Raw genomic sequence first — 57,671 nt, 5'->3', positions numbered from 1 at the left:
TTACCTATATCAAGGCGAGAAACCAAGTTAGTGCTCACTACACCTTAGGCACTAACTGGCGTTCGAGTGCTGATATGGTCAGTGCAGTAAACCAAGTGTTTATGAATTCAGACAGTCCGTTTATCTATGATCAAGACATTCCATTTTTGCCTGTTGCAGCCAGTCCATCGGCTGATAAGCGCCAATGGGTGATGAACGGAGAAACTCAGCACGCACTCACCTTTTGGCTACAAGAGGCTGAAGACAAGCCGTTACCAAAGGGCGAATATCACAAGGCAATGGCTGAGGCGACGGCGAGTCAAATTCAAACTATTCTGACCGCTTCTCAAAACCAGCAAGCCTATTTTGATAACGGCAAAAAACAACATGCCGTGAATGCGGGTGATATTGCTGTCTTGGTTCGAACTGGTAGTGAAGGTCGTCTGATCAAGAATGCACTCTCTGAACAAGGCATTGCAAGTGTGTATTTGTCTAACCGAGACAGTGTATTCACCAGCTTGGTTGCGCAAGATATTCAACGCTTGTTACAAGCGGTGCTGACACCTGAGAATGACCGTGCATTGCGCGCGAGTTTAGCCTCTGAGTTGTTTGCTCTGGATGCGTCTTCATTGGATGAACTCAACAACGATGAAGTCGTGTGGGAAAACGTCGTTAACGAATTTCGAGAATATCGTAAGTTGTGGCTACAGCGTGGCGTACTACCAATGCTTCGTAGCGTGATTAGCAAGCGACATCTCGCGGAACGCTTACTGGAAGAAGAAAATGGTGAGCGCTCACTCACTGATTTGATGCACATTGGCGAATTGCTACAACAAGCAAGGCAGGAACTCGACAGCGACTACGGCTTGTTACGTTGGCTGGCAGAAGCGATCTCTGATGCTCAAAATGGTTTAGGCGGCAGTGAAGATGACATTCAGCGTCTTGAGTCAGAAAGAAATTTAGTTCAAATCGTTACCATTCATAAGTCGAAAGGTTTGGAATATGACTTAGTATTTCTGCCATTTGTCGCGAGTTACCGAGAAGCGAGCGAAGGCAAATTCTACGACCATGATTCAGATACCACAGTACTGGATATTACAGGTAGTGACAGTGCCTTAGCTCAAGCGGATAAAGAGCGTTTGGCGGAAGATCTACGCTTGATTTATGTAGCACTGACTCGTGCGGTTTATGGCTGTTTTATTGGTATGGCGCCACTGCGTAAAGGGCGTTCAACCAAAGAGCCGACCGGCGTGCATTTGAGTGCGATGGGCTATTTGGTTCAAAACGGTCAAGAGCAAGGTATTGCCGAATTGCATCAGGCTCTTGCAGCCATTGAGGGCAAGAACTCAAGTGTGCTGCTAGCCGAGACTCCAACCGCGCACGAGCAAGTGTTTGTACAGACAGAGCAAGTGAGCGAAGACTTACATGCGAACGAGCTAAAGGCTTCAATCGACAGGGCTTGGCGTATCACCAGTTACTCGGGGCTTGTAAAGCAAGGCAGTCACGGTGCGAGTCATGACGCGACCATTGAGGTATCTGGCTTTGATATTGACTCGGCTGATGAGCAGGATGAATCTGAGTTGATTGAACCTGAACGATCTATCTTTACGTTCCCACGTGGTGCTCGCCCAGGTACTTTCTTGCACACCTTGTTTGAGGAGGTTGAATTTACCGAACCAGCAACCAGTGAGCATAACACGCAAGTAATCACTCACTTATTAGAATCAGAGCAATATGAATTAGAGTGGCTACCTGTGCTTCAGCAACTGGTCGACACGGTGTTGAACACCGCGTTGGATGGCAAAAATCTAAAGCTAAGTGAGAAAGACTCGACTCAACGATTAGTCGAAATGGAGTTCTTGTTGCCTATCGAAGTGTTGGCCGCATCTGAATTGAATCAAACCATTCAATATCATGATCCGTTATCAGCCAAAGCGGGTGATCTAGGCTTCCAAACCGTACAAGGCATGTTGAAAGGCTTCATCGATTTGGTGTTCGAGCACCAAGGTAAATACTATGTGCTCGACTGGAAATCGAACCATTTAGGTGATGACGTTGCCGTCTACCATGGTGAAGCATTGAAATCGGCGATGGCAGACCACCGCTACGATCTACAATATCAAATCTATGCATTGGCACTGCACCGCTTTTTACGGAGTCGTGTTGCCAATTACAGCTACGAACAACATTTTGGTGGGGTTTATTACTTGTTTTTAAGAGGAATGGACGGCCAATCTCAACAAGGTATTTTCTCGGCGAAACCTACATTGGCTTTGCTCAATGAAATGGATCAATTGATTGACGGTAAAGTGATAGACAGACGTTCAGCACAATTGAATGACAATGAAACTGGACAGATGGGGCTTCTATAATGACGACAACGACCGCGAATACCAGCATAGAGACAGCCAACTTTGTTAAGCCAGTTTCACTTATCCCTGAGCAGCTCATGGATGTATTAAAGTTCCTCGCCGACAAGGGCTCAATTCGTCAACTGGATTATCAGTTTGCTCGTTTCATCGCTCAGCAAGCGACGAGTCACTCTCAAGAGCTCGGCTTTCTAGCTGGGGTGGTGAGCCATGAATTAGGCAAAGGACACATTTGTACTCAGCTGATACATCAGCATACGGTAGACCTTGAGCAAACGGCAGATCTAGCCCAGTTACTTGGGTTGTACGGTGAAACGGCACTGCAACTGAACCAGAAATTGTTAGGTATTGATTGGGCGGCTGTTCTGCAATCATCTAATCTCGTTGGAACAACGAATGACTGCGTTAAGCCGCTGATGTTTGATGGACAACGTGTCTACTTACAGCGTTATTGGAACTATGAAGTTGTGTTGGCTGAAACGTTAAACCGTTTAAGTAAGCCAGTAGAATTCAATATTGAGCAGAAAAAAGCACTGACTAAAACGCTCAATCAGCTGTTTGCACGCAGTTATCACTTCCTGTTTAATGCCTTAGCCAAGGCTGAAGCGAACCAACAAACCTCTCAGGTATTACGCCAACAGCTGGTGTGTGATCATCTTGATATCGTCGATGAGCAATCTTTGAATTGGGGCGCAATTGATCAAACGATTGTAGAAGCTAAGCAAGTGACGGACCTAGATGTTCTAGACGGCTTGGTACCGTTATCGGCATGCTTGAACTGGCAAAAAGTGGCGGCAGCGGTAGCGCTGAGTCGTCGCTTCGCGGTGATTTCTGGTGGGCCGGGTACCGGTAAAACGACCACCGTAACCAAATTACTGTCGGCAATGGTCGAGCAATCACTAAGCCAAGGTAAAACACCAACGATTAAGCTAGTTGCACCAACGGGTAAAGCGGCGGCACGTTTAACTGAGTCGATTGGTAAAGCGATTGAACAGTTGCCATTAGCGCCTGAAGTGAAAGCCAACATACCAACGGAATCGAGCACTTTACACCGATTACTTGGTGCGATTCCCAACCGTGCTGAGTTTAGACACAACCGACGTAATCCACTTCACCTTGATATCTTGGTGGTGGATGAAGCTTCTATGGTCGATCTGTCGATGATGTATAAGCTGGTGGATGCACTCCCGGAGCACGCAAGGTTGATTCTGCTTGGTGATAAAGATCAGCTCGCTTCAGTAGAAGCGGGCGCGGTGTTGGGCGATATCTGCTCGTTTAATTCAACAGGCTACAGCTCAGCGCAAGGCAATTTGATTGCGGAAATGACAGGCTTTGATGCGATAGCTAAACCAAGACAAGTCAAAACAGGATCGGTTAACCCTCCTGCGATTGCTGATAGCTTGTGTATGCTGCAGAAGAGTTATCGTTTCGATGCCCGTTCAGGTATCGGGCAGTTAGCAAAAGCAATCAATAACGGCTCTGCGAATCAAGTAGACCAAGTGTTTGCCAAAGGATTTGGCGATATTGAGAACCATCCTCTATCGAGCGACAGCTATAACTTGATGCTACGTACCTTGGTTAATGAGTATGGTGCGTATCTCAACCGAATGAATGTGCCATTGGAAGAGTTAGAGACTCAAGACGCGAGAGCCAAATCGGTACTCGATTTGTTCAGTCAATGCCGACTGTTGTGTTCTATTCGTGAAGGTGATTTTGGTGTTAAAGGCCTCAACCACCGAATTGAAAGAGCGCTTGCCGCAAGACGTTTAGTGAACCCACACAACGACGAGCTGTGGTATCACGGGCGACCTGTCATGGTGACGCGAAATGATCATGGCTTGGGATTATACAATGGTGATATTGGTATTTGTATGCTTGAGGCGGATTCAAGCCAACCTGATTCAACTCCTCGCTTGAAGGTCTATTTTGAGTTGCCCGATGGCAGCGTGAAAGCTGTGCTACCAAGCCGAGTGCCCGATCATGAAACAGCTTATGCGATGACGATACATAAATCTCAGGGTAGTGAATTTGATCTGACCTTAATGATCTTGCCGCCGGATTTCAGCCCTATTTTAACGCGAGAGCTTATCTATACCGGTATTACACGTGCCAAGAAACGACTGATGATGTTCAGCGACACAAATGTGTTGAAGCGTGGGATTAAGGTGAAAACAGAGCGAGTGAGTGGTTTAGGCAGTCGCTTAACGAATTAGTTGTTAATTACTGCTAGAAAGGACTTGAACTTAAGCTAGATAAACACAAAGCAACCATCCCTGGTTGCTTTGAACGTTATTAAGACTCTTTGCTTAAAAACGCTCGAGTAAACGATATGTGGTTTATCTTGTATTTTGCTTGGCAATTCAAAATAAACTCTTTTAGATTTTCGCTCACAGGGAACACGCAGTGTACGTCTAGCCCTTCTAAGAATTGGTTATCAGCCATATCCCAAAAACTTTGCAGCGAGTTACAAACAATGGTTCTCATATCAATGTTGCTCTTTTTGCTGTTTATATTAACGAGCAGAGCTAATGTTAGCGTGCTGACCGTCAACGGGTATAGCAATCCGTGCAGTGACCACCTCAATGCATGTGATATGACAACCGAGATGGTAATTCCAATAAAAACATTTGTTATTTTGTTAAAGCGACCAAATTCTATACAATTTTACGTGTGAGTTAAAGTGCATAGTTAATAAATCTCATATAGAAAACGATTACGTTTACAATTATTTTTATGTTGAAGTGAGATTTTGCTCCAAAACTTTATTTATACGTTAAGTGCTAGGATCTTTGAGTTACGTTGATAGTTGTATAGCCCTTGTTTTTCCATCGGTAATTCATCAACTGCTATCTCGTAAAAACCTTGTTCACGGAACCAATGAAGGCTGTGTGTCGTTAGGACAAATATTTGGTCGATATCGCGAGATTTTGATTGGTGGCGCATGTAATCCAGCAGTAATTGTCCACGATTTCCATCACGATAATCAGGATGAATTGCAACACATGCCATCTCTGCCATGTGATCTTCCGGGTAGGCGTATAGCGCTGCGCAACCAATAATTAGCCCGTCTTTTTCGATAATGGTAAATCGATGGATCTCTTGCTCTAATTGTTCTCTTGATCGGCGAACCAAGATGCCTTGTTCTTCTAAAGGGCGAATGAGATCAAAGATACCACCGATATCATCAATCTGAGCTTGTCTGACTTGCTCGGCACTCGCCATGACCACTTGCGTGCCAATACCATCAAAAGAGAACAGCTCTTGGATTAATGCGCCATCGACTTTGTAGCTGATGAGGTGACAACGAGGGACTCCGGCACGACAAGCAGAGATCGCTCCTTTCAAGAAGCGCAGTGTTCCTGTGCTCATGTCTTCGGCAGGCTTTTGAGATTCCGTTAAGCGTTCTAGAATTTGCTTGGCGTCTTTAGGGAAGAGTTCGGCGAGTACAGTGCCGCTTTCATCTGTTACCCCTTGTTCGGAGCAGAAACCAATCAGTTTGTCGGCTTTTAAACGAATCGCAACTTGGGTGGCGACTTCTTCAGAAAGCAGATTAAAGCTTTCGCCTGTCACGGAACTAGCGATAGGGCCCAGCAGTACGATGGATCCTTGGTCGAGTGTGCGATTTATTCCTTCGATATCGATTCGACGAATACGCCCGCTGTGGCAATAATCCGTACCGTCATCCACACCTAGCGGCTGAGCCGTAATGAAGTTACCACTCATCACATTGAGTTGAGTACCTGCCATCGGAGTGTTGTTCAAACTCATCGAAAGGCGCGCGGTGATAGCAAGTTGCAGCTGTCCAGCAGCTTGCATTGCTACACCCAGAGAATATTCATCAGTGACCCTAATGTTCTTATGATAAGGCGTATGGCAATCTTGTTTTGCTAGCAGTTGGTTGATCTGTGGCCTTGCCCCGTGAACGAGAACAATCTTCACGCCAAGGCTGTGGAGTAGGGCAATGTCGCTAATAATGTTACCAAAGTTTCTATCGGCAACAGCTTCGCCTCCCAGCATAATGACCATGGTTTTGCCACGGTGAGCATTCACGTAAGGGGTTGATTGTCTGAAACCTTTTACTAGCGCTGTACTTCTTAATTTCACAGAACAAGTCCATTTGTGTTTATTTATTCGTTAATTTAGCATTTAAATTCAAATCTAAACAACACCTTTTTGGAATAAAGCGCAAACTATTCTTATGTAGGCTTCAATATATAAACTGTCTCAGTGTAGAATGCGCATAGCATCCTTATGAGTCGTAAACGAATGCAGCAAGCTCCAGCTACAAAGAACAAGATCGATGAGATCACTAAAGGCCTCTATAGTGAAGCAGATCAGCGCAATCAATCTAAGTTGAAGCGTAAGATCATTGAGCGCTGCTTAATGGTTTTAGCCTTGGTGGGTTCATTTGCTGTGGTTTCTTTATTTGGTGATGTGCTTTCCCGAGTGCAAGATGCGGCGACGCCTGATCATCTAATATATGGCACTTGGATAGAGCAGGATGTTGCACATTATGCGACAGATGAGTTTGTACTGAATGCTAATGGTGTGTCAGTTCGTGGATCTGTTGTTTCGACGACCTTTGATTTTGACGGTAATTACTTTGAATACAAGGCGGGTGATAAAACCTATCGCTTCCGCATGACCAACTCTGACAATACAGAAATGGTGCTCGATTCTGACAGTCACTACAATCCCATCTTCCGTCTTAAAGGTCACATCGATAACTCCGTCCGATAGGTTATCTTATTGTAAACTCTTACAATCTACGATTGTGTTATCTGACTGTTTTTGTCATCCTCGATGCATAGAATTTTTAGGATGACTCTTGTGATTAAAAAATGGCTTCCCCTAGTCGCGGCCTCTTTGTTATTTGGCTGTGCTCAACCCACTGATCTTGCTCAACAACACCTTGATGACGAATTTCCTCGTACCTTGAATAAGGTCGATCAGGTTGAATCCAATAAACCAAGAGACTATACCGAATTTGCAGAACAAGCTGAGATGGTGGTTTCTAAATCCCTTTCAATGGCTAAAATCTATGAGCCGCTTTATCAACAACTCAATGAGTGGGCGATGCTGAGTGGAGATCCAAGCGAACTCGCTAATTTTGGCGTTCAAACTGCTCAACTAGGTGGTGGTGATAAACAAGGCAATGTTTTGTTTACAGGCTACTTTTCTCCTGTTATGGAACTGCGCCACGAAGCGAATGAAGAATACCGTTACCCAGTTTACGGGCTTCCTGAGTGTGGTAAAGAGTGTCCAACACGCGAAGAGATTTACAACGGCGCATTAGAAGGTCAAGGCCTTGAGTTAGGTTACTCAGCAAACCGTATCGACCCATTTATGATGGAAGTGCAGGGCAGTGGGTTCGTGCACTTCGGTGATGATGATACGCTGCAGTATTTCGCATACGCAGGTAAGAACAATAAAGCTTATGTAAGCATTGGCCGTGTTTTGATTGAGCGAGGCTTAGTTCCACGCGAAAAAATGTCACTAAAAGCAATCAAAGAGTGGGTGTTGGCAAACGATCCTGAAGTGGTCAAAGAGTTGCTTGAGAAAAATCCATCTTTCGTGTTTTTTGAAGCGAGAGACGACTTGTCAGTAATGGGCAGTGCTGGGATTCCTCTATTGCCAATGGCTGCAGTAGCAGGCGATCGCTCTATCTTGCCTATGGGAACTCCCATTTTGGCTGAGGTTCCTTTATTGAATGCGGATGGTACTTGGAGCGGTGCGCACCAATTAAGATTGTTATTGGTTTTGGATACGGGCGGCGCGGTTAAGCAGAACCATTTGGATCTCTACCATGGTATGGGGCCGCGAGCAGGCACTGAAGCGGGTCACTACAAGCATTTTGGTCGCGTGTGGAAGCTCGGCTTAGATGGCAGCGCAACCGAAGCGCCTTGGGCTTTGCCTCCTGAAAAGGTTGAGTAAGCGACAATAAAATAGGGCATTGAAAGCGAATCGCTAATCCCCTAGACTTTTTATTCAAGAGTGCGTATAAAACGCACTCTTTTCTTTTTCTCAGAAATAAATTGGCGGCAACAATGCGTGAATTGACCACTCCAGCTTCAGAAAACTATGACCAACGATTTGGTGGCACTCGTCGTCTGTATGGCAATAGTGAAGTCGACATACTTAGAGCTGCACACGTGTGTGTTATCGGTATTGGCGGTGTAGGTTCATGGGCTGTTGAAGCACTTGCTCGTACTGGTTTAGGTGAGCTTACTTTGATCGATATGGATGATGTGTGTGTGACTAACATCAACCGTCAAATTCATGCAATGTCGGGCACGGTTGGTAAGAGCAAAATCGAAGTGATGGCCGAGCGTGTTAAGCTGATTAACCCTGAGTGTAAAGTTAACCTGATTGACGATTTCATCGGTCCTGATAATCAGGCGGAATACTTATCGAAAGAGTTCGATTTTGTGTTGGATGCGATCGATAGCATGAAGGCTAAGGCTTCGCTATTGGCGTATTGCCGCAGTAACAAAATCAAAGTAATCACCACTGGTGGTGCGGGGGGGCAAATCGACCCAACGCAAATCAAAGTGGCCGATTTGACCAAGACGATTCAAGATCCGCTAGCGAAGAAGCTTAAAGATACCCTTCGTCGTCATCATAATTTCCCTAAGAATCCAGCGCGTAAGTTTGGTATCGATTGTGTGTTCTCGACTGAACAGCTGAAATACCCTCAAGCTGACGGCAGTGTATGTGCTGCGAAAGCAACAGCTGAAGGTCCAAAGCGCATGGATTGTGCGACGGGCTTTGGTGCGGCAACCGTAGTAACGGCGACTTTTGGTTTTGTGGCTGTTTCGCGTATTGTAGAAAAGCTGATTCAAAAGCACGCTAAGTAACGTCTTCTATTCAATTAATAATCGACTGGATATTAAAATGACCACATTCCCAAGCTCTCCATTCGGCACTGAAATTACCAGTGATGATATCGTCGCGAAGATGCAGACATTCAGCGGCTGGGAAGACCGTTATCGCCAAGTCATTCAATGGGGTAAGAAACTGCCAACTATGCCTGATGAACTGAAAAGTGAACAGGTGATTGTCTCTGGCTGTGAAAGCCAAGTGTGGTTGGTTTCTCAAAATATCGATGGTGTTTGGCACTTTTGTGCTGACTCTGATGCTCGTATCGTTCGCGGTCTGATTGCATTAGTGATGGCTGCGTATGATGGAAAAACATCAGAGCAGGTTCAATTGTTCGATATTGATGGCTACTTCGAACAAATCGGTTTAATTACCCATCTAAGCCCATCCCGCGGTAATGGATTAAAAGCGATTGTTGCTCAAATCCAAGAGCTAAGTGCTTAACATTTCTTAATATACACAGAAACAAAAAGGGTTGACGCTAAACGCCAACCCTACATAATTTCGCTACTCGCTACTCGCTACTCGCTACTCGCTACTCGCTACTCGCTACTCGCTACTCGCTACTCGCTACTCGCTACTCGCTAAAGCATCTCAACGGCTTTTTCTATCGCCGCTACGAGTTTTTCAACATCATCCATGTTGTTGTAAATACCAAATGAAATTCGAACCGTTCCTTTCACTCCAAGTGCATCCATTAATGGGTGAGCACAGTGGTGCCCTGCACGTACCGCGATACCTTGCTGATCCAACAGCGTAGCAATGTCTTGGTGGTGAACGCCATCCATCACAAAAGTAATCACACTTGAATTTGGTTTGTAGCCAAGGATTTGGATGTCATCCAATTGATTGAGTGCTTGGTAGGTTTTCTGTTGTAGCTGGTGGATATGATTTTCGACATCTTGTTGTGCAAAACCACTTAACCACTCAATTGCGGTGCTTAATGCTATAGCACCGGCAACATTTGGTGTGCCCGCTTCGAACTTCCCTGGCAGTTCAGAAAAAGTAGTGCCAGAGAACGCAACTCGCTCGACCATTTTGCCACCGCCATGCCAAGGGGGCATCGCTTCGAGTAATTCAAGCTTGCCATAAAGCGCGCCGATACCCGCAGGGGCATAGAGTTTGTGCCCAGAGAATACGTAGAAATCCGCACCTAAAGATGAAACATCAACAGGCTCATGAACGATGCCTTGTGCGCCATCGACCACAACAATCGCATTCATTTTGTGTGCTTTCTCGATGACGACTTCAATCGGCTGACGAGAACCTGTTACGTTGGTTATCTGAGCTAATGCAACAATTTTGGTTTGTTCATTTAAAAGTGCATCAAACGCAGTGAGGTCAAATTCGCAATCCGATGTCATTGGTACTTTAACGACTTTAGCGCCGGTTTGTTCTGCAACAATTTGCCAAGGCACTATGTTGGCGTGATGTTCCATTTCACTCACTAAGATCTCATCGCCAGGTTGAAGGGTACTTCTTGCGTAAGTTTGAGCAATTAAATTGAGTGCTTCGGTGGCACCACGAGTCCAGATGATCTCTTTTGATGAGGCTGCGCCAATGAACTGAGCGACCTTATCTCTAGCAGCTTCAAACTGACTGGTCGCGTTCGCTGTTAAGCTATGACTACCACGGTGAACATTGGCATTTTGTTTGGAGTAATATTGGCTAATGGCATCAATAACTACCTGAGGTTTTTGTGTTGTTGCCGCGCTGTCTAAGTAAATCAATGGTTGTTGATTGATGGTTTGTGATAGCGCAGGAAACTGCTCTCGGATGTGATTGATATCAAACATCTATTCTTACCTAAAATCTTGGAAATTGGTGCTAGCGTTGTGCTTAGCGGTATTGTTATTTTATCGCGACTTGTTAACCGTTGCTGACTAATCTTGATGATTCCAGCTATTTTCTTGCTCTTTGACCTGATCGAACAGCTTTTGGTTAACGGGAACTTTTATCTGATGCTTAAGCGCTGTTTTTATTAGGTGCCCAGTGATGAAGTCGATCTCTGTCTTGCGTTGGTAAAACATATCCTGCTTCATGGATGAGTTGTTCTGCGCTGTGGCTTGGATTACCTGTTTGACGCTGGCTTCTAATTCGTCGAATGAACAAGCGATCTCTTCGGCTTGCATAACTTTTGTGAGCTCTTCAACGATAGAGCTTAAAGTATCCCCAAACTTTTGGTCTGCAAGTTTGCCATTCTTGATTTGTTCCAACCCAGTCAGTGGATTGATAGCACAATTGATGGCGAGTTTGGTCCAAAGCGCGGTTTTTATTTGTGGGTTCCAACTCACAGCGGGGAGAGCGTGTTCCAATACATCAACTAAAAACGTGCACTGCTGACCTGTTTGATTAAAAGCACCCAGTTGAGTTTGTCCTAACCCTGTGTGACAAACATTATTCTTGTCGGGCTTGAATGCGGCTTGAGTGGTAGTTGCTAGTACTACCGGGTGGTCATTAATTTGAGCCGCTATCTGATCAACTGCGCCCATTCCGTTATGCATGAACATGAGAATGGTATCAGAGTCGAGATATTGAAGTAACGGAGTGGTGGCTTCTTCTACTTGCCAAGCTTTGACTGTGGAGATCACTAAGTCACTCGCAGATAGTTTTTCGATATTGTTATTACTGAAGGAAAGTGAAGCTTGCTCATCAAGTGATAGGTCCATTGAGGTTTCAGGGGAGCGGCTCCACAAAGAGACATTATGACCAGCTTGAAGTAGTTTTATTGCCCATAAAGAGCCAATTGCTCCAGGTCCAACAATCGTGATGTTCACAGCAATACCGAGATAAGAAAGTGATGTTGCAAGGATAGCGAGGCATTAAACGAAAGCAATAAAAAATGGCACCCGAGGGTGCCATTTTGGAAACTTTCTTAGAAGTTCGATTAGAACTTGTAAGTTACTGCTACGTAGTGACCTACGCCAGAAGATTCAGCTTGTGTAGATGCATCCCATGGAAGGTTTGCGCCATCTTTAAAGCCGTATACATCGCTGTATAGTTTCAAGCCGTAACCAACTGCAAAGCGATCTGAGTGCCAGTAAAGACCGTTAAACATCGCGCCGCCGTTGCTTACTTGAGAGTACTCATCTTGCATACCGAATTGGTAATCGATGTAACCTTGGTAAGAGATGAATGAACCGTTCTCGAAGAAGTAGAATGGCTTGAACCAGTTAGTCGAGATTTGGAAACCGTTCCAGTCTTTGTTGTTTGAGTCGTATGTACCGTAAAGGTTTAGACCCATTTTGCCAAACCATGGAACCATTACATCAGAACCAAGACCAACTTTTTGAGTGTTAACGCCAGAGTTACCACCCCATTCCATAAGCGTAGATACGTAAAGCTCTTGAACTGGACCGAAAGAAAGATCTTTACCTGTTAGCCCGTCAAGAGACATACGAGGAGCAAACTTCATGAAGATTTTTTCTTGGCCATTTTTATCACTACCTGGATCAGAAGTTAGGTTGAATACGTCAACGTAACCGTAAAGATCAAAGATTCCAGAGCGACCACCAAATTCCATCTCTAGGTAATCATGAGTAGACTCAGTAACGCCTTTCTCATTGAATGCACCCATAAGGTTGAACTGCATCCATTTGTAATCGTTCTTATGGATGTCGCCGTCAGAATAATCAGCTGCCATTACTGGAGCAGATACTGCTGCAAGTAAGCCAAGAGTTAAAAGTGATTTACGCATAATGGAACTCTCTATGTTTGAAATAAGTAACCCGCTAATCCGTGCGTGTTTATGATGTCCGAATGCCGAGCATAATAGCGATTTTGTTCTCAAATAAAAGTGAGACAGAGTGAAAACTACAATTATTAAGGTGAGGTTGATCACACTACTGATCTAAATGATGGAACTTTAAGATGGCAATGCATCTCGATGCAGCTCTAATTCTATTGATTTTGTGAAATTCGATTATTTTATGGATAAATAGGTGAAATACTGCTCTAAGCAAACGATTCTACTAATTAGAGTGATATGCATATCAAAATCAACAGTATTCTTTTCTATGTAATTTATCCCCAGAAAACGACTAAATCTCTCCTCAGTTAGATCCTCTCTTTGATCTATTTTTAACCAACTCCGTAATGGTGGTGGAATCAATTGATGACCAACTCATGTGATGACTGACTAGGGATTAAAACTAACTACTTTTTGAATCACGGAGAACCAACGACAGTTCACTGCACTAGATTTTGAAACAATTTTTAAAGGTTAGTTATTGGACTAACTATTTGTGTGACGAACTGGTCTAACTTTTTTGGAGAGAAGACCATGAAATATTCACCATTATTAGCGGTAGCAATATCAACTCTGTTCATTGTTGGGTGTGACGATGACGATGAACCTACTACACAACTACAAGCTGTTCATGCATCCCCCGATGCTCCTTTAGCTAATGTTATCGTTAACAGTCAGGCTCGTTGGACTGGTGTCGATTATGCTCAAGCGTCTGGGTACGCTTCAGTAAATCAAGGCCAGACAACTCTTCAAGTCGATGTCCAACTCCCAGGTGACGCAGTTGCCACTGTAATTTCGCCAAGCCAATTCGATTTGAGCGGTGAATTAGATTACACCGTGATGGTGGTCGGTGACGCTGACGGTTCTAATAACCCGGTTGAGGCTTTAGTTGTGACGCGACCTTCTGAGGGAACGGCAACGAGTTCAAGTTTAGATGTGCAAGTTGTTCACGCGGCAACAGGGGTTGGAGATGTGAACTTATACGTAACGGCGCCGAATGATCCATTGGGTGCTCCGCTTGGCACTCTCGGTTATAAAGACTTTACTGACGTACTCAATATTCCAGCAGGGCAATACCGAGTGAGATTAGAAACCGTGAGCGGCAATGCTATTGCTTTTGACTCCGGAGAAATAACTCTGTCTGGCGGTAGCGAGCTAACGATCGCGGCTGTGCCAAGAGCTGACTCCAATAGCACTTCCCCAGTAAAATTGATGGTATTGGACGGTTCGGGCTCATCTTTAATCTACGACATGGCAGAAACTGCAGAAGTAAGAGTCGGTCATCTCGTTGATGTCGCCCCAGATGTAGATGTTTTTGTCAACGGAGCTGCATTTGCACCTCTTGCTGATTTGATGTTTAAAGAGATCCGCGGTTTTATCGATTTAGCCGCAGGAAGTTATGACATTGACATCTTTGCTGATGGCACTACAACCAATGCACTGATTGATGCAGATGGAGTCGCGGTATTTGCTGGTATGGATTACAGCATCTATGCAGTAGGGACGGTAACTCCACTGAGTTTGGAACCATTGGTTATTCCTGAAAACCGTCGTCCGGTTGCGACCAGCGCGGTGCTAAACATTACCCACGCCGCTGCTAACCCAATAGCGGCTTCGGTGGATATTTACTTAACAGAAAACGCGGGGATCTCTGGTAGCACTCCAGCGCTAAGTGATGTGAAGTTCAAAGATTATGCGAATGGCATTTATGTTGCGGCGGGGTCTTATTTTGTGACGATTACTGTAGCGGGTCAGCCGTCGGTTGTGGCTATCGACTCTGCGCCCGCAACCTTAGCTGATGGTGTAGTGTATCAAGTGGTGGCGATCGATGACTCGGCTGGCACAGGCTTCAACCTTATTGTGAGTGATACAACAGACTAGTTCTTACAGGTTACTAGTGACAAAGAAAAAGAGGGTAGCGTGATGCTACCTTCTTTTCTTTTGCTTTTTTGTTCAACTACTCTTGGTTGGTTTTTGCTTTTTCCAGTAAATCTGTGAAAAAGTGGCGCAACGAATAGAGCATGATCAAACTTGGAATCACCATAAGTGCGGTTAGTATAAAGAAGGTTGACCAATCATTGAGGTAATCAACCAACTCACCACTGAATGAAGCCAGCGTTGTTCGACCGAAATTCCCCAACGATGCTAACAAGGCATACTGTGTCGCTGAGAAAGCTTGCCCGGTTAATAGTGTTAAGAAAGAGACAAACGCTACGGTTGAAAACGCAGTTGTAAAGTTATCGACAATGATGGTTGCCAAGAACAAGGTTTCACTCGGGCCAGTGTGAGCGATCCACGCAAACATTAGATTACTGGCCGCCATTGCCACACCGCCGATCATCAGTCCGCGTACAATACCGAATTTCACATTGAAGACACTGCCTACCAAAGTGAAGAATATCGTCGCGCCCCAGCCAATTAACTTGGAGTAATGACCGATCTGTTCATTACTGAAACCTATCTCTTTATAGAAGGTGATCGACATGCGACCTAGGAAGGCTTCACCTATCTTAAATAGGAACACAAACAGCAATAGAGTAATGGCAACTTGAACTCCGTTTCTTTTGAAGAAATCATAAAATGGTTCAATTACCGTCACACTGAACCAAGCGACAAGCTTTGAGCCGACCACTTTATTGTGTCGCTGTTGTGCTTGTTCTTGTAGGGCTTCACGTTGTGTATTTGGCTCTCCGACAAAAAGAGTAAACAGCATTAATACAACAACGACACCTGCCATTCCGTAATACACGCCATTCCAACCGATTGAGTCTGCATTAATAAAGGCAAGGTAGCCTGGTAGTGAATAACCCGTCCACCACCCAATTACGGCCATTGCGGAAGCTTGCGGCAGTTTTGATGCTTCGGATTTTGGGAAGGTATCAATACGAAATGCATCAATCGCGATGTCTTGCGTGGCTGAGGCAATGGCAATAGCGAGCGCCAACATTGAGGTAAACGCCAAATTCTCTGCGGGATTGACGCCTGCGATGAATAAGGTGCCGATTAAAACAATGGTTTGGCAGAAAAAGATCCAACTGCGGCGCTGGCCGAGTATTGCGTGAAGCACCGGCAGTTTTACTCGGTCTACCAATGGTGCCCATAAAAAGTTAATCGCATACACGGCAAACACACTACCAAAGTAGCCAATGGCAGCACGCGTTAAACCTGCATCTTTTAGCCAGCCAGACATGTTGGATCCAATAAGAACCCATGGGAAGCCACTCGAACAGCCGAGCATAAACACCCAAAGTAGACGTTTATCTAGGTAGCTGCGAAAAGTCTGCATCCAAGAAAGAGAGGGAGTGCCTGATGACATAGGGCGTCCTTGTATAGAAAAACGCCCTTAAGAAATAAGGGCGTTACATTGGATTACTTAAGAAGGGTCACTTTAGTGATGACGATTGGGTCGACTGGGATGTCTGACATGCGGCCCATTCGCTTGGTTGGAATCGTTGCCATCTTTTGAACAACATCAAAACCTTCAGTTACTTTGCCAAATACAGCGTAGCCTGGGTTACCACCTTTTGCGTTCAAAAAATCATTATCAGAGAAGTTAATGAAGAACTGGCGAGTTGCAGAATCTGGCGCATTAGTACGAGCCATAGCGATTGTTGCTGTATCGTTCTTCAGGCCGTTGCTGCCTTCATTCTTGATAGGAGCATAAGTCGCTTGTTGATTCATGTCTTGATCGAAGCCGCCACCTTGTGCCATGAAACCAGGGATAACACGGTGGAAGATAGTGCCTTCGTAGCTGCCGTCTGCAACGTATTTTAGGAAGTTCTCCGCGCTAACCGGTGCTTGTTCTTGGTTTAGCTCAATTGTGAAGTCGCCTAATGTTGTTTCTACGTTCACTTTAGGACCAGCCCAAACGCTCACGCTCACCAACATTAATGCGATAGAAGATAAAATACGAACCATTAGAAACGTTCCTTCATGTAAGTTTGTAGCTCTTGGTCGTTAGCGATTTCCGTAAGAACCAAGTTAATCACGTCATTAAGAACCATAGAGATGTCGTCATTTGACGCACTCAAGGCACCAGTGCGCGTTGCAGTACCGTTGAATGTTTTCACTAACTTGCCTTCAGGCGTTTCAGCCGTAACTTCAAGCGTTACTTTACCGTCCATTTTGTTTTCCATAATGGTGTGTTCTACGGTAACAAGCGCTTCTTGAATCTCCAAAACAATTGAGTTTTCACTGTTTACGCTTGCACGAAAACCTTGAGACTCTAACTGCTGAGCAATAGCGTTTTCTAGAGAAATACGCATGTTTTGCTTAGCATGAATTGGTTGAATGTTTGAACGGCCACTATCAACCAATGCAACATATTGAGCGGCACGAACATCTTTACTGGTTAGTGTGTATGTTTTGCCTTGTACAAGGTTGCTTGAGCTTAGTGAAGCTTCTGGCATTACATTGATTTGTTCTTGCTGAGGGGCTGAACATGCTGTCAAAGCCATAATAGAAGCAGCCAAAATCAGTTTTTTCATTCCTTTATCCTTTCTAAATTCACACCAGAAGCTCGGTATCTTAAATTCTTGTGAAGTCGTTTCTGCTTATTTATTAAAATTCGCAGGCTCTCTTGTTGCTTGTAATATCTCAAATTTTTGGTTTAGTTCAAGCGTTTCAACGTTAGCTTCACCAAATAGTCTCGCTAGTTTGACATCGTATCCGAGGTGTCGGTTGCCAATAACAATTAATTTGCCTCCATTGCTAAGAACATGCTTTGCATCACAGAACATTTGCCATGCAATGTGATCAGTAATCGCTTGTTGCTGATGGAATGGAGGATTACACATCACTAAGTAGGTGCTGTTTTTCTTAAAGCCATCTAAACAGTTGTTGGCGATGAACTGGAAGTTGCCGTCTTCACCAAGGTTATCCTTGACGTTTTGGCGTGCTGACTCCACAGCCATAAAGCTTTCATCCACACAGGTAATACGAGCTTGTGGGTTCAATTGCCCTGCTTTTACGCTCAATACACCGTTGCCACAGCCTAGGTCGATGATATGACGCAGCTCTGGATCTTGAGGGATATGCTCTAGCATATAGCGAGCGCCTTGATCGAGTGCTTCCCCTGAGTAAACATTTGGTAAATTTTTCAGGCGGATATCTTCACCGTCTACATCCCACTCCACAAAAGGCTCTACCGTTTGAACAGGTTGGCAATTTGGAGAAGAGAAAACCAAGCGGTGCTTTTTCTTCGCTAACGAGGTTTTGGTCTCGCCTAGGTACTTCTCGAAAAGGTTAAGTGTAGAGGTGTGGATCTCTTTGACTTTGTTGACACCGATCACTTGGCAGCCTTCTGACAGTGCTTGGCGTAACTGACTTAACTGCCATACTAGGTGGCGGTTGGTCTTTGGTAGCTGCATGATCACAAGGTCGATACCGTGCGGGATATCATCCATGGTGTTTAAAAAGTTGACTCGATTACATTGATTACGCTGTAAGTTTTTTAGCGCACCGCGATGAGAAATAAATGAGTCGCTCATCATGGTGACATCATGATCTTTCGAGAACCAAGTGGATAGGGCACCAAAGCTGTCGTTCATGATCAGAATGTGTTTGCCAGGTTCAAGATTCATCTCTTCAACATGACTGATCAGGTATTCGTCGCCCGCATCCCAAGCTTGAAGGGTTTCATTTGAACGTTTTGGGAAACGATGTAAGGTCAAAGTTCTGTCGTGAAAGGTAAGTTCGGTTTTCATTGCTTGAGATACTTATGTAAGAAATAACAAAGATATTGTCTCAAATGCGGCCTGAACAAGATAGATAAAACTCAACCAAACCTATGCCATTCGCTATTAAATACTCGGACACTCGACCTATTAGGGTTTATACTCACCCCACGGATAATGCCAATACGTTATAAAGGAATCACAATGATCCAAGAAGTTATCGAAACAAAATTGCACAATGAGTTTTCACCAAGTCATTTAAACGTGATCAATGAGAGCTATATGCACAATGTTCCGGCCGGTTCTGAGAGTCATTTTAAAGTGATTGTTGTCAGCGATGCGTTTGAAGGTTTACGCCTTATTGCTCGTCATCGAGCGGTAAATAAAGCTCTTTCAGAAGAGCTTGCGAACAATATTCACGCACTGTCCATTCACACTTATACAAAAGATGAATGGTTGAAGCAGCTAGATAACGTGCCAGATAGCCCAATGTGTATGGGCGGTGGGAAATAGTAGAGTAATCGAATATAGAAGAGGTGGCGATGCCACCTTTTTTGTTGCCAAATACATCTGTTTTTCGTTGTTATATCACTCAAACTGATGGTAAATCGAGCGGTTGAAAATACCCACAACGAGTAGTGTTTTTATTAACAGTGTTTCAACATAACTCGAAAAATATGAGTTTGTGACAGAGTATTAATCTCTTGTTTAAAACACGATTCAAAAGCCATTTTATCTGTGCGGCTCGTCAAATTTATACATATTTTAGAGTCCATATGCTTCAAATCTCACCAAATATAGGCCGTATTCAAGTTATTGGTCATGGCATCAAGTTGTCAAAAAATGCTAGAATACGGCACCTGATAAATCTCACATAATCTTTGTGGTGAATTTATTAATGTAATGTTGCGATTTTGGTATCTCAAATTTACCAAAACCGGACACTGTAATGTCGTGTCTAAGGGCGATTTTAAAACGTCCTGAATTTACGCAATTAAAAGAATCTTTTTCCCGATAAAGTAGTGCAAGTGCGTATGATTACAATAAAGAAGGGTTTGGATCTTCCTATCGCAGGAACTCCATCCCAGGTGATTAATGATGGTAAGTCCATCACTAAAGTCGCCTTGCTTGGCGAAGAGTACGTTGGTATGCGTCCTACGATGCATGCTCGCGTTGGTGATGAAGTGAAGAAAGGCCAAGTTCTTTTTGCAGATAAAAAGAACCCAGGTGTTGTATTTACTTCTCCAGCAAGCGGTAAAGTTATTGAAGTGAACCGTGGTGCTAAGCGTGTTCTTCAATCAGTAGTGATTGAAGTAGCAGGCAATGAGCAAATCACGTTCAATAGCTATGAAGCTAACCAACTAGCAAGTCTTGACCGTGAAACGGTTAAAGCTCAGTTAGTTGAGTCTGGCGCATGGACCGCTTTGCGAACTCGTCCGTTCAGCAAGGTTCCAGCAGTTGATTCTGAAACTCAGGCTATTTTCGTTACTGCTATGGATACTAATCCGCTAGCAGCTGAGCCAGAATTAATCATTAACGAGCAGTCTGATGCTTTCGTTGCTGGTTTAGATCTTCTTTCAACTCTGACTAACGGTAAAGTGTACGTTTGTAAAAAAGGTACTAGCTTACCTCGTTCAGCTCAGTCTAACGTTGAAGAACATGTTTTTGATGGCCCACACCCTGCAGGTCTTGCAGGCACGCATATGCATTACCTATACCCGGTAAATGCACAAAATGTAGCGTGGAGCATTAACTACCAAGACGTTATCGCATTCGGTAAGTTGTTCCTTACTGGTGAGATTTACTCTGAGCGTGTTGTTTCTCTGGCTGGTCCAGTAGTTAATAACCCACGCCTAGTTCGTACTCAAATTGGTGCTAGCCTTGAAGAGTTGACGGACAGCGAGTTGATGCCAGGTGAAGTTCGCCTGATCTCAGGTTCAGTATTATCTGGTGTTCACGCTTCAGGTCCACATGCTTACCTTGGCCGTTACCATCAACAGGTTTCGGTTCTTCGTGAAGGTCGTGATAAAGAGCTATTTGGCTGGGCTATGCCTGGTAAGAACAAGTTCTCTGTTACTCGTTCATTCCTTGGTCACGTGTTTAAAGGTCAGTTGTTCAACATGACAACGACAACAAACGGTAGTGATCGCTCTATGGTTCCAATTGGTAACTACGAGAAAGTAATGCCATTAGATATGGAGCCTACTTTGCTGCTTCGCGATCTATGTGCTGGCGACGTTGATAGTGCACAAGCACTTGGTGCGCTAGAGCTAGATGAAGAAGATTTAGCACTGTGTACCTTTGTATGTCCTGGTAAGTACGAGTACGGTCAGTTACTTCGTGAATGCCTAGATACAATTGTGAAGGAAGGGTAATTTTCATGGGCCTTAAAAAGTTTATTGAAGACATCGAGCATCATTTTGAACCAGGTGGTAAACACGAAACGTGGTTTGCGCTTTACGAAGCTGCAGCAACACTTTTCTACACACCAGGTACAGTTACAAAGAAAAGCTCGCATGTCCGTGATAGCGTTGACTTAAAACGTATCATGATCATGGTTTGGCTTGCGGTATTCCCAGCAATGTTCTGGGGTATGTACAACGCAGGTGGTCAAGCTATTGCAGCACTAAACCACATGTATTCAGGTGCAGAACTAGTTTCTATCATTGATGGTAACTGGCACTACTGGCTAACCGAAATGCTTGGAGCCTCCTTAGGAGCCGATGCAGGTTGGGGCAGTAAGATGCTCTTGGGTGCGACTTACTTCTTACCTATCTACGCGACGGTCTTTATCGTTGGTGGTTTCTGGGAAGTACTGTTCTGTATGGTGCGTAAGCACGAAGTTAACGAAGGTTTCTTTGTTACTTCTATCTTGTTCGCGCTTATTGTTCCGCCAACACTTCCTCTATGGCAAGCTGCACTAGGTATTACCTTCGGTGTTGTTGTTGCTAAAGAGATCTTTGGTGGTACGGGTCGTAACTTCCTAAACCCTGCACTTGCTGGCCGTGCGTTCCTATTCTTTGCATACCCTGCTCAGATTTCTGGTGACGTAGTTTGGACTGCAGCTGACGGTTTCTCTGGTGCAACAGCGCTTAGCCAATGGGCTCAAGGCGGTGGTAGCGCGCTAATGAACACGGTATCTGGTGAGACGATCACTTGGATGGACGCATTCATTGGTAACATTCCAGGTTCTATCGGTGAAGTATCAACGCTTGCACTTATGATCGGTGCTGCAATGATCGTATACATGGGCATTGCTTCATGGCGCATCATTGCTGGTGTTATGATCGGTATGATTGCTGTATCAACATTGTTTAATGTGATCGGTTCTGACACTAACGCAATGTTCAGCATGCCTTGGCACTGGCACCTAGTTCTAGGTGGCTTCGCATTTGGTATGTTCTTCATGGCAACAGACCCTGTATCAGCGTCATTTACCAATGGTGGTAAGTGGTGGTACGGCATCCTAATCGGCGCAATGTGTGTAATGATTCGTGTAGTTAACCCTGCATACCCAGAAGGCATGATGCTTGCGATCCTATTCGCAAACCTATTTGCTCCTCTGTTTGACCACGTTGTAATCGAGAAGAACATTAAGCGGAGACTAGCGCGCTATGGCAAGTAATAACGATAGCATTAAAAAGACGCTGTTTGTTGTTATCGCATTGAGCTTAGTGTGCTCAATCATCGTTTCAACAGCTGCAGTTGTTCTTAAACCTAAGCAACAAGCTAACGCAGTTCTGGATCAGCAAACTAAGATCCTTGAAGTTGCGGGCATTGAACTTGCGGGTAATATTCCAGCACTGTACGCAGAGAACATTGAACCTCGTCTAGTTGATTTCGCTACTGGCGATTTCGTTGACGGCGACGCTGCTGCATACGACCAACGTAAAGCGGCAAAAGATCCAGCTCAGTCAATCAAGCTTTCAGCTGAAGATGACATCGCTAAGATCATTCGTCGTGCTAACACGGGTACTGTATACCTAGTGAAAGATGGCGCTGAAACTTCTAAAGTTATCATCCCTGTTCACGGTAACGGTCTATGGTCAATGATGTACGCATTCGTTGCGGTAGAAACTGATGGCAACACAGTTTCTGGTATCACTTACTACGAGCAAGGTGAAACTCCTGGACTTGGTGGTGAAGTTGAGAACCCAACTTGGCGTGCTCAATTCGTTGGTAAGAAATTATTCGACGAAAACCACAAGCCTGCTATTCAGGTTGTTAAAGGTGGCGCTCCTCAAGGTTCTGAGCACGGTGTAGATGGCCTTTCTGGTGCAACACTGACTAGCGTTGGTGTTCAACATACATTTGACTTCTGGTTAGGTGATATGGGCTTTGGTCCGTTCCTAGCAAAAGTTCGTGACGGAGGTCTGAACTAATGTCTAGTGCAAAAGAAATTAAAAAGAGCATCTTAGCGCCGGTGTTGGACAACAACCCAATTGCGCTACAGGTTCTTGGTGTGTGTTCTGCTCTTGCGGTAACCACTAAGCTAGAAACAGCATTTGTTATGACTATCGCGGTAATGTTTGTTACTGCTCTGTCTAACTTCTTCGTTTCTTTGATCCGTAACCACATTCCTAACAGTGTGCGTATCATCGTTCAGATGGCAATTATCGCATCACTAGTAATCGTGGTAGACCAAGTGCTTAAAGCATACCTATACGATATCTCTAAGCAGCTATCTGTATTCGTTGGCCTAATCATTACTAACTGTATTGTAATGGGTCGTGCTGAAGCATTCGCAATGAAGTCTGCACCAATCCCATCTCTAATCGATGGTCTTGGTAACGGTCTTGGTTACGGTTTCGTTCTTATCACTGTTGGTTTCTTCCGTGAGCTTCTAGGCTCTGGCAAACTATTTGGTATGGAAGTACTACCTCTAGTGAGCAACGGTGGTTGGTATCAGCCAAACGGCTTGATGCTTCTAGCACCTTCTGCATTCTTCCTAATTGGTTTCTTGATTTGGGCAATTCGTGTGTTCAAACCAGAACAAGTAGAAGCGAAGGGGTAAGGTAGTCATGGAACATTATATTAGTCTGCTAGTTAAATCGATTTTCATCGAAAACATGGCGCTTTCTTTCTTCCTAGGTATGTGTACATTCCTAGCGGTATCTAAGAAAGTTAAAACTTCTTTTGGTCTTGGTGTTGCGGTAGTTGTAGTACTTACAATCGCTGTTCCTGTAAACAACCTTGTTTACACACACATCCTAAAAGAAAACGCGCTTGTTGAAGGTGTCGATTTAAGTTTCCTTAACTTCATCGCATTCATCGGTGTTATCGCGGCACTTGTACAAATCCTAGAGATGGTTCTAGACCGTTTCTTCCCACCTTTGTACAACGCACTAGGTATCTTCCTTCCACTGATCACAGTTAACTGTGCAATCTTTGGTGGTGTATCTTTCATGGTAACTCGTGACTATAACTTTGCTGAATCTGTTGTTTACGGCTTCGGTTCTGGTGTGGGTTGGATGTTAGCTATCGTTGCTCTTGCGGGTATCCGTGAGAAGATGAAGTACTCTGACGTACCTCCAGGTCTACGTGGCCTTGGTATCACGTTCATTACTGTTGGTCTGATGGCGTTAGGCTTTATGTCTTTCTCTGGTGTTCAACTGTAGGGTAAGCACCCAGTAATAAGGAATAACAAATGCAAAGCATTATTCTTGGCGTAGCGATGTTTACCATTATTGTATTGGCTCTAGTACTAGTGATTCTTTTCGCTAAGTCTAAGCTGGTACCATCAGGTGACATCACTATTTCAGTAAACGGCGACCCTGAAAAGGCGATCGTTACTCAACCTGGTAGCAAGCTACTTGGTGCCCTAGCTGGCGCTGGTATCTTCGTATCTTCTGCTTGTGGTGGCGGTGGCTCTTGTGGTCAGTGTCGTGTAAAAGTTAAGTCTGGCGGTGGCGACATCCTGCCAACTGAACTTGATCACATCACAAAAGGCGAAGCTCGCGAAGGCGAACGTCTTGCATGTCAAGTTGCTATGAAAACTGACATGGAGATTGAACTAGACGAAGATATCTTTGGTGTTAAAAAGTGGGAATGTACTGTTATCTCGAATAACAACGAAGCTACTTTCATCAAAGAACTTGCTCTAGCAATCCCTGAAGGTGAAGAAGTACCGTTCCGCGCGGGTGGTTACATTCAGATTGAAGCTGAACCACATCACGTGAAATACGCAGATTACGATATTCCTGAGGAATACCGTGGTGACTGGGATAAGTTCAACTTGTTCCGTTACGAGTCTATCGTTAAAGAGCATTCGATCCGTGCTTACTCTATGGCTTCATACCCAGAAGAGAAAGGCATCATCAAGCTTAACGTGCGTATCGCAACTCCGCCGCCAAACAACCCTGACGTAGCTCCTGGTGTGATGTCTTCATACATCTGGTCTCTTAAAGAAGGCGACAAATGTACTATTTCTGGTCCATTTGGTGAGTTCTTTGCTAAAGACACAGACAATGAAATGGTATTCATCGGTGGTGGTGCAGGTATGGCGCCAATGCGTTCACATATCTTCGACCAACTTAAGCGTCTTAACTCTACTCGTAAGATGTCTTATTGGTATGGTGCACGTTCTAAGCGTGAGATGTTCTACATTGAAGATTTCGATGGCCTAGCGGCTGCAAACGAGAACTTCGTGTGGCACTGTGCTCTGTCTGATCCTCAACCTGAGGACAACTGGGACGGTTACACAGGTTTCATCCACAACGTATTGTACGAGAACTACCTGAAGGATCACGAAGCTCCTGAAGACTGTGAGTACTACATGTGTGGTCCACCAATGATGAATGCGGCTGTTATCGGCATGCTGAAAGATCTTGGTGTAGAAGATGAAAACATCCTACTAGATGACTTCGGTGGTTAATCCATTTAAGTGATTGATATTATGGCTGACTCTCACGAGTCAGCCATTTGTTTTTCTAAGACTATTTTTGACAACATACTGGCTTATATAAGAAAGAGTAAGGCATTCAAAATACCTATTTTTTACTCTTATTTTTCCTTATATAAATCCTTAACATTAGACAGGAGTAAGCAAGTGAGAATTTGGCTTGTTGCATTAACTTCTTTAATTTTTCTTGCTGGCTGTGAACAGCCAAGAGAGCAAGTGCATTTAAGTGGCCCGACAATGGGCACCAGTTACAATATTAAATACATCAATGGTGATGAATTTCCGGAGTCTAACGAAGTTCATACTGAGATCGATCGTCTACTTGAAGAAGTGAATGATCAAATGTCGACTTACCGTGAAGACTCAGAGCTGAGTCGTTTCAACCAACACAAAGGTGCGGACGCATTCGAAGTCTCTGAACAAACCGCTATCGTTGTGAAAGAAGCAATTCGTTTGAACGGTCTTACTGAAGGTGCGCTGGATGTTACGGTTGGTCCATTAGTTAACCTTTGGGGTTTTGGTCCTGAAGCTCGTCCGGAAGTGGTTCCATCAGATGAAGAGCTTGCTGCTCGTAAAGCTAAAGTTGGTATTCATCACTTGAGCGTTGAAGGCAACAAGTTAACTAAAGACTTGCCTAATTTGTACGTCGACCTGTCAACCATTGCAAAAGGTTGGGGCGTTGATGTTGTTGCTGATTACCTTGATTCAATTGGTATTCACAACTACATGGTAGAAGTAGGTGGTGAAATCCGCTTGAAAGGCCTAAACCGAGAAAATGTAGGCTGGCGTATTGCCATCGAGAAGCCAAGTATTGACGAACGCAACATTCAAGAGATCATCGAACCTGGTGATATGGCGATCGCAACGTCTGGTGACTACCGCAACTATTTTGAGCGTGATGGTGTTCGTTACTCACACATCATCAACCCAGAAACAGGAAAGCCTCTTCATCATAAAGTGGTTTCTGTGACTGTTTTAAACCCGTCTTCAATGACTGCAGACGGCTTATCTACTGGCCTTATGGTCTTAGGTGAGGAAAAAGGAATGGAAGTCGCAAACCAACATAACATTCCAGTGTTCATGGTGGTAAAAACAGCAGATGGCTTTAAAGAAATTGCTTCTGAAGCATTTAAGCCATACTTAGGTAAATAAGGTAAGCGAGATAATTATGAATACATTTCTGATTACATTTGGTGTTTTTCTTGCAGTAATCGCAGCAATGTCAATTGGCTACATTATTCAAAAGAAAGTTGTGAAAGGTAGCTGTGGTGGCTTAGGTGCTGTTGGTATTGATAAAGTATGTAACTGTCCTGAACCCTGTGACGCGCGTAAGAAGCGTGAAGCACGTGAAGCTTACCGTGAAGAGAAGCTAGCTGAACGCCAACAAAAAGAAGCGGCTTGGAGTAAAGACCGTATCGCCTAATTAGTGACAGTCATAGGGATAGAGTTATCTGTGTCCTTAAATTGAAAAGCTCAAGATTATCTTCTTGAGCTTTTTTTGTTTTGAGGCTTAGTCATTTATCTTGGCAGATTAAAAATGGAAACAAAAACGAATGCCTATTGTTCGATTTGCATGCTGTTACGCGCAAACACTAGCTGGTTTCTACCTTGCTCTTTTGCCGTATAAAGAAGCTCGTCAGCGGCTTTGATCTGTTCATCTAACTTCGCGTCTAAATCGGTTACGCCGATACTGATACTGACCTTGATTCTTTGAGAGTCATGTACAACTACGTGGCTTTCAATGGCTTCTCTCATGGACTCTAAATTGTCAACAAAGCTCTCAAACGCACCGCATGACTGAATACAAAACTCTTCACCCCCGAAGCGTACAGCGACATCGTCTTTAAAATGATCTTTGATGATTTTCCCTACATCGATCAGCACGGCATCACCACCATCGTGGCCAAAGGTATCATTCACTTTCTTAAAGAAGTCGATATCCATCATCGCGATATTTCGTTGATCGCAGCCCTTACAAGGATGATTGAACAGGTAGCGACGATTCCATAAGCCAGTAAGAGCATCCTCGTTGGCATGTCGAAACAGCTCATTGGCCGCTTCTTTCATATCAAGCAGTTGATGGATTCGGCAGAAAAACTCTTCTTGGTTAAAAGGTTTGTAAAGGAAGTCGTTAGCTCCTGCTTTCAGAAATCGAGCTGTCATGGTGCGGTCATCGCTGCCTGACAGTCCTAGAATAGCTAATTGGTTTCTATCATGATCACGTCGAATATCACGGATCATCGCTATACCATCTTTCTTCGGCATATCATGGTCTGTAACAACGAATGTAATCTCAGGGTCGTTATGAAGAAGCTTTAATGCTTGTTCGCCGTCTTCGGCTTGGATAGTTTGGATATATTGGTGTTCTAGAAGTTGAGCTATGTAACGGCGAACGACCGCAGAATCATCGACAACCAATGCTTTGTGGTGACGATTATTTGAAATTCTTTGAACCAGAGGGAGTAGGTAGCTTACTGATGACATACTGTCTTTAAGTATGTAGTCAATAACGCCTTTTGCTAGGACTTGCTCTCGCAGTTGATTGTCGAACATCCCGGTAAGAACAATTATTTTCTGTTGATAGCTTAATACGAGATCAATGATCTCACCGTCTTGCCCGTCAGGTAAGCAGTAATCTAATACGGCACACAAGAAATCCGTCTCTTGTTCCAAGATGTTTTTTGCCTCTGCAATCGATTCAGCAAGTGCGACCTCATAACCGCTATTTTTAAGCTGTTGGTACAGGTAGTTGCGGAATGCTCGGCTATCTTCCACTACTAGTATTTTTTCACTCACAAGCGATCCCTACTTATAGACTAAATACTCGTTAACAATAGTATCAGAAGAGCTTATGACTATTGAAGCGAAACCTCTTTAGCTGGACTCGAGATCGTTTTAAATCTGATAATAATTGGATTATACTGTTTATAGATACAGTTGTAAGGTCGAGTAATTCCTAGATGTGTAGCGCGGGTGAAGAGAGAGTAAGAAAAATAATTCATGTCGATATGGATTGTTTTTACGCGGCTGTAGAAATGCGTGATAACCCTGCTTACCGAAATCGCCCGTTAGCTGTTGGTGGGCATGAAAAGCAACGCGGCGTTTTGAGCACCTGTAATTATGAAGCCCGCAAGTTTGGTGTTCGCTCTGCAATGCCGACAGGAAAAGCCCTACAGCTTTGTCCTAATCTATTGGTTGTGCCGGGAAGAATGTCGGTCTATGTCGAGATATCTAAAAAGATCCGTGAAATATTCTCTCGATACACATCAGTCATTGAGCCCCTTTCTTTGGATGAAGCTTTCCTTGATGTCACCGATTCTAAGCAGTGTCATGGTTCAGCTACACTTATTGCTGAGTCGATTCGCCGTGATATTTGGAATGAACTGAATCTGACGGCTTCTGCAGGTATTGCACCGATTAAATTTTTGGCGAAAGTGGCCTCGGATCTGAATAAGCCCAATGGTCAGTTTGTTATCCCTCCACAAGATGTGCAATCAGTGATCGATGAGCTACCACTTGAAAAGATTCCTGGTGTCGGCAAGGTGAGTATTGAAAAGTTGCATCAAGCAGGCTTTTTTACTTGTAAGGATATCAAGGAGTCTGACTATCGAGACCTGCTACTCAAGTTTGGCCGTCAAGGTGCATCACTCTGGAAGCGCAGTCATGGCATTGATGATCGAGAAGTTATCATCGAGCGCGAGCGAAAATCGGTAGGCGTAGAGCGCACCTTTACCCAAAATATTTCAACCTACGCCGAATGCTGGCAGGTAATCGAAGACAAGTTGTTTCCTGAACTCGAAACTCGTTTAGAAAAAGCCAGCCCAAGCAAAGCGATCATCAAACAGGGCATTAAGCTCAAGTTTGCTGACTTTCAACAAACTACTATTGAGCACATCCACGCCTCTTTAGATCGTGAACACTTCAAAGAACTGTTAAGTGAAATATTGAAAAGACAACAGGGGCGAGAAATACGCCTGCTTGGTTTAAGTGTGATGCTGCAACCCAAAGATCAAATGCGCCAGTTGAGTTTCTTTTAGGGTAAGGTGTTGGGAGTATAGATTTAGAAGTGTTGGTATTTGAATGCCGACTAGGTTTGATAACCTAGTCGGTTTTTTCTAATCAAGGAAATTAGCTTATCTAGGAAGTTGCTTAACTCGCGCTAAGGTATCACTGAATGGTTGCTGCTCTAGCTTACCGTAACCAACCATTTTGCTGGCTTTAAGCTTGGTTGAAAGTGGGGTGGCGATTCCGCATAAGAAGCGAGTAATAGCTTCTTCGGTAATCAATTGTTGGCTAGCAGAAATAAATTCATGTATCCATGTCATCACCGTCTCATCATCGACAGGTTCAACATCAACGCTTGGCAAGGTTGCTACTTGACCGCGGCATACGGAGCAGTGACCGCAGGCTTTTGGCGCTTCGTTGTCTGCAAAGTAGCTTGCTAGGCGCGAGCTTAGGCAGGAGTCAGCCTCAAAGAAATTCAGCATTTGGTTAAGACGGTTTATCTCGCTGTTCTCTTTTGCTTTAAACAACTCAGTTAGACGCTCGGACAGTTGCATCATATCTTCAGAAGTATTGTGGATCGTGTAGACATCCGTGATCTGCTTGCTCTCCAATTCAATCCAACCTTGTTCATTGAAGTAATCGATAGCTGCAATTACGCGCTGACGATCGGCTTGGAAGTGAGTCCAAAGTGCATCGAAGTCGACTTGGCACCACACTCTTGCTTGAGGAGAGCATTGGAAAATCGCTTCTACAAATTGACGACGTTCACTTTGAAATTGCTCTGTGATCTGCTGCTTTGGGCGAATGAACTTAAATTTGTAATCAGCAAAGTAGCTGTACTTCGGCTCAATCACACCTTCAATTTCGAGATACACCAGTAGTGTTTTAAGCGGTAATTGACGAATGTTGGATTCACGTGATAGCTGGTTAAGCATGATCTCCCATTGGTTCGAGCCAGAAGCGCCAATGTTTTGATTTTCGTAGATCTCTTTCAATACTGCCTGGATCGATATGTTGTCGGGCGTATCACCAAAAACGAAGTTCTCGAGTGTGCTTAAACCATGTTTGTTAGCGAGTAGAATACATTCAGACGCTTGACCATCTCGGCCAGCTCTGCCGATCTCTTGTGAGTAGTTCTCTATCGATTTTGGTAAATCAAAGTGAATTACTCGGCGAATGTTGGACTTATCCACGCCCATACCAAACGCAATGGTTGCGACGATACAGCTCACTTCATCATTCATGAATTGATGTTGAATAGCATCTCTATTTTCAGGCTTAAGACCCGCATGGTAAGCCACCGCATTAACGCCAGCATTGCGAAGTTGCTGAGCAACCATCTCTGCTGTTTGTTGAAGGGTGACATAAACAATAGTCGGAGCGAGAGAAGCTTGGTTAACGACATTACACAAGGTTTCTAGCTTGCTGGTTTGTTCGCAAGGTTGAATCGACAGGTCGAGGTTTTGACGATAGAACCCCGTAACCACAACACGTTCCTCATCAATTTCGAACTTCGATTTCATATCTTGGATAACAGATGTCGTCGCGGTTGCTGTCAGTAGCAGCACTTGAGGAATATTGAGCTGTTTCTGATATTGAGGAAGCTTCAGGTAATCTGGTCTGAAGTTGTGTCCCCATTCTGAAATACAGTGCGCTTCATCGACCACAAGCAGTGAGAGCGGCACTTGAGAGATAAACTGACGAAAGCGCTCGTTCTTCAAGCGTTCAACGGAGATCATGAGGATCTTTGTATCACCGTTACGTACCGACTGCATGACCTGTTGGGTGGTTTGTCTGTCTTGGCTTGATTCGATTGCTGCCGCGCTAATGCCTTTACTGTGCAGGAAAGCGAGTTGGTCTTTCATCAAGGCTAACAGCGGTGATATCACCAAGGTTAAGTGCGGCAATTCTAATGCTGGTAATTGATAACACAGAGATTTACCTGAGCCTGTAGGGAATATGGCCGCAGTTGAGTGACCAGATAGAACATTATTAATGACTTGCTTTTGTCCATTACGCAGTGAGTCGAATCCGAATACTTGTTTTAGCTTCTGCTCAATCATTTATGTTCTACCTGAGTTATTAAGTGTCGTATTGATGCTAAAGCGGGCGCCTATTCATGATAGCGCCGCTTGATGAATCAAATGTCTTGCACCTGATTGTACCTAATTCTATTCTGTAGCTCCTATAGAAAAGCACCCCAATAGTATGAATAAGTCTGAGCTTCGCCAAATAATTATAGAGCAACTCGAATCCCGATTACGTATCGCACAATCTGCCACTCAATGCGCGATTGACGCTGCGACAGATGAAGAGACAGTGCCTGAACATAAGTACGATACATTGGCGCTAGAAGCTTCATATCTTGCCCATGGTCAAGCGGTGAGGGTGCAAGAGTGTGAGGACGACATTCAGTGTTATCGTAACTTAGTGCTGCGTGATAGTGAGAAGATTACGGTGAGCAGCTATGTTGTGGTCATTGACGAGCGAGATAAATATAAACACTTCTTTATGGGGCCGAGAGTTGGGGGGCTGTCTGTCACGTGGAATGATAATGAAGTAGCTATCGTGACGGCAAATGCACCTTTTGGTCAGGCGTTAATGGGTAAAGAAGTCGGTGATGAAATTGAATTTAAAGTTGCTGATAAACAGTTTTGCTACGAAGTGATATCGGTTGACTGAATAATTGGCTAAGGAATATAAGACGTTGCTCTGACAAAGAAGCATAAACCCAAGGTATAGTAATTTGTCAGATTGATGAGAGGATGTTATGAAAAGCAATGTATTAATCGCATCGTTAACAGCGGTAATCTCTTTTGTGAGCCTGCCAACTTTTGCTGCTCAGTGTCGCGTTGATTTGAAGAATGAATTACGAATCGATGATCAAAAAGTCGAAATCCATCAAGTGAATGGCGATACTGCCGTTTTTGATGGCAACAACGATCTCTATATTCATGGTGAGAAGGTTGAGCTTGATGCCAACCAACAAGCGGCGATTGAGAAATACCGCGAAAACATGAGTGAGTACTTACCACGCGCAAAACAAATGGCGAATGACAGCTTAGCCTTGGCGAATGATGTTATTGATGACATCGCTGCCAGCCTAGATTCTCCAGAGTCGTTTGATAATGTAAAAGAATCAATGAAAACCTACTTTGCTGAGCTGGAAGCGCGTTACTATAAAGATGGCGAGTTAGTGCTACCAGCAGAAAGCTTTGATTCGATGGCCAATGGTTGGTCTGAAGATTTCGAGAAGGCTAAAGAGATCTTTAACCAAGAATTTATTTCTAGCGCTTTTAATGCGATGTCAGAAAAAATGAAACAAGACGGTGGTCTAAACCTTACCGAACTAGCTGACAGTATGGCTGAATTAAAGCTGAAAGTTGAAGAGCGAATGAAAGAACACTCTCAACAAGTACAAGAAGAAGCAAACGAGTTCTGTGATTCTCTTGATGAGATGGCGGAACAAGAGCAAGAGTTGCATGAAATCATTCCGAACCTAAAAGACTATCAAGTCTTCACGATCTAATCTGGATCGACTTATGAATAGCAAGAGCATCGGTTGGTGCTCTTTTTGTTTGTACAAATGTAGCCACACGGCGAGTATTTATCTCAATTTAATCCATTTCCTTTTCAAGCCTGCCACCTCGCTTTATTGCTTTTAATTGAACGATAAGACTGGTCGTTTGTTAATTTTATGGTTCTAAATAGCGTATTGATTGTAAAAATTAGATAATTGTTCATTTATTGGTTGTACCTATCATTGCTTTTTATTACTGTACTTCCCAACTAGTTCACTGATTTTTAATGCGGGCGATATGGACCAACAATCTTCCTCTTCAAGAGAGCATTTTAGCTCTCGTTTAGGCTTTATTTTAGCAGCGGCTGGTGCAGCGGTTGGCTTAGGTAATATTTGGGGGTTCCCGACTCAAGTTGCCAGCAATGGTGGCGGTGCTTTCCTTTTGGTCTATTTGATCATGATCTTTGTGGTTGCTTTCCCAATGCTAGTGGTTGAGATGGCGATCGGTCGTCACGGCCAAGCAAACCCAGTTGATAGCATGCGCTCGTTGACGGCAAACCCTTTAGGTAAAAAAGTCGGTGAGTTTGTTGGTTGGATTGGCTTAAGTGTACCAAGTGCCGTATTGGCGTTTTACAGTATTGTTGGTGGTTGGTTAATCTGCTTCCTAATTGGCGCCGTCGCTGATCTGATTGGTTTAGAGGCTGCTGCTGATTGGTTTAAAGGCTTCAGCGTTGAGCGTAATGTATTTGGTACCGTCGCGTTCTATGTGCTGACGATTCTGATTGTACAGGGTGGTGTTAAGCAAGGCATCGAGAAGTGGTCGACGCGTTTGATGCCAGCACTGTTTGTGTTGTTCGGCCTATTGTTTGTCTACATCATGACGCAAGCTGGTGCGATGGAAGGCTTAAAACATTACCTAGTTCCAGACTTTGAGAAAGTGTGGGATAGAAAGCTGATTCTAGCGGCGATGGGGCAAGGCTTCTTCTCGCTAACGATTGGTGGCTGTTCAATGTTGGTTTATGGCTCTTACTTGAGTAAGAAAGAGAACCTACCAAAAATGGCGATGAACGTAACCTTGGTTGATACTGCTGTAGCCTTTATTGCCGGCTTAGTCGTGATGCCTGCGATGTTTGTTGCGATGCAAAAAGGCGTTCAAATCTACGCCGAAGATGGATCGCTGTTAAGTTCTGACACGCTGGTGTTTACAGTTCTGCCTTTGATGTTTGATAGTTTAGGTGTGCTTGGTCAGATCTTCGCGATTGTTTTCTTCTTGTTGCTAACCATTGCCGCGCTGACTTCTTCGATCTCAATGCTAGAGGGCCCGGTGGCGTTAGTGAGTGAGCGTTTTAATACTAGACGCACGCCAACAAGCTGGGTGATTGGTGGCGCTATCGCGCTGTTTAGTGTGGTGATTGTTTACAACTTTGCTGCGATGTTTGGCATGGTAGCGACGATTGCAACTCAGTACCTTCAACCGATCGCCGCATTGATGTTCTGTTTGTTCGGCGGCTGGGTATGGAGCCGAGCTTCAAAAGTGAAAGAGCTTGAGCAAGGTTGCTCTGATTTCCAATTGGGTTGGTTTGGTAAGGTTTGGCCTATGTATGTGAAGTTCGTGTGCCCAATCTTGGTAGCAACGGTAATCTGGGCTTCTTTCGGCTAATTAGCCATTATTGTCCATTTGTCTATTGTTCACTCGTCTTAATTTAACAAAGCCGCTCTCATAGAGCGGCTTTGTTGTATCTGAATGATGGCGATGTAACGTGACAGTTTTTCGATACTAAAAAGGCGCATACCTGAGGGGATGCGCCTTTCAAATAGAGGGGAGTTAAGTAATGGCTTACTTAATTTCCATACCTTGAGCTTGTAAGTCTGCATGGTAAGAAGAACGTACAAATGGACCACAAGCTGCGTGAGTGAAGCCAAGCTCTAGAGCAATCTCTTTCAGCTCATCGAACTCAGAAGGCGGCACGTAGCGTTCTACTGGTAAGTGGTGGCGGCTTGGTGCTAGGTATTGGCCTAGTGTCAGCATAGTCACACCATGTTCGCGAAGGTCTTTCAGTACTTGAACGATCTCTTCTTTCGTCTCACCAAGACCCATCATCACACCTGATTTTGTTGGAATATCAGGGTGCTGCTCTTTGAATTTCTTCAGTAGATCAAGAGACCACTTGTAGTTCGCACCTGGACGCGCTTTACGGTATAGACGTGGCGCTGTCTCTAGGTTGTGGTTGAAAACATCTGGCGGGTTGTCTTTCATTAGATCAAGCGCAACATCCATACGACCGCGGAAGTCTGGAACCAGTGTTTCGATACGAATATGTGGGTTTAGTTCGCGAATCTCACGGTTACAATCAGCAAAGTGCTGAGCACCGCCGTCACGCAAGTCATCACGGTCAACTGAAGTGATTACTACGTACTTCAGTTTCATGTCTTTAATCGTCTTAGCCAGTTTCTTCGGCTCTTCTGCTTCAGGAGCAACAGGACGACCATGGGCAACATCACAGAACGGGCAGCGACGAGTACAGATAGCGCCAAGAATCATAAACGTTGCCGTACCGTGGTTGAAACACTCGGCTAGGTTAGGGCAAGACGCTTCTTCACAAACTGAGTGCAGGTTGTTTTTGCGCATTGCTGATTTGATTTCTTGAATACGATGGCTGTCTGAAGGAAGTTTAATCTTCATCCATTCAGGCTTACGTAGAACTTCTTTCTGTTCAGCAGGCATATTCTTTACGGGAATTAATGCCATTTTGTCAGCGTCACGATATTTAACGCCTTTTTCCATTTGGATTGGTTTGCTCATGATTTTATGCTTCTGCTGTAATGTTACTGGTGGCTTGAATGTCTACTTGGTCATAGCCGAGTAGCTCTACGAGCTCTTGTATTAACTGTTGCTCAACGTTTTCTAGTTCACTTGGTCCGCCGAGTTGGCTTACCTGCGCCATTTCCATTCCTTGGTAACCACATGGGTTAATACGTAGAAATGGAGACAGGTCCATATCGACGTTGAGTGCTAGTCCGTGGAACGAGCAGCCACGTCGAATACGTAATCCGAGTGAACAGATTTTCTTGCCATCGACATAAACACCAGGAGCGTCAGGTCGGGCAGCTGAATCTATATTGTAAGCTTTCAGAGTATTGATTACGAGGTTCTCGATATGAGTAACCAAATCACGCACTCCGAATTTCTTGCGGCGGATGTTAATCAGAAAGTAAGCAACTAATTGGCCTGGACCGTGGTAAGTCACTTGGCCACCGCGATCGCTTTGTATCACAGGGATATCACCGGCATTTAATACATGCTCAGCTTTGCCTGCTTGTCCTTGAGTGAAGACAGGGTTGTGCTCAACCAACCAAACTTGGTCTACGTCTTCTTCCGTGCGTTCGTCTGTGAACTTATGCATGGCTTTCCATACAGGTTCGTAATCCTGACGGCCTAATTTTTTTACGATTAGCTTGTTTTGCAAAGCTGCACTCCCTCAAGGATTAATAAAGTGAACGCATTATAAACGCGAAACATGATTCTAACTACAGACGGACTGCAAGGTTTTTCAACTTTCTTTGTATTTATTGAAAATTAAGTTGAGTGAATTTGAGTTCTTTATGGGGCTTTAAACAAAAACAGCGGCAATAAGCCGCTGTTTTCTCATGTGTAACTGGAGATTACAGAACCATACGAACGATTTCGATCTCGCCCAGTTCTTTATAAAGAGTTTCTACTTGTTCAATTGAAGTCGCAGTAATATTGATAGAAACAGAGTGGTAGTTACCTTTCGCACTCGGTTTTAGCGTTGGGCTGTAGTCACCAGGAGCGTGGCGCTGGATCACTTCTAGCACTAGCTCAGTCAGTTCTGGCTTAGCGTGGCCCATTACTTTGTAAGTGAATGAACAAGGGAACTCTAAGAGGTCTTTTAGTTTTGCATCAGAATTGATGTTCATGATTAGCTCCAAAAGGCTAGACTCTCGCAAATTGGCGAAATGTCGATAAAAAGCGTATTCGGTCAACAGACACGAGTAATAAGGCGGAATATTACGTGTAAATATCACCGAACTCAAGATCAACAAAAGCCGCACATGGCGGCTTTTGGTTCACTAATGAGTAAATCATGAACTTACTCATTAGGTTAGCTAGACAACAAGCTTAGGTTTTACTTAGAACAAACCTTTGGCTGGTTTAGAATAAACCCTTGAACAGAAGAACTAGGTAGTCCCATAGGCGGCTGAATAGGCTGCCTTGGTCTACATCCTCAAGTGCTAGTAGTGGGTATTCAGCAACGTCTTCACCATCGACTTGGTAGAATAGTTTACCAACCACATCGCCTTTGCTGATTGGCGCTTCTAGCTCTTTCTCAAGAACGAAGCTTGCCTTCAGGTTCTTAGCTTGACCACGAGGTAGCGTAACGAAAGTATCTTCGTCGACACCCAGTGCAACGGTGTCTTTACTGCCCATCCAGATCTTCTCTTCTACGAAGGTTTCACCCGCTGTGTGTGGTGCCACTGTTTCGAAGAAGCGGAAGCCGTAGCTAAGCAGCTTTTTACTTTCTGTCTTACGAGCATTAGCATTCTTGGTACCCATAACTACAGCAACTAGGCGCATTTTGCCTTCGGTCGCTGAGCTTACTAGGCTGTAACCTGCATTGCTTGTGTGGCCCGTTTTGATGCCATCAACGTTCATGCTCTTATCCCATAACAGACCGTTACGGTTGTACTGGGTGATGCCGTTGTAAGTGAATTTCTTCTGTGAGTAGATACGGTACTCGTCTGGTACGTCGCGAATCAGAGCCTGACCAAGTAGCGCCATATCGTAAGGCGTTGAGTATAGGTTCGGGTTGTCTAGACCGTGCACGTTAGCGAAGTGCGTGTCTTTCATACCGATAGAGCTTGCCCATGCGTTCATTAGGTCAACGAATGCATCTTCAGATCCGGCGATGTGTTCAGCCATCGCAACACAAGCATCGTTACCTGACTGAACAATGATACCGCGGTTCAGTTCTTCAACTTTAACCGTTGTACCGACTTCAACGAACATCTTAGATGAATCTGGGAAGTTTTTAGCCCAAGCATTTTCACTGATTACAACATCGTCGTTTAAGTTGATGTTGCCACGTTCTAGCTCTTGGCCAATTACGTAGCTCGTCATCATCTTGGTTAAACTTGCTGGAGAAAGTTGAGTATTCATCTCTTTCTCTGCTAGTACTTTGCCTGAATGGTAATCCATCAGAACAAAACCTTTAGCGGCGATTTGAGGTGCATCAGGAACAACAATAGGAGCGGCGAATGACGATGTAGCTATCGTTGCAGAAAGAGCAACAGAAGTAGCAAAAATCGATTTAACAAGTTTATTAGATTTAATCATTTTGAATGCAATTATTTGGTGAACTATTCATATATTAACAGAATCACTCTGTCACACCAGAGCGCTGATTACCAGAAGTAACTGTTAGATTAATTAGCGAGTTAGGGTGTGTTTTTTTATATAAGCTGACGGGTAACCCATTAGCTTAACTTGTTCTAATTTTTCTTGAGTCAGAGCATAGTCATGAAATGGCCCAATCATCAGACGGTAGTTGTCATCATTTGGCTGCAAGAACGTTGCTACTTCTAGCTTTTCGGCTAGATCTTTAGCTAACTTCTCGGTTCTATCTTCATGCGGAGATGTTGCGACTTGAATGATAAATTGCGGTAAAGCGGCCTTTTTATTTGCGTCGGTTGGCATAGCCACAGTAATGACTTCAATCTCAACATTTGCCGTGCCCGTTCTCAGCACATCGAGCTTATAAGCTGCCGCATAACTAAGGTCAATGATTCGGCCTTCATGGAATGGACCACGGTCATTGATACGAACAATAGTGGTTTTGTTATTGTCGGTATTCGTCACTTTTACATAGCTTGGAATTGGCAATGTTTTGTGAGCTGCTGACATCGAATACATGTCGTAGATCTCGCCGTTAGACGTTAAGTGACCATGAAATTTCTTACCGTACCAAGAGGCCTTGCCTTTCTCAGTAAACCCTTCGGTCTTTTTTACGATCTTGTAGTCTTCGCCACGCAGAGTGTAATCCGTATTACCACCTAAACTATAAGGTTCATACTGAGGGTGAGCATCTTCTAAATGCTCTACCGAAATCGGTGCGTCTGGTGCAATATCTGAATCAATATCGTAGCGACCTGTTGGCTTTTGTGAAGAACACCCATTGATTAAAACCGCTAGCCCTAAGATAGAGACTATTTTTTTGATTGGCAGCTCATCAACTAAGGATGCTTTTTTTGGAAACGTTGTAATAGACATCGATTAGGTCGCCTTTGAGAATGCTTTTCTGTGTGTATGGATCGACATTAAAATACCAAAACCAGCCATAAGGGTAACCATTGAAGTACCGCCATAACTGACCAGAGGAAGAGGAACACCTACAACAGGTAGAATGCCACTTACCATGCCAATGTTTACAAAAATGTAGACGAAGAAGCTCAGTACAATGCTGCCGCCCATCATTCGGCCGAATGCTGTTTGAGCTTGGCTAGCGAGCACTAAGCCACGTCCAATAATAAACAGGTAGATGGCAAGCAAGAACAAGATACCAATCATGCCCCACTCTTCGGCAATTACCGCAAAAATGAAGTCGGTATGGCGCTCTGGAATGAACTCTAGTTGGGATTGAGTGCCTTGCAGCCAACCTTTTCCTGATATACCACCAGAACCTATCGCAATCTTACTTTGAATGATGTGGTAACCCGCACCTAATGGATCGGATTCAGGATCAAAAAGGGTTCTTACACGTACTTTTTGATATTCACGCATCAAGAAGAACCATAAGATTGGGATAAATGCCCCCAACGCTATTGCCGCACTAGCAATGATTTTCCAACTGATACCTGCTAGGAATATCACGAAGATACCGGATGCGGCGATAAGGATAGATGTGCCTAGGTCGGGTTGCTTTGCGATTAGAATCGTAGGTACAAACACCATCACTAGCGAGATCGCTAATGTTTGGAAGGTGGGTGGAAGTGAGCGCTTACCGATAAATCGCGCCAGCATCAAAGGTACCGCCAGCTTTAACAGCTCTGAGGGTTGGAATCGAACAAAGCCGAAGTTTAACCAACGCTGTGCACCTTTAGAGGCTTCACCAAAGAACAATACGCCTAATAGCAAGATGACACCACCTGCAAACAGTAGTGGCGCCAAGGTCTCATAAGTGCGAGGTGAGATTTGCGCTAGGAAGATCATCACACCTAAAGACAAAGCCATACGCATCGCCTGGCGATCCATCATCGCAAGGCTTTGTCCGCTTGCGCTGTACATGATCAGTAGGGCAAAGCCCATTAAAACCAGAATGCCAAGTAAAAGCGGCAGGTCGATATGCAGCCTTTCGAATAAGGCTCTATTTCGTCCAGTTGAAGGATCAAGTTTCATTATTTAATTGGCTCACTTTGATAATCTTCTGCAAGGATAATATGGTCTAAAATCCTTCTTACTACTGGGCCGCCGTTAGAAGAGCCGCCACCTGCGTTTTCTAGAACGATAGTCACGACGGCTTCAGGATCTTCAAAAGGCGCGTAACCCGTAAAGAGGGCGTGATCGCGTAAGTGCTCTGCGATTTCATCCGCGTTGTACTCTTCATCTTCTTTTAAGCCGAACACCTGCGCGGTACCCGATTTACCAGCGGTTTGGTAAGACATCTTCTGGAATGAACGTCTTGCTGTGCCTTTCTTACCGTGGTTAGCCAGTCTCATGCCTTCCTGAGCGATATCCCAATACTTCTTCTTAACCCCGGTTAGTGGTGGGTAAGTTTCAATATCCGACATAATTTGTTCATCGAATGGGCGACCGTTGTCAATGGTTGAACGCAGTAGGTGAGGGGCTGTTACTTCCCCTTCATTAACTAAAACTGATGTGGCTTTTGCAATCTGCATTGGTGTTGCTGTCCAGTAGCCTTGGCCAATGCCGACAGGGATAGTGTCACCTTGGTACCAAGGCACACGGTGTCTTGCCATTTTCCAATCACGAGTTGGCATATTGGCTTTACTTTCTTCATAAATATCGATGCCGGTATAATCACCGAATCCGAACATCATCATCCATTTGGATATGCGATCAATACCAAGGTCATAAGCAATTTGGTAAAAGAAAGTATCCACTGACTCTTCTATCGCTTTCTCGATATCAACGACACCGTGTCCCCAACGCAACCAGTCACGGAATGGTCTTGTTTTTGAGTTAGGGATCTTCCAATAACCTGGGTCATTACGCGTTGTATTGGGCGTAATCACGCCTTCTTGCAGAGCCGCAACAGCAATGAAAGGTTTGATCGTCGACGCTGGTGGATAAATACCTAGCGTTGCACGGTTAACCAAAGGTCGGTCTTTGTCTTGAAGTAGCGCGTTATAACCTTTAGAGGAGATACCATGCACAAATGCATTTGGGTCGTAGCTTGGGCTAGACACCATGGCTAACACGCCATTGTCTTTAGGGTCGAGAACGATGGCTGAGCCACGGCGACCATCAAGTAATTTATGTACGTATAGCTGTAGCTTGATGTCCAAGTTGAGCACGATATCTTTACCCGGAACCGAAGGCACAAACTTCAGAGTGCGGATCACTCGTCCGCGGCTGTTTACTTCGACTTCTTGATAACCAGCGGTACCGTGCAACATGTCTTCGTAGTAGCGCTCAATGCCAAGTTTACCGATGTCACGAGTCGCTTGGTAATTAGCGTCTTTCTCTTCTCGTGCTAGGCGCTGCATATCACGGTCATTGATACGCGATACATAACCAATAACGTGAGTCAGCACATCACCATAAGGGTAGAAACGTTTTAACGTGCCTGTGACCTCAACACCAGGGAACTTATGTTGGTTTACAGAGAAGACCGCTACTTGTTCTTCTGTGAGTTGGTTCAGAATCGGTACTGACTTGAAGCGTCTTGAATTACGGCGATCACGATTAAAACGCTCGATGCGTTCTGGTGGGATCTCGATTAACTCTTGTAGACGGACAAGCGTGTCATCCATATCGTTGATTTTTTCTGGTGTGATTTCTAGGTTGAAAACGGGGCGGTTTTCGGCAAGAAGTACACCGTTGCGATCGTAAATCAAACCGCGGTTGGGCGCGATAGGCACAACCTTAATTCGGTTGTCGTTCGATCGAGTTTTATAGTCCTGATATTGGTTGACCTGAATGTTATACAGATTAACAACCAACATAGTCATCATGACTATGATCCCTATAAACGCAACAAAAGCACGACTAGTAAATAGTCGTGCTTCTGCTTTGTAGTCTCGGATTTGGCTACGTTTACGTAACATTAACGCTTATTCTCGATGATAAGGGTGGTTAGCAGTGATGCTCCAAGCTCGATACAAGCTTTCAGCCATGATAACGCGTACTAATGGGTGAGGGAGAGTAAGCGCAGACAGAGACCAACTTTGGTCTGCTGCCGCTTTACATGCAGGTGCTAATCCTTCAGGTCCGCCAATCAGGATAGAAACGTCACGTCCATCCAACTTCCAGCTTTCCAGTTGCTCAGCCAGTTGTGGTGTATCCCATCTTTTACCTGGGATGTCGAGCGTGACAATTCTGTTGCCTTTTGGCACCGCTGCCAGCATCGCTTCACCTTCTTTCTGAAGAATGCGTGCAATATCGGCATTTTTACCGCGCTTTCCTGCAGTAATTTCAATGAGCTCTAACGGCATATCGTGAGGGAAGCGACGTTTGTATTCTTTAAACCCTTCTTCAACCCACTTTGGCATTTTTGTACCAACTGCGATTAACTGGATCTTCAAAGCTTAGCCCCAAAGTTTTTCTAGTTGGTACAGTTCACGGTGTTCTTCTTGCATAACGTGAAGCATGCTTGTGCCCATATCTAGAACAACCCATTCACCTTCTTGCTGGCCGTCCATGCCTAGTGGTTGCATGCCTGCTTTACGTACTTCATCAGCAACATGCTGTGCAATAGAAGCAACATGGCGTTTAGAGGTGCCAGTACAAACAATCATGTAATCAGTAACACTTGATTTGCCTTCTACATCGATAGTCACAATCGATTCTGCTTTCATGTCGTCGGCTTTGTCTGCAAGAAAATCTTTTAGTTCTTCACGTAACACGGGGTGTTCCTTTAATCTGAATTTAGCTTTTTAGGGGCTGTTGACCCTAGAATATACCACGCTTTTATGCGTGAAATGGTATTGAAGCTGAAGGGATACAAAACTCTACGCTTAACTGATGAATTAGTGGCCAAGGCGACTGCTCATATTGAGTTTTTGTCATCAATTCAGCTTGAGTGAGCAACGCGAACAAAGAGTGTAATTGAGAAATCGAAACTCTTGTTAGCGCGGCGTTATAAAGAGGCTTTTTTGATTGCCAGATGCGGTGTTTCTCGAAGACCTGACCAATCGGCATCTGTTTCATTTGTTGTTGCATTTGCAGCAGTAAGGCGAGTTCTCGCTGCACGCTACGCAGTAAAATAACAGGCTCAACACCCTCAGCTTCTAATTGTCTTAAAATTCGCTGCGCTCGATTCCCTTTACCCGCCAGTAAGGCGTCACTCCAGTGGAACGGCGTAAAGTGGTTGTGGCGACTCAGCGATTCTTCTAAGCGCACTAAAGTGAGCTTTCCATCCGGGTATTGTAGCGCTAGTTTCTCTAGGCTCTGAGTCAATGCAAAAAGGTTGCCTTCGTGCCATTGTGCCAACATTTGAATCGCCTCAGGATCTGGCGTTAAACCTATTTGACGGCAGCGAGCTTGGACAAATTGAGGTAATCGACTGACATCTGGCGTTAAGCAACTGACCCAGTGTCCTTGATTCGAGAGAGCCTTAAACCACTTAGCGTTTTCTTGAGCTTTAGTTAGTTTAGTACCCACTAAGATCAACAAAATATCGTTATGGATATGCTCGGAGATTGCGAGTAGCTCTTTTGCTATTGCGGCATTGACGCCTGACTCTGGCAGCTCCAGCTCGATGACTTGACGGCTAGAGAATAGGCTCAGTGCTTGAGTGCAGTCGTAGACTTGATTCCAGTCCAGACTGCTATCAATCGCAAAGCGGTGACGTTCTTCAAAGCCTTGCTGTTTTGCAGCCTTTTGAATCGCTTCTCGGCTCTCTTGCAACAGTAGAGGCTCGTTACCAAAAATGAGGTAAACATTACTCAACTGTTTAGCAAGTTGCTCTGATAAGCGGTCAGCAAAAATACGCATCAAATAAACCTATTACTCAGCCGATTCGCTAAGTGTTGGTTGCTCTGCTGAAGCCGGTACGATCTCAACGTCGTCAATTTCAGCATTCTTGATGTTGTATTGCTTTTCAAGTTCTTTTACTTGAACGTGCTCTAGTTCTTCTAGGTTCATGTTACCAGCGGCAATAGTCGCTTTAAGGCGAGCCATTTGGCGAAGAATTTGGCTTGTTGCCAGCTTACGCATTTCGTCTTCGATCATGTCGCGCTCAACTGATTTCGCAAGTGCTGTTAGCGGGTTATCTAGATAGCTACGGGTTACGCTAGTAGAGAATGTCTTGGAGCCAATTTCAGGGATAGTGACACGATAAGAAGAGCGGAATGTCAGCTCTTTTTCTGCAGCACGAGTGTTTTGGTACAGAGACAGAGTTCGCTCACCAATGCTCTCACTAATAATGTGCAGGTTAGGGGTATTCTCAGCCGGTGGCACAATTTCTACATCATTCATACGTAGCTGACCTTTCATCATACGTGTAAACGTACTGTATTGGTCGTAACTGGTTACGGAGATCTTGTTGAGTTCTTCTGGTACGGAGTAATCACCACGCAGGTGGAAACCACACGCACTTAACAGGCTGACGGTTAAAACAACAATAGTAACTTTCAATGAAGATAGTGAAATCAGGCGCATTATTTGATGGCTCTCATGAAGGTAGAATACTTATTTAAAGGCTTTAGCTAGATTGAGTTGTTAGGCTCAAATCTAAAGCGCTTAAATAAGTAGACAGGGCAATTAGCTACCCTGTCTACAGACTGCTTTTGATGAATTAAGTTCGTTAATTCTTTAGCAATTGCACTGTACTAACGAAATTAGCTAGCAACAATGTTTAGAAGCTTACCAGGAACGAAGATAACTTTACGAATCGTTAGGCCATCTAGGAACTTCTTAGCGTTCTCATCGTTTAGACCAAGCTCACGAACTTGCTCTTCGGTTGCGTCTGCAGCAACTGTTAGTTTTGCACGCAGCTTACCGTTGATCATCACAACGATAGTCTTCTCGTCTTCAACTAGTGCTTTTTCGTCAAACGTTGGCCATATTGCTGAGTCTACGTTTGATTCGCCAAGAGCAATCCACATTTCGTAAGAGATGTGTGGAGTCATTGGGTAAAGCATACGAACTACTGCTTTTAGCGCTTCATCAAGAATGGCACGATCTTGTACTGACTCTTGAGGTGCTTTCGCTAGCTTGTTCATCAGCTCCATGATTGCAGCGATAGCTGTGTTGAACGTTTGGCGGCGGCCAATATCGTCCGTTACTTTCGCGATAGTCTTGTGGATATCACGACGAAGTGCTTTTTGGTCGCCAGATAGCGCAGAAGCATCAACAGATTCAGCTACACCTTTAGAAGAGTGAGCGTGAACCAATTTCCAAACACGTTTAAGGAAACGGTTAGCACCTTCAACGCCAGACTCTTGCCACTCAAGCGTCATGTCTGCAGGTGATGCAAACATCATGAATAGACGTACTGTATCAGCGCCGTACTTGTCTACCATCTCTTGTGGGTCGATACCGTTGTTCTTAGACTTAGACATTTTGATCATGCCTGAGTGTTCAACTTCGCGGCCTTGAGCGTCGACTGCTTTTTCGATGCGACCTTTACCGTCACGTTCAACCGTTACGTCAGTCGGAGCAATCCACTCTTTAGTGCCTTTTTCGTTTTCGTGATAGAACGCGTCAGCCAGAACCATACCTTGACATAGTAGTTGCTTGAACGGTTCGTCAGACGTTACGTAACCAGCGTCACGTAGAAGCTTATGGAAGAAACGAGAGTAAAGTAGGTGCATACAAGCGTGCTCGATACCACCAACGTATTGGTCAACTGGCAGCCAGTAGTTTGCTTTCTCTGGATCTAGAATGTCGTCTGCTTGTGGTGAACAGTAACGAGCGTAGTACCAAGAAGATTCCATGAACGTATCGAACGTGTCAGTCTCACGTAGAGCAGGTTCACCGTTGAATGTTGTTTCAGCCCAAGACTTGTCAGCCTTGATTGGGCTCGTTACGCCATCCATAACTACGTCTTCTGGAAGAACAACAGGCAGTTGGTCTGCTGGTACTGGGTGAACTTCACCGTCTTCAGTGGTTACCATTGGAATTGGAGCACCCCAGTAACGTTGACGAGAAACGCCCCAGTCACGTAGACGGAAGTTTACTGTTTTCTTACCTTTGCCTTCTGCTTCAAGCTTCGCAGCAATTGCATCGAATGCTTCTTGGAACGCAAGACCATCGAATTCGCCAGAATCGAACAGTACACCTTTCTCAGTGTAAGCCGCTTCAGACACATCTAGTTCAGAACCGTCTTCAGGTTTGATTACTGGGATGATATCGATGCCGTACTTAGTTGCGAACTCGTAGTCACGTTGATCGTGAGCAGGAACCGCCATTACCGCACCTGTGCCGTAATCCATAAGTACGAAGTTTGCTACGTATACAGGAACAACACGACCGTTAAGAGGGTGGATAGCCGTTAGGCCAGTATCCATACCTTTCTTTTCCATCGTTGCTAGTTCAGCTTCAGCAACTTTAGTGTTACGACACTCTTCAACGAATGCAGCAAGTTCTGGGTTGTTCTTCGATGCTTTCTCTGCAAGAGGGTGACCTGCAGCGATACCAACGTAAGAAACACCCATTAGTGTATCAGGACGTGTTGTGTACACTTCTAGTGGCGCTTCTTCGCCGTTAACAGCGAAAGACAGCTCAACACCTTCAGAGCGGCCGATCCAGTTGCGCTGCATGGTTTTAACCATTTCAGGCCAGCCTTCAAGGTTGTCTAGATCGTCTAGTAGCTCTTGAGCGTACTCAGTGATTTTGATGAACCACTGAGGAATTTTCTTTTGTTCTACCGGAGTATCACAACGCCAGCAGCAACCGTCTTCTACTTGCTCGTTTGCCAGTACAGTTTGGTCATTTGGACACCAGTTCACAGAAGAAGTCTTCTTGTAAACTAGGCCTTTTTCGTAAAGCTTAGTGAAGAACTCTTGTTCCCAACGGTAGTACTCTGGAGTACATGTTGCGAATTCACGGTTCCAGTCGTAACCAAAGCCTAGAAGCTTAAGCTGGTTTTTCATGTACTCAATGTTTTCGTAAGTCCATGGCGCAGGCGCTGTGTTGTTTTTAACAGCTGCGTTTTCTGCAGGTAGGCCGAATGCATCCCAACCAATTGGCTGCATTACGTTTTTGCCTTGTAGACGTTGGAAACGAGATACCACATCACCGATGGTGTAGTTACGCACGTGACCCATGTGCAGTCGGCCACTTGGGTAAGGGAACATAGAAAGACAGTAGAATTTTTCTTTGTTTGGGTCTTCACTTACAACGAAAGTTTCGCTGTTATCCCAGTGTTGTTGAACCTTTTGTTCAATCTCTTGCGGGTTATATTGTTCTTGCATCGATGGTATCCGGTTATCTTGGAATTTGTGAGTTCGGTTAGAACAGAATCTTACAGATCGTCATAGAATACCTAAAGGAGCTGAGTACAACAATAGTTATACCCTTCATACTTGCAGTTGCTGCCTAGTAGATTGTGTAATTTTCACTGAATTTCGCAGGGCAACTATACTTAAGAGTATGAATTGCATTTGTTTGTGAGCGGGAGTGCATTGCGGCGCATCCGTTTGCTCGCTTCAAGGTTGGTTATCTTAAGGAGGTTGTTATGCCGAAGAAAAAAGCACTCTATGAAGAAGTTGTTGAAGAGGTCATCGAAACGCTGAAGCATAGTCCTGAAGAGCTCAACAACAAAATCGAAACGTCAGGCAAGTATGCGAAAGCAGCCAACGACATGACCAAAGATGAATTATCGCTGATTTCAGCCTACGTGAAGTCGGACTTGAAAGAGTTTTCTGAAAGCTATGAAGAGAGTAAAAGCGGTCCATTCTATTTGATGATTGCAGACTCTATATGGCAAGGTCTTCTAGACATAACCGATCGAACGAAAGTTGAATGGGTTGAGCTGTTCCAAGATCTTGAACATCAGGGCTTATATCAAGCGGGTGAAGTCATTGGGTTAGGCACCTTGGTATGTGACGAGTGTGGCCATCAAACTGAATATAACCACCCAACCAATATCATTCCATGCATTAAATGTGGCTCTACAGGGTTTAGCCGCAAAGCACTTAAGCCGTAAACATGTAATTAACTTCAAACCGCGGCAATAAAAAAGGGTTGACCCACCAGTCAACCCTCGAATCTAAAATCACTTTTCGTCGAATCTAGCTCTTTGGCTGTCTTATTAGCCAACCAATCACCAAGCTGAGCATTGCCCAAATATACAGTGGCCAAGTACCTACTGTGTGATAAGGCGTTTGCCCATCCGTTGAAATGAGCTCGGCTTTTAACACTGCCGTTTCGAACTGAGGTATTTGCTTGATGATGTTGCCTTTGTAATCGGTAACTGCCGTCACACCATTGTTGGTAGAGCGAATAAGCGGCTTACCAAGCTCCAGAGCGCGCATTTGTGCGATTTCCATATGTTGTAATGGCCCAATAGAACGACCAAACCACGCATCGTTAGAGAGTGTGAGGATAAAGTCAGTCTCATCAGTCACATTCTGTCTAACTTGATCATTAAAGATGATCTCATAGCACAACGCTGGCGCTAAGTGGCGTCCATTTGCCACGATGTTTGGTTGAACAAAATCACCACGGCTGAATGATGACATCGGCAAATTAAAGAATGGTGCTAACGGGCGTAGGATATCTTCAAACGGGACAAACTCACCAAATGGCAATAAGTGATGTTTATGATAGCGTTCGTCTGGATCGTAGCTGTACTCACCATATGGGTTCACGCCAAGTGAAAGAACACTGTTGTAGTATTTCTTATCTTCAGACTGATTAAGCACGCCTGTGATGATAGAGCTGTTGTTCATCTTCGCTGCGCTATCTAAGTTACGTAGGAAAGAAGGAATCTCTACCTCAAACGCAGGGATAGCGGCTTCAGGCCAGATGATGATATCAGCGTCCCAATTTTCTCTGCTTAGGTCGGTGTACTTCATCATGGTTGGCCAACGATGACTTGGTAGCCATTTGCTATCTTGATCGACGTTGCCTTGTATTAAAACGACTGACGTGGTTTTTTCAGGGTTCGGCGTTACCCAATCGATGTTGCGAATACCAAAGCCAGTACTAAATACGACCGCAGGAATAACAGCGATACTCCAGGCTCTATTGATAACAGCATAAGCAAACGCTGATGCTGAAACAATGATCGCTAGAGTTACTAACTCTACGCCGCCAATCGGTGCAAAGGACCCTAATGGCGAATCGATTTGGCTGTAGCCTAACCAAAGCCAAGGGAACCCTGTCATTACCCATCCACGTAGCCAATCACTGATTAACCATAGTGCAGGTGCTGCGAGGAAAAAGCGGCTTAGATTATTAGCAGGGAAGAACTTGTTCAAACTCCAAGTAAATAGACCTGAATAAACAGCTAGGTAGCCAACAAGTAATGCCATCAAAAATAGGTTAGCTGCCAGTGGCATACCACCAAAACCATCAATGCTGACGTATACCCAGCTGATACCTGTCGTGAATTGACCTAAACCCCATCCGTAGCCAATCCAAAGCGCACTTTTAGGAGAGCGGTTATGAATCAGTAACAGCAACAAAGCTGGGCTGAGAATAGCAAGAGGCCATATAGAGTATGGAGCGAATGAAAGGGTGGTTATAGCGCCAACAAAAACGGCCGCAAGCGGCCGTAATAGGCGATGAATAAAAGTCTTAGTCATCTAATTTCTGTCATCTCTTTAGAGAGAAGTTGTTATTCTTCGATAGTCGGAAGAGGTTGCTCGTCAGGAATGGTTACCTGTAGCTGAATCACACGGCGGTTATCTGCTGATGTTATTTTGAAATGGTAGTTTTCAATCTCTACAATTTCGCCACGAACAGGCAGGTGACCGAGTGCGGTCATAACCATACCGCCTACCGTATCCACTTCATCGTCACTAAAGGTAGTGTTAAACGTATCGTTGAACTCTTCAATAGTGGTTAAAGCTTTTACAGAGAAGGTATGCTTACTCAGCTTACGAATATCTAGCTCTTCTTCATCGTCGAACTCGTCTTCAATTTCACCAACGATTTCTTCGAGGATATCTTCAATGGTTACTAGGCCAGAAACTCCGCCAAACTCATCGACAACGATAGACATGTGGTAGCGCTCTTCTTGGAACTCTTTAAGCAGGCGATCTACTCGCTTACTTTCAGGAACAACCACAACAGGGCGAATCACTTGTTCGATATCAAATGGGGCACTTTCTGAACCCAAATACTTAAGTAGGTCCTTTGCTAATAGAATGCCTTCAACATGGTCTTTATCTTCACTGATCACTGGGTAGCGAGAGTGTTGAGCATCAGTAATAAGCGCAATCAATGTATCTAAATCATCGGTGCGTTCAACTGTAACCATTTGAGAGCGAGGCAGCATGATATCGCGTACTCGCATCTCTGAAATTTCCATAACACCCTCGAGCATGTCGCGCGTGTCATGGTCAATTAGGTCATTAATTTCTGAGTCGCGGATTACATCCACGAGCTCTTGGCGATCTTTTACTTCACCTTGAAATAGTTGGCCTAGGCGTTCAAAGAAGGACTTTCTACTCGGACCTTCAGATTTTTTACTTCCCTCAGAAGTGGGGGGGTTACCTTCGTTCATGATTTCTCAAAAAATAACGCTATCAGAAGTGTGATAGCACACGTTACAACTCAGATTCCTGCGGAAATCGCAGGTTCGATGAGTTATTGTTTCTCTGCAACCTACTTTACTAGAATCAGTTTACTTTTCTAGAATATAAGGGTCTTCAAACCCCATAGATTGCATGATTTCTGTCTCGAGTGACTCCATCTCTTCAGCTTCATCATCTTCGATATGATCATAACCTAGCAGATGCAGACTGCCATGTACAACCATATGAGCCCAGTGTGCTAGCAGAGGCTTACTTTGCTCTTCTGCTTCTTTTTCGACAACTTGGCGGCAGATAATGAGGTCGCCAAGTAGATCTAACTCGATCCCTGGAGGAGCCTCGAATGGAAAAGACAACACGTTAGTTGGCTTGTCTTTGCCACGATATTCATGATTGAGCTGGTGGCTTTCTTGTATATCAACGATACGAACCGTCAACTCAGCGTTCTCTTGAAACTGAGGAATTGTCTTGTCCAGCCAAATCTGAATATCTTGCTCAGTTGGAAGACCTTGCTCATTTTCGACCGCTAATTGCAGGTCTAGTTCAATAGACATCTATTTATCACCTTGCTCTGCAATTACAGAGCTATTTTGTGTTGCTAATTGTGTCGTAACGGCCTGCTGAGCCTCAAGAAGTTTGGCTTCGCGCTCTTCACGTTTACGCTTTTCAAACTCTTTGCGTTCTTTCTGGTCTTTCGCTTCCCACTTCTCGTAGGCGTTGACGATTCGAGCAACTACAGGGTGACGAACGACGTCTTCAGACATGAAGAAGTTAAAACTAATGTCATCCACTTCACTGAGCACTTCAGTCGCATGGCGTAAGCCTGACTTTGCACCACGAGGTAAATCGATTTGCGTAATATCACCAGTGATCACAGCACGTGAATTAAAGCCGATACGGGTTAAGAACATCTTCATTTGTTCTACCGTGGTGTTTTGGCTCTCATCAAGAATGATAAACGCATCATTCAACGTACGACCTCGCATATACGCCAGTGGTGCAACTTCAATCACGTTACGTTCAATCAGCTTCTCGACTCGCTCAAAGCCAAGCATCTCAAACAGTGCATCGTAAAGTGGACGCAAATATGGGTCTACTTTTTGGCTTAAATCACCCGGTAGGAAACCAAGCTTCTCACCAGCTTCAACAGCAGGGCGAGTCAGTAGGATTCGGCGAACCTCTTGGCGCTCAAGTGCATCAACTGCTGCAGCAACGGCTAAGTATGTTTTACCTGTACCGGCTGGTCCAATACCAAAAGTGATGTCATGAGTGACCATGTTCATTAGGTATTGTGCTTGGTTTGGCGTACGAGGTTTGATGACGCCTTTTTTAGTCTTAATGGTCACTTCTTTGCCGTAGTTTATTTCAGACTCGACGTGTTGCTCCAAAATGCCAGACTCGGTGATCGCCAGATGCACTTGTTCTGGTTCGATATCGATTATGTTGCCTTTAACTGGAGCCGTTTCAACATAGAGGTGTTTGATGATGTCTAAAGCTGCGGCTGTCGTGTGAGGCTTACCGACAATCGTAAAAAAGTTGCTACGGTAATTAACCTCAACGCCCAGACGACGCTCAAGATGTTTGATGTTGTCGTCGAATGGCCCGCATAAACTTGCCAAGCGCTTGTTGTCTGCTGGCTCTAGATTTATCTCTAAGGTAACGATTTTATTGCTCAAATTAGCCTCTCATTTTGTGCCACTCACTCTTAAATAAAAAAAAAGAGCAAAAAGCCCGATTTAGACCGGGCTTCTGATGGTGATATCCCTATTTCTAAGATGGTCACTTAGTTAGGTAATTTCAAGCTTTGTGTTTGCGCTTTGTGCTCAAACAGTTGTATTGCCTATGGCGTAAATGTTGCTACACCTAGCTCGTCTTCACGTTTTGTTTTTTCCATCATTTCTGCTGGAGTCATAACAACGCGTAGCCCCATGTCTTTTTCTGTACGAACTAGCTCACCACGTAGTGAGTTGGTGTAAACCTCAGTGATCTTCACATCTACGAACTGACCGATTAGGTCTGCAGAACCTTCGAAGTTCACAACACGGCTGTTTTCTGTACGGCCGCGAAGTTCCATTAGGTTCTTTCTTGATGGGCCTTCAACAAGGATACGTTGCTCTGTGCCTAACATTAGACGCGAGAAACGCATTGCTTGTGTGTTTACCGTTTGTTGCAGTTCGTACAGACGATCTTTCTTCTCTTGTGCTGGTACATCACATGGGTAATCTGCTGCTGGCGTACCTGGACGAGGAGAGAAGACAAAGCTGAAGCTCATATCGAAATCAACTTCTTTAATTAGCTTCATTGTATCTTGGAAGTCTTGTTTAGACTCACCAGGGAAACCAACAATAAAGTCTGAACTGATTTGAATGTCAGGACGAGCTTTACGCAGTTTACGGATAATAGATTTGTACTCGATCGCCGTATGTGGACGCTTCATCATTGTAAGAATACGGTCACTACCACTTTGTACTGGCAGGTGAAGGAAGCTCACTAGTTCAGGTGTATCTTTGTAAACGTCAATGATGTCGTCACCAAACTCAAGCGGGTGGCTGGTTGTGAAACGAATACGGTCGATACCATCGATAGAAGCAACAAGACGAAGCAGTTCTGCGAATGAACAGATATCGCCTTCGTGTGTTGGACCGCGGTAGGCGTTTACGTTCTGACCCAGTAGGTTAACTTCACGTACGCCTTGCTCTGCAAGTTGAGCAACTTCGAACAGTACATCATCCATCGGACGGCTAACTTCTTCACCACGCGTATATGGTACAACGCAGTAAGTACAGTATTTAGAACAACCTTCCATAATAGAAACGAATGCTGTCGCGCCTTCAGCTTTTGGCTCTGGCAGATTATCGAACTTTTCGATTTCTGGGAAAGAGATGTCCATTACTGGCTTTTCGTTAGACAGTGATGATTTAATCATCTCTGGCAAACGGTGCAATGTTTGTGGGCCAAAGATAACGTCTACGTATGGTGCACGTTGACGAATGTGATCACCTTCTTGAGTCGCTACACAGCCACCCACACCGATCACCACACCTTCTTTTTTATCTTTCAGCGTTTTCCAACGACCAAGCTGGTGGAATACTTTCTCTTGCGCTTTTTCACGGATAGAACAAGTATTCAATAGTAGTACGTCTGCTTCCTCAGGTACTTCAGTTAGCTCATAGCCATTTGCAGCGTTAAGCAGGTCGGCCATTTTTGATGAATCATATTCATTCATCTGACAGCCCCAAGTTTTAATTAGCAGTTTCTTACTCATTATATGTTCGCTCGATCGTTAGTTTAATTTAAGGGAGCAAATCGCCCATTATTCATCCACTAGCCCTGTTTGTCATAATTCGGTATTCAATTTTATGACAGGCTCTAGCGGCAAGCGGCGTATTGTACTGGTTTCAAAACCGACTGACTAGTAGTCTGAACAAATCTCTTATGTAGTGGTTTTTATTATCGTTAACGCCATATGCCATAAGGGATAACCCTTTTTTCGAATAAGGTTTTTGGTTACAAGTTAGTTATGAAAAAGTACAATCAAAAACAGTCAAAGAATCAAACTGATAAGTACAAAATATGAACAGTTACGATATTGTAGTAGTCGGTGGCGGCATGGTTGGTGCAGCAACAGCAATTGGTTTTGCAAAGCAAGGTCTGAGTGTTGCGGTGATCGAAGGTTTTGCTCCACAAGCTTTTGATGAGTCACAAGCGATGGATATTCGTGTTTCCGCTATTTCTCAAGCATCGGTCGATTTGCTTAACGATCTTGGCGCATGGCAACACATAGAAGCGATGCGAGTATGTTCTTATAAGCGCTTAGAGACGTGGGAGCACCCAGAATGTCGTACTCGGTTTGATGCAGAGTCACTTGATTTGCCTCGTTTAGGCTACATTGTTGAAAACCGACTCATTCAATTGGGCTTATGGTCTCAGTTTGATGCTTATGAAAATTTAGAACTGTTATGTCCAGAAAAGCTCGATGAGATTGAGTTTGGTGAAACCAATATCGTTAAGCTTCAATCAGGGGGAGAGCTATCCGCGAAGTGGGTGGTTGGTGCTGATGGTGCGAATTCAGCCGTTCGTCAACAAGCTGGAATTGGTATTACGGCTTGGGATTATCGACAACACTGTATGCTTATCAACGTAGAAACAGAACAGCCTCAGCAAGATATTACTTGGCAGCAATTCCTACCAAGTGGCCCTCGTTCATTTTTGCCTTTGTGTTCTCTAACCTCTGACGATCAAGAAGTCGGGCAGGGCTCGTTAGTTTGGTATGACTCTCCACTGCGTATCAAGCAACTGTCAGCAATGACCCCTGAAAAACTACGTAACGAAGTACTTACTCACTTTCCTAAAGAGTTAGGTGATATCAAAGTCTTGAATTCGGGGTCTTTTCCTCTGATACGACGTCATGCTCAATCATATTCGAAGAATAACTGTATTTTAGTCGGGGATTCTGCGCATACGATTAACCCATTGGCTGGGCAGGGTGTTAACTTAGGCTTCAAAGATGTATCAGTACTGTTGCATTCCACCAAAGAAAAGGGTGAATTGAATCAGTCTGTAGCAAGACGCTATGAAGTGATGAGAAGAGGCGACAACCTAATGATGCAGAGTGGCATGGATTTCTTCTACAAGACATTCAGCAACGACATTGGTCCGCTCAAGTTTGTACGTAATGCTGCGCTAAAATTAGCAGAAAACTCTGGGCCGATTAAAACTCAAGTATTGAAATACGCCTTAGGTCTTTAATTTATTAGTTCAGGTTATCTATATAGAGAAGGAGAGCAGATGCTCTCCTTTTTTGTATGGTGTTGAATGTTATAGCTGCTGTGTAACGCAAACTGGTGCGTCGATCTCTAAAGAGTATCCTGTATAAACCAAAGACCCATCCTCATTATCTCGCTTGAATGAGGTGATGTTGTTGGAGTGTTGGTTTGCTGCGATAAGCCATCGTCCGCAGTCAGTAATATGAAAATCACGAGGGAAGCTGCCTTCAGTATTATAGCTATCAATAAAAATAGGCATTTTCGTTGTAGGCTCGATTCTGAAGCAACTGATCATCGATTGGTGTCGACATGATACATAGAGGAATTGCTCATCCGGCGATAGCTTTATTGCAGCTGTAGCCTCTCCTTTTTCCACATTTGGGAGCGCGTCAATCTCTTCGACAATACTCCAGTTCCCAAGAGTTTTTTCCATCATCAGTATCGTTTCAGAGAGCTCACAGATCACATAGGCTTTGTCTTCATCTTTATTGAAGACGAGGTGACGAGGTCCATTGCCCGCAGGAACTTTAATAGATTGCATAGGTTCGTCTAGAAACTCTTCTTGCTCTTCATCAAAGCAATAGAAGTTGATTCGATCAGCACCAAGGTCGACGGTGACAAATTGTGGTGAATTTTGTAAGAACAGACATTGATGAGCATGTGGAGCTGTTTGGCGTTCTTTGTTAGTCCCTGAACCCACCATAGCAATCGTTTTGAGTCGCTTATCGATATTGCCATTAATACTTAAACTAAAAATATCGAATGAGCCGGATGAGTATTGAGACGTAATAGCAAATTTGTGGCTAGGATCAATTGCGATGTGGCAAGGGTGAGCACCAGCGATAGTGCCGGAGTTCTTAACCGCCTTTGAGTTAGGGCTAGGTATATGAATTAACTGTGGCTGTTTTGGCTGATCAACTTCAGACGCGGTATAGATACCAAGCTCGGTTGCTACGACAAAAGACGGGTTAGTGCACTCTGCAACGAGATCTAAAGGTAATAGCTTTCCGTTTTCCAAGTCTAATTGAGCCTGATATACGCCTTGGCTTTTACTTGGCGTATCCGTGTAGCAACCGATCGTTAAAGTGAGGTTTTTCATAGGGTAGTCATACTCAATTAGAAAATGGAGCAGACATTGTCTTATAAAAAAGTCATGAAGTGATTAGATAGGGAGAAATACTTGGTGACGGGGTTATCAGATTTGCATATTCCAGATAAAACAAAACCCAGCTAAAAAGCTGGGTTTCATTCAATGATGGTGCGGTCGGAGAGACTTGAACTCTCACACCTCTCGGCGCCAGAACCTAAATCTGGTGCGTCTACCAATTCCGCCACGACCGCAGCAAATCTTTATAGTTATATCGACATTGGTGGTTCGAAATAACGTTGTCTTCTTGTTTCAAAGAAAAAGTGGTGGCTACTGCGGGATTTGAACCTGCGACCCCATCATTATGAGTGATGTGCTCTAACCAACTGAGCTAAGTAGCCATAATAAATCTAATAGATTCACTATTTGTTCTCTAATGAAAGAGAAATAATGGTGCGGTCGGAGAGACTTGAACTCTCACACCTCTCGGCGCCAGAACCTAAATCTGGTGCGTCTACCAATTCCGCCACGACCGCAGCAAATCTTTATAGTTAAATCGACATTGGTGATTCGATGTAACGTTGTKCTCTTRGTTAACTACTTAAGTAATCAAACAAAGAGTTTAAATAGTGGCTGGGCTACCTGGATTCGAACCAGGGAATGCTGGCATCAAAAGCCAGTGCCTTACCGCTTGGCGATAGCCCAACAATGATATCACTTAAGATATCTAAATAATGGTGCGGTCGGAGAGACTTGAACTCTCACACCTCTCGGCGCCAGAACCTAAATCTGGTGCGTCTACCAATTCCGCCACGACCGCAGCAAATCTTTATAGTTA

The 57,671-nt window shown here is 44.3% G+C and carries 51 protein-coding genes and 5 tRNA genes (1 of these 56 running past the window's edge); 22 read left to right on the top strand and 34 right to left on the bottom strand.

Translation table 11 applies throughout. The features are described 5' to 3' along the window. Positions 1 to 2,351: the 3' portion of an exodeoxyribonuclease V subunit beta gene (recB, locus tag L4C44_RS18180; protein ID WP_428805517.1), read on the top strand. The gene continues 1,324 nt to the left of window position 1, outside the view; 2,351 of the gene's 3,675 nt are visible here — the last part of the coding sequence; the start codon falls outside the window, past its left edge; the stop codon is at positions 2,349 to 2,351. Then, complete coding sequence (gene recD / locus L4C44_RS18175; RefSeq protein ID WP_428805516.1) at positions 2,351 to 4,561, top strand: exodeoxyribonuclease V subunit alpha; 2,211 nt, start codon at positions 2,351 to 2,353, stop codon at positions 4,559 to 4,561. The genes recB and recD overlap by 1 nt, the downstream gene beginning before the upstream one ends. Positions 4,562 to 4,640: 79 nt before the next feature. Here recD and L4C44_RS18170 read toward each other — a convergent pair whose 3' ends face one another. Both L4C44_RS18170 and argA read right to left on the bottom strand, forming a co-directional pair. Next, entirely contained in the window at positions 4,641 to 4,832 is a 192-nt protein-coding gene (locus L4C44_RS18170) for a hypothetical protein (protein WP_004735192.1), read from the bottom strand. Between the two features lie 282 nt (positions 4,833 to 5,114). Continuing rightward, positions 5,115 to 6,452, bottom strand: coding sequence for an amino-acid N-acetyltransferase (gene argA / locus L4C44_RS18165; RefSeq protein ID WP_146491375.1), 1,338 nt, complete (start codon positions 6,450 to 6,452; stop codon positions 5,115 to 5,117). Positions 6,453 to 6,614: 162 nt separating this feature from the next. On the opposite strand from argA, the gene L4C44_RS18160 reads away from it, so the two are divergent. The 4 genes from L4C44_RS18160 to csdE all read left to right on the top strand — a co-directional run bounded on the left by L4C44_RS18160 (position 6,615) and on the right by csdE (position 9,671). Then, on the top strand, positions 6,615 to 7,088 hold the full coding sequence (locus L4C44_RS18160; RefSeq protein ID WP_060983350.1) for a DUF2850 domain-containing protein: 474 nt from the start codon (positions 6,615 to 6,617) through the stop codon (positions 7,086 to 7,088). Positions 7,089 to 7,169: 81 nt separating this feature from the next. After that, complete coding sequence (gene mltA / locus L4C44_RS18155; protein ID WP_428805515.1) at positions 7,170 to 8,282, top strand: murein transglycosylase A; 1,113 nt, start codon at positions 7,170 to 7,172, stop codon at positions 8,280 to 8,282. Between the two features lie 113 nt (positions 8,283 to 8,395). Beyond that, positions 8,396 to 9,205, top strand: a complete 810-nt coding sequence (gene tcdA, locus L4C44_RS18150; RefSeq protein ID WP_017059899.1) for a tRNA cyclic N6-threonylcarbamoyladenosine(37) synthase TcdA — start codon at positions 8,396 to 8,398, stop codon at positions 9,203 to 9,205. A gap of 37 nt (positions 9,206 to 9,242) precedes the next feature. Continuing rightward, the gene (gene csdE / locus L4C44_RS18145) at positions 9,243 to 9,671 is read left to right on the top strand and encodes a cysteine desulfurase sulfur acceptor subunit CsdE (protein WP_285955026.1); all 429 of its coding nucleotides are present in this window, start codon (positions 9,243 to 9,245) and stop codon (positions 9,669 to 9,671) included. A gap of 140 nt (positions 9,672 to 9,811) precedes the next feature. Here the strand turns inward: csdE and csdA are convergent, their stop codons facing one another. From csdA to L4C44_RS18130, 3 genes are all read right to left on the bottom strand, one after another. Beyond that, positions 9,812 to 11,023, bottom strand: a complete 1,212-nt coding sequence (gene csdA / locus L4C44_RS18140; RefSeq protein ID WP_146491377.1) for a cysteine desulfurase CsdA — start codon at positions 11,021 to 11,023, stop codon at positions 9,812 to 9,814. An 87-nt stretch (positions 11,024 to 11,110) separates the two neighbouring features. Continuing rightward, positions 11,111 to 12,004 (bottom strand): 2-dehydropantoate 2-reductase, encoded by an 894-nt coding sequence (gene panE / locus L4C44_RS18135; protein WP_146491378.1) that lies wholly within the window; start codon positions 12,002 to 12,004, stop codon positions 11,111 to 11,113. Between the two features lie 110 nt (positions 12,005 to 12,114). Then, on the bottom strand, positions 12,115 to 12,924 hold the full coding sequence (locus L4C44_RS18130; protein ID WP_146491379.1) for a nucleoside-specific channel-forming Tsx family protein: 810 nt from the start codon (positions 12,922 to 12,924) through the stop codon (positions 12,115 to 12,117). 585 nt (positions 12,925 to 13,509) lie between these two features. On the opposite strand from L4C44_RS18130, the gene L4C44_RS18125 reads away from it, so the two are divergent. Continuing rightward, a complete protein-coding gene (locus tag L4C44_RS18125; protein ID WP_428805514.1) occupies positions 13,510 to 14,856 on the top strand; it encodes a DUF4397 domain-containing protein in 1,347 nt (448 codons plus the stop codon). A gap of 76 nt (positions 14,857 to 14,932) precedes the next feature. On the opposite strand, the gene L4C44_RS18120 is transcribed toward L4C44_RS18125, so the two are convergent. The 4 genes from L4C44_RS18120 to L4C44_RS18105 all read right to left on the bottom strand — a co-directional run bounded on the left by L4C44_RS18120 (position 14,933) and on the right by L4C44_RS18105 (position 18,680). Next, positions 14,933 to 16,291 carry an AmpG family muropeptide MFS transporter gene (locus L4C44_RS18120; protein ID WP_146491381.1) on the bottom strand — a complete coding sequence of 453 codons (1,359 nt, stop codon included), beginning with the start codon at positions 16,289 to 16,291 and terminating at the stop codon, positions 14,933 to 14,935. Between the two features lie 53 nt (positions 16,292 to 16,344). Further along, positions 16,345 to 16,893: a peptidylprolyl isomerase gene (locus tag L4C44_RS18115; protein ID WP_017071274.1), complete on the bottom strand. Its 549-nt coding sequence runs from the start codon at positions 16,891 to 16,893 to the stop codon at positions 16,345 to 16,347. Beyond that, positions 16,893 to 17,462 carry a YajG family lipoprotein gene (locus L4C44_RS18110; protein WP_017067736.1) on the bottom strand — a complete coding sequence of 190 codons (570 nt, stop codon included), beginning with the start codon at positions 17,460 to 17,462 and terminating at the stop codon, positions 16,893 to 16,895. Before L4C44_RS18110 ends, L4C44_RS18115 begins: the two co-directional genes overlap by 1 nt. Before the next feature lie 66 nt (positions 17,463 to 17,528). Continuing rightward, entirely contained in the window at positions 17,529 to 18,680 is a 1,152-nt protein-coding gene (locus L4C44_RS18105) for a methyltransferase (RefSeq protein WP_371714467.1), read from the bottom strand. 174 nt (positions 18,681 to 18,854) lie between these two features. Here L4C44_RS18105 and bolA point away from each other — a divergent pair, with 174 nt between their 5' ends. The 9 genes from bolA to nqrM all read left to right on the top strand — a co-directional run bounded on the left by bolA (position 18,855) and on the right by nqrM (position 26,974). Continuing rightward, entirely contained in the window at positions 18,855 to 19,163 is a 309-nt protein-coding gene (bolA, locus tag L4C44_RS18100) for a transcriptional regulator BolA (RefSeq protein WP_004737616.1), read from the top strand. A 521-nt stretch (positions 19,164 to 19,684) separates the two neighbouring features. Beyond that, positions 19,685 to 21,025 carry a Na(+)-translocating NADH-quinone reductase subunit A gene (locus L4C44_RS18095; RefSeq protein WP_032545690.1) on the top strand — a complete coding sequence of 447 codons (1,341 nt, stop codon included), beginning with the start codon at positions 19,685 to 19,687 and terminating at the stop codon, positions 21,023 to 21,025. A gap of 5 nt (positions 21,026 to 21,030) precedes the next feature. Further along, positions 21,031 to 22,275: an NADH:ubiquinone reductase (Na(+)-transporting) subunit B gene (locus tag L4C44_RS18090; protein WP_010439046.1), complete on the top strand. Its 1,245-nt coding sequence runs from the start codon at positions 21,031 to 21,033 to the stop codon at positions 22,273 to 22,275. Then, positions 22,265 to 23,032 carry a Na(+)-translocating NADH-quinone reductase subunit C gene (locus tag L4C44_RS18085; RefSeq protein ID WP_004735209.1) on the top strand — a complete coding sequence of 256 codons (768 nt, stop codon included), beginning with the start codon at positions 22,265 to 22,267 and terminating at the stop codon, positions 23,030 to 23,032. Before L4C44_RS18090 ends, L4C44_RS18085 begins: the two co-directional genes overlap by 11 nt. Further along, positions 23,032 to 23,664 carry an NADH:ubiquinone reductase (Na(+)-transporting) subunit D gene (locus L4C44_RS18080; RefSeq protein ID WP_008223083.1) on the top strand — a complete coding sequence of 211 codons (633 nt, stop codon included), beginning with the start codon at positions 23,032 to 23,034 and terminating at the stop codon, positions 23,662 to 23,664. The genes L4C44_RS18085 and L4C44_RS18080 overlap by 1 nt, the downstream gene beginning before the upstream one ends. A gap of 7 nt (positions 23,665 to 23,671) precedes the next feature. Then, positions 23,672 to 24,268 (top strand): NADH:ubiquinone reductase (Na(+)-transporting) subunit E, encoded by a 597-nt coding sequence (nqrE, locus tag L4C44_RS18075; protein ID WP_009848375.1) that lies wholly within the window; start codon positions 23,672 to 23,674, stop codon positions 24,266 to 24,268. Positions 24,269 to 24,297: 29 nt separating this feature from the next. Beyond that, the gene (nqrF, locus tag L4C44_RS18070) at positions 24,298 to 25,524 is read left to right on the top strand and encodes an NADH:ubiquinone reductase (Na(+)-transporting) subunit F (RefSeq protein ID WP_010439056.1); all 1,227 of its coding nucleotides are present in this window, start codon (positions 24,298 to 24,300) and stop codon (positions 25,522 to 25,524) included. 174 nt (positions 25,525 to 25,698) lie between these two features. Then, complete coding sequence (locus tag L4C44_RS18065; RefSeq protein WP_146491383.1) at positions 25,699 to 26,703, top strand: FAD:protein FMN transferase; 1,005 nt, start codon at positions 25,699 to 25,701, stop codon at positions 26,701 to 26,703. 16 nt (positions 26,704 to 26,719) lie between these two features. Then, positions 26,720 to 26,974, top strand: a complete 255-nt coding sequence (gene nqrM, locus L4C44_RS18060) for a (Na+)-NQR maturation NqrM (protein WP_009848378.1) — start codon at positions 26,720 to 26,722, stop codon at positions 26,972 to 26,974. A gap of 134 nt (positions 26,975 to 27,108) precedes the next feature. Here the strand turns inward: nqrM and L4C44_RS18055 are convergent, their stop codons facing one another. Further along, entirely contained in the window at positions 27,109 to 28,347 is a 1,239-nt protein-coding gene (locus L4C44_RS18055; RefSeq protein WP_146491384.1) for a GGDEF domain-containing response regulator, read from the bottom strand. A gap of 164 nt (positions 28,348 to 28,511) precedes the next feature. Here L4C44_RS18055 and dinB point away from each other — a divergent pair, with 164 nt between their 5' ends. Next, complete coding sequence (gene dinB / locus L4C44_RS18050; RefSeq protein ID WP_372384580.1) at positions 28,512 to 29,588, top strand: DNA polymerase IV; 1,077 nt, start codon at positions 28,512 to 28,514, stop codon at positions 29,586 to 29,588. A gap of 96 nt (positions 29,589 to 29,684) precedes the next feature. Here the strand turns inward: dinB and L4C44_RS18045 are convergent, their stop codons facing one another. Next, on the bottom strand, positions 29,685 to 31,619 hold the full coding sequence (locus L4C44_RS18045) for a RecQ family ATP-dependent DNA helicase (protein WP_428805513.1): 1,935 nt from the start codon (positions 31,617 to 31,619) through the stop codon (positions 29,685 to 29,687). Between the two features lie 145 nt (positions 31,620 to 31,764). Here L4C44_RS18045 and L4C44_RS18040 point away from each other — a divergent pair, with 145 nt between their 5' ends. The 3 genes from L4C44_RS18040 to L4C44_RS18030 all read left to right on the top strand — a co-directional run bounded on the left by L4C44_RS18040 (position 31,765) and on the right by L4C44_RS18030 (position 34,736). Then, positions 31,765 to 32,238 carry a GreA/GreB family elongation factor gene (locus L4C44_RS18040; protein WP_372384578.1) on the top strand — a complete coding sequence of 158 codons (474 nt, stop codon included), beginning with the start codon at positions 31,765 to 31,767 and terminating at the stop codon, positions 32,236 to 32,238. Between the two features lie 88 nt (positions 32,239 to 32,326). Beyond that, on the top strand, positions 32,327 to 33,085 hold the full coding sequence (locus L4C44_RS18035; RefSeq protein WP_428805512.1) for a YggN family protein: 759 nt from the start codon (positions 32,327 to 32,329) through the stop codon (positions 33,083 to 33,085). Positions 33,086 to 33,374: 289 nt separating this feature from the next. Continuing rightward, on the top strand, positions 33,375 to 34,736 hold the full coding sequence (locus tag L4C44_RS18030; protein WP_428805511.1) for a sodium-dependent transporter: 1,362 nt from the start codon (positions 33,375 to 33,377) through the stop codon (positions 34,734 to 34,736). 177 nt (positions 34,737 to 34,913) lie between these two features. On the opposite strand, the gene lipA is transcribed toward L4C44_RS18030, so the two are convergent. The 12 genes from lipA to leuS all read right to left on the bottom strand — a co-directional run bounded on the left by lipA (position 34,914) and on the right by leuS (position 47,692). Further along, positions 34,914 to 35,879, bottom strand: coding sequence for a lipoyl synthase (gene lipA, locus L4C44_RS18025; protein WP_146491390.1), 966 nt, complete (start codon positions 35,877 to 35,879; stop codon positions 34,914 to 34,916). 4 nt (positions 35,880 to 35,883) lie between these two features. After that, on the bottom strand, positions 35,884 to 36,543 hold the full coding sequence (gene lipB, locus L4C44_RS18020; protein WP_004737632.1) for a lipoyl(octanoyl) transferase LipB: 660 nt from the start codon (positions 36,541 to 36,543) through the stop codon (positions 35,884 to 35,886). 196 nt (positions 36,544 to 36,739) lie between these two features. Then, a complete protein-coding gene (ybeD, locus tag L4C44_RS18015) occupies positions 36,740 to 37,018 on the bottom strand; it encodes a DUF493 family protein YbeD (protein ID WP_026084358.1) in 279 nt (92 codons plus the stop codon). A gap of 232 nt (positions 37,019 to 37,250) precedes the next feature. Next, entirely contained in the window at positions 37,251 to 38,432 is a 1,182-nt protein-coding gene (locus L4C44_RS18010; RefSeq protein WP_017067140.1) for a serine hydrolase, read from the bottom strand. A gap of 93 nt (positions 38,433 to 38,525) precedes the next feature. After that, entirely contained in the window at positions 38,526 to 39,365 is an 840-nt protein-coding gene (locus L4C44_RS18005) for a septal ring lytic transglycosylase RlpA family protein (protein WP_060983365.1), read from the bottom strand. Positions 39,366 to 39,368: 3 nt separating this feature from the next. Further along, positions 39,369 to 40,490 (bottom strand): rod shape-determining protein RodA, encoded by a 1,122-nt coding sequence (rodA, locus tag L4C44_RS18000; protein WP_048607962.1) that lies wholly within the window; start codon positions 40,488 to 40,490, stop codon positions 39,369 to 39,371. After that, the gene (gene mrdA, locus L4C44_RS17995) at positions 40,490 to 42,382 is read right to left on the bottom strand and encodes a penicillin-binding protein 2 (RefSeq protein ID WP_428805510.1); all 1,893 of its coding nucleotides are present in this window, start codon (positions 42,380 to 42,382) and stop codon (positions 40,490 to 40,492) included. Before mrdA ends, rodA begins: the two co-directional genes overlap by 1 nt. Positions 42,383 to 42,388: 6 nt before the next feature. Next, entirely contained in the window at positions 42,389 to 42,859 is a 471-nt protein-coding gene (gene rlmH, locus L4C44_RS17990; protein ID WP_428805509.1) for a 23S rRNA (pseudouridine(1915)-N(3))-methyltransferase RlmH, read from the bottom strand. A 3-nt stretch (positions 42,860 to 42,862) separates the two neighbouring features. Then, on the bottom strand, positions 42,863 to 43,180 hold the full coding sequence (gene rsfS, locus L4C44_RS17985) for a ribosome silencing factor (RefSeq protein ID WP_004735247.1): 318 nt from the start codon (positions 43,178 to 43,180) through the stop codon (positions 42,863 to 42,865). Positions 43,181 to 43,244: 64 nt separating this feature from the next. After that, complete coding sequence (gene holA, locus L4C44_RS17980) at positions 43,245 to 44,270, bottom strand: DNA polymerase III subunit delta (RefSeq protein ID WP_055318895.1); 1,026 nt, start codon at positions 44,268 to 44,270, stop codon at positions 43,245 to 43,247. A 12-nt stretch (positions 44,271 to 44,282) separates the two neighbouring features. After that, positions 44,283 to 44,936, bottom strand: coding sequence for an LPS-assembly lipoprotein LptE (locus L4C44_RS17975; RefSeq protein WP_428805508.1), 654 nt, complete (start codon positions 44,934 to 44,936; stop codon positions 44,283 to 44,285). Positions 44,937 to 45,115: 179 nt separating this feature from the next. After that, positions 45,116 to 47,692 (bottom strand): leucine--tRNA ligase, encoded by a 2,577-nt coding sequence (gene leuS / locus L4C44_RS17970; protein WP_428805507.1) that lies wholly within the window; start codon positions 47,690 to 47,692, stop codon positions 45,116 to 45,118. Positions 47,693 to 47,955: 263 nt separating this feature from the next. Between leuS and L4C44_RS17965 the strand changes: the two genes are divergently transcribed. After that, complete coding sequence (locus tag L4C44_RS17965) at positions 47,956 to 48,426, top strand: zinc ribbon-containing protein (RefSeq protein ID WP_012603380.1); 471 nt, start codon at positions 47,956 to 47,958, stop codon at positions 48,424 to 48,426. A gap of 85 nt (positions 48,427 to 48,511) precedes the next feature. Here the strand turns inward: L4C44_RS17965 and lnt are convergent, their stop codons facing one another. The 5 genes from lnt to miaB all read right to left on the bottom strand — a co-directional run bounded on the left by lnt (position 48,512) and on the right by miaB (position 54,245). Further along, positions 48,512 to 50,029 (bottom strand): apolipoprotein N-acyltransferase, encoded by a 1,518-nt coding sequence (gene lnt, locus L4C44_RS17960; protein WP_285954347.1) that lies wholly within the window; start codon positions 50,027 to 50,029, stop codon positions 48,512 to 48,514. Positions 50,030 to 50,061: 32 nt separating this feature from the next. After that, a complete protein-coding gene (gene corC / locus L4C44_RS17955; protein WP_050646992.1) occupies positions 50,062 to 50,952 on the bottom strand; it encodes a CNNM family magnesium/cobalt transport protein CorC in 891 nt (296 codons plus the stop codon). A 120-nt stretch (positions 50,953 to 51,072) separates the two neighbouring features. Next, positions 51,073 to 51,534 carry an rRNA maturation RNase YbeY gene (gene ybeY / locus L4C44_RS17950; RefSeq protein WP_146491396.1) on the bottom strand — a complete coding sequence of 154 codons (462 nt, stop codon included), beginning with the start codon at positions 51,532 to 51,534 and terminating at the stop codon, positions 51,073 to 51,075. Continuing rightward, a complete protein-coding gene (locus L4C44_RS17945; protein ID WP_146491397.1) occupies positions 51,535 to 52,656 on the bottom strand; it encodes a PhoH family protein in 1,122 nt (373 codons plus the stop codon). It lies immediately after the preceding gene. A gap of 164 nt (positions 52,657 to 52,820) precedes the next feature. Beyond that, the gene (gene miaB, locus L4C44_RS17940; protein WP_060983373.1) at positions 52,821 to 54,245 is read right to left on the bottom strand and encodes a tRNA (N6-isopentenyl adenosine(37)-C2)-methylthiotransferase MiaB; all 1,425 of its coding nucleotides are present in this window, start codon (positions 54,243 to 54,245) and stop codon (positions 52,821 to 52,823) included. A 308-nt stretch (positions 54,246 to 54,553) separates the two neighbouring features. Here miaB and L4C44_RS17935 point away from each other — a divergent pair, with 308 nt between their 5' ends. Continuing rightward, positions 54,554 to 55,729: a 2-octaprenyl-3-methyl-6-methoxy-1,4-benzoquinol hydroxylase gene (locus tag L4C44_RS17935; RefSeq protein WP_146491398.1), complete on the top strand. Its 1,176-nt coding sequence runs from the start codon at positions 54,554 to 54,556 to the stop codon at positions 55,727 to 55,729. Between the two features lie 69 nt (positions 55,730 to 55,798). Here the strand turns inward: L4C44_RS17935 and L4C44_RS17930 are convergent, their stop codons facing one another. The 6 genes from L4C44_RS17930 to L4C44_RS17905 all read right to left on the bottom strand — a co-directional run bounded on the left by L4C44_RS17930 (position 55,799) and on the right by L4C44_RS17905 (position 57,653). Further along, the gene (locus tag L4C44_RS17930) at positions 55,799 to 56,845 is read right to left on the bottom strand and encodes a lactonase family protein (RefSeq protein WP_428805506.1); all 1,047 of its coding nucleotides are present in this window, start codon (positions 56,843 to 56,845) and stop codon (positions 55,799 to 55,801) included. A gap of 157 nt (positions 56,846 to 57,002) precedes the next feature. After that, positions 57,003 to 57,087, bottom strand: a tRNA-Leu gene (locus tag L4C44_RS17925). Between the two features lie 70 nt (positions 57,088 to 57,157). Continuing rightward, a tRNA-Met gene (locus tag L4C44_RS17920) sits at positions 57,158 to 57,234 on the bottom strand. A 50-nt stretch (positions 57,235 to 57,284) separates the two neighbouring features. Beyond that, a tRNA-Leu gene (locus tag L4C44_RS17915) sits at positions 57,285 to 57,369 on the bottom strand. 94 nt (positions 57,370 to 57,463) lie between these two features. Further along, positions 57,464 to 57,538: transfer RNA gene (locus tag L4C44_RS17910), tRNA-Gln, on the bottom strand. Between the two features lie 30 nt (positions 57,539 to 57,568). Next, positions 57,569 to 57,653, bottom strand: a tRNA-Leu gene (locus L4C44_RS17905). Positions 57,654 to 57,671: the final 18 nt, after the last annotated feature.

It is taken from the genome of Vibrio satsumensis (genome assembly GCF_050337435.1).
Classification (GTDB): Bacteria; Pseudomonadota; Gammaproteobacteria; order Enterobacterales; family Vibrionaceae; genus Vibrio; species Vibrio satsumensis.
The sequence above is the reverse complement of the archived record's forward strand: the minus strand, read 5'-3'. Positions and strand labels throughout refer to the sequence as shown.

What these genes read in the sequence shown, in the direction of transcription:
- recD (WP_428805516.1), top strand. Translation starts at nt 2,351, where the DNA reads ATGACGACAACGACCGCGAATACCAGCATAGAGACAGCCAACTTTGTT.
- L4C44_RS18170 (WP_004735192.1), bottom strand. Translation starts at nt 4,832, where the DNA reads ATGAGAACCATTGTTTGTAACTCGCTGCAAAGTTTTTGGGATATGGCT.
- L4C44_RS18160 (WP_060983350.1), top strand. Translation starts at nt 6,615, where the DNA reads ATGCAGCAAGCTCCAGCTACAAAGAACAAGATCGATGAGATCACTAAA.
- mltA (WP_428805515.1), top strand. Translation starts at nt 7,170, where the DNA reads ATGACTCTTGTGATTAAAAAATGGCTTCCCCTAGTCGCGGCCTCTTTG.
- tcdA (WP_017059899.1), top strand. Translation starts at nt 8,396, where the DNA reads ATGCGTGAATTGACCACTCCAGCTTCAGAAAACTATGACCAACGATTT.
- csdE (WP_285955026.1), top strand. Translation starts at nt 9,243, where the DNA reads ATGACCACATTCCCAAGCTCTCCATTCGGCACTGAAATTACCAGTGAT.
- csdA (WP_146491377.1), bottom strand. Translation starts at nt 11,023, where the DNA reads ATGTTTGATATCAATCACATCCGAGAGCAGTTTCCTGCGCTATCACAA.
- L4C44_RS18130 (WP_146491379.1), bottom strand. Translation starts at nt 12,924, where the DNA reads ATGCGTAAATCACTTTTAACTCTTGGCTTACTTGCAGCAGTATCTGCT.
- L4C44_RS18125 (WP_428805514.1), top strand. Translation starts at nt 13,510, where the DNA reads ATGAAATATTCACCATTATTAGCGGTAGCAATATCAACTCTGTTCATT.
- L4C44_RS18120 (WP_146491381.1), bottom strand. Translation starts at nt 16,291, where the DNA reads ATGTCATCAGGCACTCCCTCTCTTTCTTGGATGCAGACTTTTCGCAGC.
- L4C44_RS18115 (WP_017071274.1), bottom strand. Translation starts at nt 16,893, where the DNA reads ATGGTTCGTATTTTATCTTCTATCGCATTAATGTTGGTGAGCGTGAGC.
- L4C44_RS18110 (WP_017067736.1), bottom strand. Translation starts at nt 17,462, where the DNA reads ATGAAAAAACTGATTTTGGCTGCTTCTATTATGGCTTTGACAGCATGT.
- L4C44_RS18105 (WP_371714467.1), bottom strand. Translation starts at nt 18,680, where the DNA reads ATGAAAACCGAACTTACCTTTCACGACAGAACTTTGACCTTACATCGT.
- bolA (WP_004737616.1), top strand. Translation starts at nt 18,855, where the DNA reads ATGATCCAAGAAGTTATCGAAACAAAATTGCACAATGAGTTTTCACCA.
- L4C44_RS18095 (WP_032545690.1), top strand. Translation starts at nt 19,685, where the DNA reads ATGATTACAATAAAGAAGGGTTTGGATCTTCCTATCGCAGGAACTCCA.
- L4C44_RS18090 (WP_010439046.1), top strand. Translation starts at nt 21,031, where the DNA reads ATGGGCCTTAAAAAGTTTATTGAAGACATCGAGCATCATTTTGAACCA.
- L4C44_RS18085 (WP_004735209.1), top strand. Translation starts at nt 22,265, where the DNA reads ATGGCAAGTAATAACGATAGCATTAAAAAGACGCTGTTTGTTGTTATC.
- L4C44_RS18080 (WP_008223083.1), top strand. Translation starts at nt 23,032, where the DNA reads ATGTCTAGTGCAAAAGAAATTAAAAAGAGCATCTTAGCGCCGGTGTTG.
- nqrE (WP_009848375.1), top strand. Translation starts at nt 23,672, where the DNA reads ATGGAACATTATATTAGTCTGCTAGTTAAATCGATTTTCATCGAAAAC.
- nqrF (WP_010439056.1), top strand. Translation starts at nt 24,298, where the DNA reads ATGCAAAGCATTATTCTTGGCGTAGCGATGTTTACCATTATTGTATTG.
- nqrM (WP_009848378.1), top strand. Translation starts at nt 26,720, where the DNA reads ATGAATACATTTCTGATTACATTTGGTGTTTTTCTTGCAGTAATCGCA.
- dinB (WP_372384580.1), top strand. Translation starts at nt 28,512, where the DNA reads ATGTGTAGCGCGGGTGAAGAGAGAGTAAGAAAAATAATTCATGTCGAT.
- L4C44_RS18045 (WP_428805513.1), bottom strand. Translation starts at nt 31,619, where the DNA reads ATGATTGAGCAGAAGCTAAAACAAGTATTCGGATTCGACTCACTGCGT.
- L4C44_RS18040 (WP_372384578.1), top strand. Translation starts at nt 31,765, where the DNA reads ATGAATAAGTCTGAGCTTCGCCAAATAATTATAGAGCAACTCGAATCC.
- L4C44_RS18035 (WP_428805512.1), top strand. Translation starts at nt 32,327, where the DNA reads ATGAAAAGCAATGTATTAATCGCATCGTTAACAGCGGTAATCTCTTTT.
- L4C44_RS18030 (WP_428805511.1), top strand. Translation starts at nt 33,375, where the DNA reads ATGGACCAACAATCTTCCTCTTCAAGAGAGCATTTTAGCTCTCGTTTA.
- lipA (WP_146491390.1), bottom strand. Translation starts at nt 35,879, where the DNA reads ATGAGCAAACCAATCCAAATGGAAAAAGGCGTTAAATATCGTGACGCT.
- L4C44_RS18010 (WP_017067140.1), bottom strand. Translation starts at nt 38,432, where the DNA reads ATGATTAAATCTAATAAACTTGTTAAATCGATTTTTGCTACTTCTGTT.
- L4C44_RS18005 (WP_060983365.1), bottom strand. Translation starts at nt 39,365, where the DNA reads ATGTCTATTACAACGTTTCCAAAAAAAGCATCCTTAGTTGATGAGCTG.
- rodA (WP_048607962.1), bottom strand. Translation starts at nt 40,490, where the DNA reads ATGAAACTTGATCCTTCAACTGGACGAAATAGAGCCTTATTCGAAAGG.
- mrdA (WP_428805510.1), bottom strand. Translation starts at nt 42,382, where the DNA reads ATGTTACGTAAACGTAGCCAAATCCGAGACTACAAAGCAGAAGCACGA.
- holA (WP_055318895.1), bottom strand. Translation starts at nt 44,270, where the DNA reads ATGCGTATTTTTGCTGACCGCTTATCAGAGCAACTTGCTAAACAGTTG.
- L4C44_RS17975 (WP_428805508.1), bottom strand. Translation starts at nt 44,936, where the DNA reads ATGCGCCTGATTTCACTATCTTCATTGAAAGTTACTATTGTTGTTTTA.
- leuS (WP_428805507.1), bottom strand. Translation starts at nt 47,692, where the DNA reads ATGCAAGAACAATATAACCCGCAAGAGATTGAACAAAAGGTTCAACAA.
- L4C44_RS17965 (WP_012603380.1), top strand. Translation starts at nt 47,956, where the DNA reads ATGCCGAAGAAAAAAGCACTCTATGAAGAAGTTGTTGAAGAGGTCATC.
- lnt (WP_285954347.1), bottom strand. Translation starts at nt 50,029, where the DNA reads ATGACTAAGACTTTTATTCATCGCCTATTACGGCCGCTTGCGGCCGTT.
- corC (WP_050646992.1), bottom strand. Translation starts at nt 50,952, where the DNA reads ATGAACGAAGGTAACCCCCCCACTTCTGAGGGAAGTAAAAAATCTGAA.
- ybeY (WP_146491396.1), bottom strand. Translation starts at nt 51,534, where the DNA reads ATGTCTATTGAACTAGACCTGCAATTAGCGGTCGAAAATGAGCAAGGT.
- miaB (WP_060983373.1), bottom strand. Translation starts at nt 54,245, where the DNA reads ATGAGTAAGAAACTGCTAATTAAAACTTGGGGCTGTCAGATGAATGAA.
- L4C44_RS17935 (WP_146491398.1), top strand. Translation starts at nt 54,554, where the DNA reads ATGAACAGTTACGATATTGTAGTAGTCGGTGGCGGCATGGTTGGTGCA.
- L4C44_RS17930 (WP_428805506.1), bottom strand. Translation starts at nt 56,845, where the DNA reads ATGAAAAACCTCACTTTAACGATCGGTTGCTACACGGATACGCCAAGT.